Origin of the sequence: Methylobacterium fujisawaense, from assembly GCF_039619325.1 — a bacterium.
Taxonomy (GTDB): Bacteria; Pseudomonadota; Alphaproteobacteria; order Rhizobiales; family Beijerinckiaceae; genus Methylobacterium; species Methylobacterium fujisawaense.
This window is the reverse complement of sequence record NZ_CP155000.1, coordinates 5,814,809-5,860,000: the sequence shown is the minus strand read 5'-3', so window position 1 is coordinate 5,860,000 and position 45,192 is coordinate 5,814,809. Positions and strand designations below refer to the sequence as shown.

Genomic DNA, 45,192 nt, shown 5'->3' with positions numbered 1-45,192 from the left:
CAGAAAACAGAAGACCGCCCGGCTAAACCCGCCGGCCAATCCCGCCGCTTGTCAGAAGATGCCTCAGCGCCCGGTCCACTTCCGCGGCCGGCGCCGATGAGCCGGGGTATAGGCCCTCGAGTTCGACCCGTCAACCGGCGTTTCGCGATTCCGTTCCGAACCGCCGCGTCTTCCCGTTCTCGCCGGCCTTGGCCAACATGTCGGCGTCCTCCAACGGCCAGGGGTCAAGGCGCCTCAATCTCGACACGCTGGGCCGTGAGATGAGTTCATAGGGACAGATGCCGCTTCCGGCATCATCAGATTCGGCTTCAGCGCCTCGAGTCCTGCGAGGACGCCCGTTCGCCGTTGTGTTTTCAGGGCCTTCGAGTGAAGCGCGAGCGACTCAAGATCGGCGACGTGGCCGCCCTCTCCCCGGCGCGAGGAGTTCAGGCGCCCCTCGATCATCTCGGCGCAACGGCGACCCAGATCGACCGTCGCGCCGTCAACCTGCGATGGCTCTGCGCCAGCAGCCTCACCGGCCTGACCGGGGCCGGCCTGATCGCGGCGGCTCTCCATGTTTCCCTTCAGGGGGACGTGTCCTTCGCGGCCATTCCCGAGAAGGCGACGGTCTTGCCGCGACCGCAGCCGAGCGAAAGCGGCGCCAATATCGCCCGGAAGGGTGACCGACTGATCCGCAACCTGATGATCGCGTCGGCCAAGCAGAGCTTCCGGGCGCCGGTCACGGTCCGCCTCGGGGATCGCGAGATCATCAAGGCCAAGGCGTTCGTACGGCTCACCACACCCCTGTCGATGACGACGGGCGTTTACGCGAGCGAGCCCCCCCGCTTCGATCCGATGAAGTTCGTATCCGACGAACCGTTGGAGCGTGCCCCCGAAGCCTCTGCCGATGCCCCCGGCGCCGAGGTCACCGTGGTGAAGCGCGATCTGGCTGAGGCCGCCGTCGACCCCAACGCACCCGCACTCACCGACGACGACGTCACCGCGCAGGTGGAGGAGGAGCGCCGCATCGCCGCCGAGGCGGGCCGTCGTGCCGCGATCCCGATCGCCCCGCAGATCATGCTGTCGCGCACGCTTCAGCAGGGCGCGACGGGGGACGGTGACGGCACGGCGCCGAAGGATGCCAACCCGTTCAAGGCGATCGAGGTGCTGGTCGTTCCCGAGAACGTCACGAAGGTCGCCAAGGTCGAGCTCAAGCCCAATGAAGCGCCCCTCGTCGAAGAGCGCGACCTCGCGCTGAAGCGCGGCGAGACCCTGGAGTCGACCCTCAAGGCCATCGGCTTCGCCAGCGACGACGCGATCCGCGGCATCGTCGCGGCGCTCGGCGGCAAGGCCCGCACGGCCGCCCTCAACGAGGGCCAGCCGATGCGCGTGCAGATCGCGCCGGGCCCACATCCCGGCGACCCGCGCCAGGTGACCCGCGTCGTGCTCTACGGCGAGAACGGCATCGAGGGCATCGCCGCCCTGAACGATCGCGGCGCCTTCGTCTCGGTGGCGCCGCCCTCCGAGGAATCCCCCTCCCCCAAGCCGCAGGCTCAGGCTGAGCCCGGCGAAGACGAGGACGCGGATTCCGGCTCGGGGCCGCGGCTGTATCAGAGCCTCTACGAGACGGCCGCGCGCCACGACCTGCCGCGGGCCGCCGTCGAGGATATCGTCCGGGTGTTCAGCTACGACCTGGACTTCCAGCGCCGCATCAGCAGCGGCGACGGGCTCGACGTGTTCTACAGCACCGACGACGATGCCAGCGCCGACCGTCCGGATCTTCTGTACGCGGCGCTGACGCTCGGTGGCGAGACCCGCAAGGTCTATCGCTTCCAATCGCCGGATGACGGGACGATCGACTATCTCGACGAGCAGGGCCGCTCGCTGAAGAAATTCCTGCTGCGCAAGCCCATCGCCGACGGGATCATGCGCTCCGGCTTCGGCTACCGGCGCCATCCGGTCCTGGGTTATGCCAAGCTTCACACCGGCGTCGACTGGTCCAATCCGATCGGCACCCCGATCATGGCAGCCGGCAACGGCGTGGTGATCCGCTCCGAGATGACCTCGGGCTACGGCAACCGGGTCGAGATCCAGCATGTCAACGGCTACGTGACGACCTACAACCACATGTCACGGTTCGGCCGCGGCATCCGGGAGGGCGTCAAGGTCCGGCAAGGGCAGGTCGTGGGCTATGTCGGCTCGACCGGCCTGTCGACCGGCGCCCATCTTCACTACGAGGTGATCATCAACGGCCACTTCGTCGATCCGATGAAGATCCGTGTCCCGCGCGGCCGGGAGCTCGACGGGCGCCTGCTCGCCGAGTTCAAGCGTCAGCGGGAGCAGATCGACGCCACCATGCAGAAGTCGAAGAGCGCCACCGCCATCGCCCAGCGCGATGCGGCGGTGCGCTGAGGCGATCGCTCAGGCGAAGCCGAGCCGGGCGCGGATGTCCCCGGGGGTCTGGCCGGCTTGCCGAAGGTCGGCGAGGGATTGCGAGCCGCGCGACTTGGACAGCTTCTCGCCCTCAGCGTCGTGCAGCAGCGGGTGGTGGTGGTAGCGCGGCGTCGGCAGGCCGAGCAGCGCTTGCAGGAGCACGTGCAGGTCGGTGGCGGCCTCCAGGTCGCGGCCGCGAACCACATGGGTGATCCCCTCGGCGGCATCGTCGTGCACCACCGCGAGATGGTAGCTTGTCGGCACGTCGCGGCGCGCGATCACCGTATCGCCCCAACGCCCCGGATCGGCCGCGATCCAGCGTTCGCCCGCCTCGTCGAAGGCAATGTAGCCGTGCGTCGAGCCGGCGCCGCGCAGGGCGGCCGCCATGTCGAGACGCCAGGTATGCGGATCGCCCCTAGCGAGACGGTCCGCCACGGAGACGGCGGACGCGTGCCGGCAGGTGCCGGGATACAGCGGCACGCCATCCGGATCGCAGGGGGCCTCGCCCGCAGACGCGGTCCGCGCCCGGATCTGCCCGCGCGAGCAGAAGCAGGGATAGGCGAGCCCGCGGCCGATGAGCCCGTCGAGGGCCGTCCGGTAGGCAGCCATATACCGGGACTGACGCCGCACCGGCTCGGGATAGCTCAGCCCGAGCCAGGCGAGGTCCGAGACGATCCCGTCGATGAAGTCCGGCTTCGAGCGCGCGGGATCGATGTCCTCGATCCGCAGGCGGCAGAGGCCGCCCAGCCGGGTGGCGAACTGCGCGTTGAGAAGCGCCGAGTAGGCGTGGCCGAGGTGCAGGCGTCCATTCGGGCTCGGCGCGAAACGCAGGACCGGCGCTCCGGTGCTTCTGAGCGGCTCCGCCGAGGCGCCCGGATCGGCCGGTCTGCGCGGGTGCGGCGTCAGCCCTCGCGGCGGCGGAGGCATTGCAGCGCGCCGGGCTGGCAGGCGAAGCCGGGGAGCGAGCAGGCCGGGCCGTCTGCGAGCCGCTGACAAACCTTGCAGCCGTCGCTCCATTCCAGGCAGGCCGGATCCTCGGCCGCCGACCGCAGCGGTGCTGGGTGACGGGCGGGCGCCAGGGCGCCGATGAGCACGGTGGCGATCACGAGGACCGCGATGCCCCAGGCGGCAAGCGCGCCGCTCGACGAGCGCGGTGCGGGCGGCAGAGGGCTGGTTGTCGACATGGGCGTCCTGTTGGCGCGGGACTCGCCCGCCTGTCAACGCGCGCCCTCAGGCCGCGCGCGCGGATTGGCGCTCCAGCAACGGGGGGAGCAGCTTCAGATTGAGCGGTTTGGCCAGGAACCCGTCGAAGCCGGCCGCCCGGGCGGCGATCTCGTCCTCGCGGCCCGCATTGGCGGTCAGTGCGACGAGATGGAGCCGGTGCGCGCAGCCCGATTCGGCCGCGCGGATCCGCCGGGCGGTCTCGTGCCCGTCGAGGCGCGGCATCCGCACGTCGATCAGCGCGAGGTCGAAGGGGCCGTCCGACTCAAACCGCTCGAGGGCCTCGACGCCGTCGGCCGCATGGACCACCGTGGCGCCGAGGCGTTCCAGCGCTCGGGTCGCCAGCAGGGCGTTGATCGGGTTGTCCTCGGCCAGCAGGACCCGAAGGTGGCTGCCGGTATGCGAGGGGGCCTCGGGCGGGGCGGCTGCGGCCTCGACCGGGCCCGTCGATGCGAGCAGGCGCTCGAACAGGGAGCGCGGGCGGACCGGTTTGATCAGGTAGCCGTCGAAGCCCGCCGCACCGGGCGCCCCGAAGCCGCGCCGGTCGAATGGCGAGAGGAGCACGAGGCTCATGCGAACCCCGCAGGCCCGCGCCGCATCGGCGATCTGCCGCACGGCACCGTCGCCCAGCGCCCGGTCGGCCAGCACCACGTCGAAGGCGGCGCCCGACAGGGCGTCGAGGCCCGACTCGAGGCTGTCGACGATCACGGTGGCGGCTCCGGCCCGGGACAGGCTTCGGGCGAGGTACGGCGCCTGGAACGGCGAGTCGGCAACGATCAGACAGCGTCGCGCGGAGAGCGGCGGCAACGGGACCCGTCCGCCGTCATCGATGCCGGCCACCTCGGCCAGCGGCAACAGGACCCGGAAGGTCGAACCCCGCCCGAGGCGCGACTCCGCCTCGATCCGGCCGCCCATGCGGGTCACCAGACGCCGCGTGATGGCGAGACCCAGACCGGTGCCTTCATGGTTGCGGCTCGCGCTGCCGTCGCCCTGCTCGAATTCCTCGAACAGGATCGGCAGTCTCTCCTCCGGGATGCCCGGGCCAGTATCGGCCACGGCGAGCACGACCTCGCCGCCGGCTGCGGTCCGCACGAAGCTCAGGCTGACGCCGACGCCGCCCCGCTCGGTAAACTTGATGGCATTGCCCGCGAGATTGATCAGGATCTGCCGCACCCGGTCGGCGTCGCCCAGAACGGCGGCCGGAAAGTCCTCGGTCACGTCGAGGGCGATCTCGATCCCCTTGTCCTGCGCGCGGGGCGCGAGCAGCTCGACGACGCCCTCGGAGAGGGCCGGCAGGTCGAAGGGCTCGGCCGCGAGGTCGAGGCGCCCGGCTTCGATCCGCGAGAAGTCGAGGACCCCGTCGATCAGGCCGAGCAGCGCTTGGCCGCTGGTCCGCACCGCCTCCACGTAGGTGCGCTGCTCGGGGTTCAGCTCGGTTCCGAGCACGAGGTCGGCCATGCCCAGGATGCCGTTGAGCGGCGTCCGCATCTCATGGCTCACCGTCGCCAGGAAGCGGGATTTCGCGACGCTCGCCGCCTCGGCGCGCTCCAGGGCCGCGTCGCGGCTGCGGATCGCCTCGACCCGCGCGGTGACGTCCCGGCCCGCGCGGAGCCAGTGCGTCGCGTCGCCGTGCGCCACCGGCATCTCCACGAAGGCGAACCAGCGCGCCCGCCCGTCCGCCGCCCGGACCTGCGCCTCCAGGCGGCGGACCCCGTCCGGCCCGATCTCCACGGCGTTGCGGTCGAGGATCTCGAGATCGTCCTGAGAGCCGATCAGCGCGATCGGCTCGCGGCCGAGCAGGCGGGCGAAATCCTCGTTGGCGTAGGTGATGCGCCCGCGGGCATCGCGCTGGACGATGATCTCGGTGGTGGCGGCCACCAGGGCGCGATAGCGGTCCTCGCTCTCGCTGATCCGCCAGATGCGGTCCTGCAGCCGCTCGGTCTCGCGCTCGGCGCGCCGCGTTCCGCGCACGCGCCAGAGGCCGAGGCCCAGCGCGGCCGCTGTCAGGAGCGCCAGGACAGGCGCCATCATGTCGATCATTCCGGCCTCCCCGGCTTCAGGCCGGTCCGCCGCAGGATCGCAGCCGAAGCTGAAGGCCGCGTTGGGAAAGGCGCTTAACCGCCGGTTGCAGACTTCGCGGAGCCCGGGACGCGGCGCGCGCTTAATGGAACCGTGAGGTGATCCGAAAAGCGGCTCGCGAGTTGCCTGCCAGGACGCAGGTCCGGACGGAGACGCGACATGCCCGGTGAGCACTACGACGTCATCATTGTCGGGTCCGGTCCCGGCGGCGGCACGATGGCGTGGCGCCTCGCCCAGACGGGCAAGCGGATCCTGCTGATCGAGCGCGGCGACTACCTGCTGCGGGAGCCGCGGAACTGGGACAGTCAGGCGGTGATCGTCGACGGCTACTACCAGGCCAAGGAGACGTGGTACTCCTCCGACGGCAAGAGCTTCCATCCTGGCCTTCACTACTATGTTGGCGGGAACTCGAAGTTCTACGGATCGATCCTCTTCCGCCTCCGCGAGAAGGACTTCTCCGAGATCCGCCACCAGGACGGCGTCGCGCCGGCCTGGCCCGTCGGCTACGACGTCTTCGAGCCGTACTATCAGGCGGCCGAGGAGCTGTTCCACGTCCACGGGCTGCGCGGCGAGGACCCGACCGAGCCCTGGTCGACGAAGCCCTACGCCCATCCGCCGGTGGCGCACGAGCCGCGGATCCAAGAGCTGTTCGACAACCTGAAGCGGGCCGGCCACCACCCGTTCCACCTGCCGGTGGGCGTGCGGCTGGTGGAGAAGGACGGCCGCGCGGTGCCGACCTCGCCCTGCATCAAGTGCGAATCCTTCGACGGATTCCCCTGCCCCACCAACGGCAAGTCCGATGCCCAGACCATGGTGGTGGACCCGGCCCTGCGGGACTGCTCGAACCTGACGCTGCTCACCCGCACCTATGTCGAGCGCCTCGTCACCGACCCCTCCGGCCGCACCGTCACGGGCGTCGTCGGCGCGCGCGACGGCGCGCCCTTCGAGGCCTCGGCCGACCTCGTCGTGGTGGCCTGCGGCGCCCTCTCCTCGGCGCTGCTGCTGCTGCGCTCGGCCAGCGACCGACACCCGAACGGCCTCGCCAACGGGTCCGACCAGGTCGGGCGCAACTACATGCGCCACAATAACTCGACGGTGCTGGCGATTTCGAAGGTCCCGAACCCGACCCGGTTCCAGAAGACGCTCGGCCTCAACGACTTCTACTTCGGCGATCCGGACCCGAAGGACGGCTGGGAGTTCCCCCTCGGCCACATCCAGATGGTCGGCAAATCGGACGGGGCCCAGATTCACGGCGAGGGCCTGCCGGGCTTCCTGCAATGGTTCCCCGACAAGCCCTTCGACTGGATCGCCAAGCACTCCGTCGATTTCTGGCTGACCTCGGAGGACGTGCCGCTCCCGCAGAACCGGATCTTCTACAAGGACGGCAAGGTCCATCTCGACCTCACCGAGACGAACGTCGAGGCGCACAAGCGGCTCCGGCAGAAGCTGCGCGAGATCTGCAGCTTCACCGACATCCACCCGCACCTGTTCGACCGCTCGCTCTATCTCGGCAAGAACGTCCCGATCGGCGGGACGGCCCACCAGGCGGGGACCCTGCGGTTCGGCGAGGATCCGAAGACGTCGGTGCTCGACCAGAATTGCAAGGCCCATCAGCTCGACAACCTCTACGTGACGGATGCGAGCTTCTTCCCGTCGATCGGCGCCGTGAACCCGACGCTCACGATCATCGCCAATGCCCTGCGGGTTGCCGACCATCTCGTGGCGCGGATGGGCGCGAAGGACACGATCCCGGCGCCGCGCCTCTACGACTACACCGAGCCGCGCGAGCCGATGCCGGCGTGAGAGCAGACCGGCTTCAAGCGAGGCGATATACGATCGGATTACCTTTCGGAGCGTGTCGCGTGCGTCCAAAATGCCTGGATGGCAAAAAGCATTTCCGTGTGAAGCTGGTAATACCGTTCCTGGACTTCCGGCGAAAAAGAAATCGTGCCTTCGGAATTTTCCGAAATTGGTTCGTTGAGGGCGTCGGCCATATCTAAGAAGTAATAAGTACAATCTCCGTATGGCCTCTTGAAGTCCATGATTTCAACGCAGTTGTCTAATATGCGCGTGTTCATGTGGCCGATAAGCATAATGTGATCTGCCGTGACTGTAAAATTGATGATTTTGTCCAGAGGAATCGTCGTCAAAGACCGACCGGACATATCCAGCGTCGCCTCGCCGTTCTCAACGAGAAGGCGAAGGTTGTTGGGTATTGTGTAAACTCCAGGCGCTAGTTGATAGGCACTGAAGAAATACTCGACGATGGCAAAGACTCTATCTGCCAGATAGTACCACTTATCGTCATTCGTTCGATCAATTTCCGGAAAATAAGAAAATAGAATTTCACATGACTCAAATCTCTCGGCTTCATTGTCGCCAGTTGGAGCAACATAGATGCCGCCAGATTCTGCCGGACACCAAAGCGGAGTCATCAGACGACGAAGTTTCTCTGTCAGATCATGGCTCTGAATTTTAAGCATAAAAATATTCTTTCTGGTTGATATATTAAATCGGAAATGATTCGTGTTCCAGAAAAGTGCGCCAATCTGAAAAGTAATACTACCAAACTGTAGTTGAATCAGATGGCGCGGTCTGCTCGTGGTCTGTTTGACCGGGCCTCTGCGTTTGAGCCACACAACCTGATAGACACGACGTCCGTCTCCAAACGAGCCGTATTGCCCGTGGCCATTGACCATATCGATCTCAGCCGGATCGACCTGAACCTGCTGGTCGCCCTGGATGCGCTGCTCGACGAGCGCAGCGTCACGCGGGCGGCCGCACGGGTGGGGATCGGTCAGTCGGCGATGAGTTCGAGCCTCGCCCGCCTGCGTCGCCTGTTCGACGACGAACTCCTGACCCGGGCGCCGGACGGGATGCGGCCGACACCCCGCGCCCTCAAGATCGCCGAGCCGCTGCGGGCCACCCTCCGGCAGGTGCAGGCGCTGGTGCACCGGGAGGAGCGGTTCGACCCGGCCACCGTCGAGCGCAGCTTCACGGTGAGCCTGCCGGACAGCGTCGAAGCGCTGCTCGGGCCGCGGCTGATCGCGCAGCTCCGCCGGGACGCGCCCGGCATCCGGCTCCTGCTGCGCTCGGTCGACCGGACCCGGATCCTCGACGAACTCGACGCCGACCAGGTCGATCTCGCCATCGGCCTGTTCTCCGAGGGACAGCTCCACCACAAGCAGCGCCTCCTCTACCGCGACAGCTACGTGGTGCTGTTCAACGCCGCGCTGATCGGCCTGGAGCCGCCGATCGGGCTGGACGACTACCTGCGCTTCCCCCACGTGCTGACGTCCCTGCGCGAGACCGCCCACGGAGTGGTCGACGACGCCCTCGCGTTGATCGGCCGCTCGCGCACCCTGGCGGTGACGACCCCGCGCTTCCTCGTCGTCCCGTTCATGGTCCGGGCGGCGCCGGTGATCGCCACGATGCACGCCCGGCTCGCCACCTCCTTCGCGAACGCTCTGGCGCTCAGCGTCAGCCCCGTGCCGGTGCCCCTCGACGACGTGGCCGTGTCGATGCTGTGGCACGCCTCGTACGACCACGACCCGGCCCATCGCTGGCTCCGGGATCTGCTGGTCCGGCTGGCCCACGAACCGCCCGCCCCCGGCATCCTCTGAGTTCGGCGCTCAAAGCTCGGCGCTCACAGGCAGGGATCGTCCGCGGTCTCCAGGCGGCCGCTCGCGATCGCCGCGCGGAACAGCGCGAAATCGGCCGCATTGCGCTCCGCATAGGCCGCGGCCCAGTCGGCGATCGCCGCGCAGAGGTCGTCGTGTTTGCCGCTGCCGCAATAGCCGGCGATCGCCGCCGCATCGCCGGTCCGCGCATGGGCGCGGGCGAGGAGCGTGCCGTAGGCGTATGAGAAGGTCAGGAGCGGCGCGCCGGACATCCGCGCCAGCGGGATCGCGCCCTTCAGATTCTTCATCTGCCGGACGTAGAACGGGCGGCCCGCGATGCTGGTCCAGCCGAGCAGCGGATCGCCCACCGCCTGGAGCAGGCGCTGGCCGTAGATCACGCGCTCGCCCTCGTGCCCGGAAAAGGGCGCCGGCACCCGCGGCAGGTACGGCGCGTGCGCCGGACGGACCGCCTCCTTGACCTGAAGGAAGAGTGCGTCCGCGTCGGAATTGCCGAACAGCAGCGCCAGATAGGCGCGGGTCCCGACGCTGCCCACGCCGACGACCCGATGGGCGACATCGACCACGTGGTAGCGGTCGAGCATGAAGCGCCGCTCCCGCGGCAGGGTCTCGGCGTAGCGCTCCAGACCGGTGACGACGCCCTCGCGGATCGCCTCGTCCACGGGCGTCAGGATCGGCGGATCGGTTTGCAGGCGCCAGCTGCCGTCGGTGCGCCGCTCGGCGACCTGGGCGAGGAGGCTGCGGTTGTTCCGTCGCCGCGCCTTGTCGACGGCCCGCCGCACCACGGCCCGGGCCTCGGCATCCATCTGCAACCCGGCGATGTGCGGTGCGTCGGCACGCGTGGTCTGGTACCAGACGTCGAGGGAGCCCTGCGGCGCCAGGCGCCGCATCGTGTGCTGGTAGCCGGAGACCGCCTCCATGACGGCCGCGCGCCGCTCGGCCGCCGGCGCGCCCGCATCCGCGATGGCGACCGCGAGGCCGGCCGCGAGGCGCTTGAGATCCCATTCCCACGGGCCGATCGTGACCTCGTCGAAATCGTTGAGGTCGAGGACGACGTCGCGCTGCGGCGTACCGAACAGGCCGAAATTATCCGTGTGCGCGTCGCCGTTCATCACCACGTCGATGCCGCTGCGCGGCCCGCGCGACAGGTCCCAGGCCATGACATGGGCGGCCCCGCGCAGGAACGCGAAGGGCGAGGACGCCATCCGGGCGACCCGCAAGGGGATCAGATGCGGCTGACGGCCCTTATGCGCGGCCTCGATCAGGGCGATCGGGTCGGGCCGGTCCGGACCGGGATCCAGCGTGGCCTGGCTCGCATGGGGCACCTCGGCGCGCAGCCGCTTGCCGGCCTTGCGGCGCTTGTCCCAGGCCTCGACGCCCACGCGGAGGTCGATCCGCGGAAACTCCGCGACCGGCGCGAGCACCGAGTCCATACCCGGGGCGTCGGAGACGCCGGTTTCCGGGGCAGTCCTGTCGCTCTCGATGCGATCCATCGATGTCCCATCGCGGCATGCAGGGCGGCCGCGGCCGTACAGGTCTCCCCCCCGAGCCGGGAGCGATTTCCATACGGTAGCATCGGCCCCGCTCTGTGACGTCCCGGGCCCGAACGGCCCTTGACCACTCTATAGGCGAGCCCTCTAACGAACCGAGTATTCGCGGGGCGTTTCCGGGTGCCGGGCCGTTCACAGCGTCGCGATCAGAGTTCCGGAAGTGGACGGGGCGTTCCGGGAACGCCGTTGCATCAGCGAGACTTCGCATGCCCAAGGGTTCAGATCTCCTCGTCGCCGCCCTCGAGAACGAGGGGGTCGACCGAATCTTCGGGATTCCCGGCGAGGAGAATCTCGACGTCGTCGAATCCCTGCGCAACTCCAAGATCGAGCTGATTTTGACCCGCCACGAGCAGGCGGCGAGCTTCATGGCCGCCACCCATGGCCGCCTCACCGGCCGCCCCGGCGTCTGCCTCTCGACCCTGGGTCCCGGCGCGCTGAACTTCTCCACCGGCGCCGCCTATGCCCATCTCGGCGCGATGCCGATGATCATCATCACCGGCCAGAAGGGCATCCTGTCGTCGCGGCAGGCCAAGTTCCAGATCGTCGACGTGATCAGCTCCATGAAGCCGATCACCAAGATGGCCCGGCAGATCGTCTCGGCCTCCTCGATCCCCACCATCGTGCGCGACGCCTTCCGGGTCGCCACCGAGGAGCGGCCGGGCCCGGTGCTGCTGGAGCTGCCCGAGGACATCGCGGCCGAGGAGGCCGAGGCCCACCTCGTGCCCTCGCACCCGATCGACATCCCGGTGGCCCATCCCACCGCAATCGCGCGCGCCGCCGCCATGATCCTGAAGGCCGAGCGCCCGCTGATCATGCTGGGCGCCGCCGCGAGCCGCCCCCGGGCCACCGGCGAACTCGGCGGCTTCGTGCAGCGGACCCAGATCCCGTTCTTCACCACCCAGATGGGCAAGGGCACGGTGGCGAGCGGCACGAACCTCTACATGGGCACGGCGGCGCTCTCCGAGCGGGACTACGTCCACGAGGCGATCGACCGGGCCGACCTGATCATCGCCATCGGCCACGACACGATCGAGAAGCCGCCCTTCTTCATGGGCCAGCACGACCAGAAGGTCCTGCACATCAGCTACATGCCGGCCAATGTCGAGCAGGTCTACTATCCCGACGCCGAGGTGGTGGGCGACCTCGGCCCCACCCTGAAGCTGCTCGCCGACCAACTCGACGGCAAGCTCCCCAACGCCGGCGCCCTGCTCCACCTGCGCGAGCACATCCTCAACCACATCGCCGACCGGGCCGGCGAAGACCGGTTCCCGGTGACGCCGCAGCGGCTCGTGCGCGACGTGCGCCGGGTGATCCCGGAGGACGGCATCGTCTGCCTCGACAACGGGATGTACAAGATCTGGTTCGCCCGGAACTACCGGACCTACGTCGCCAATACGCTGCTCCTCGACAACGCGCTGGCCACGATGGGCGCGGGCCTGCCCTCGGCCATGATGGCGGCGATGCTCTACCCGAACCGGCGCGTCATGGCGGTGTGCGGCGACGGCGGGTTCATGATGAACAGCCAGGAGATGGAGACCGCGGTCCGCCTCAAGCTCAACCTCGTGGTGCTGGTGCTGGACGACTCGGCCTACGGGATGATCCGCTGGAAGCAGGCGGTCGACAAGTTCGCCGATTACGGGATGACCTTCAGCAACCCGGACTTCGTGCTCTACGCCAAGTCGTACGGGGCCACCGGCCACCGGGTCGAGTCGGTCAACGACCTCGTGCCGACCCTCGACCGGGCCTTCGCGGCGGGCGGCGTCCACCTCGTGGCGGTCCCGATCGACTACTCGGAGAACACCCGCGTGCTGGTCGACGAGCTGCGCGCCAAGGTGAAGGATTTCGAGCCGGCCGAGTGATTTCGGTTTCGCAGATGGTCGGCATGCAAGACAGGGCAGCGCGATGAACCCGTTCACCTTCCAGACCACGCCGAACGTGCTGTTCGAGGCCGGCGCCTCCAGGAAGCTGCCCGAGATCGTCGGCCGCTTCGGGGCGAAGCGCGTCCTGCTGGTCACCGACAAGGGCGTGCGCGGCGCCGGGCTCACGAAGGCCGCCGAGGCGGCTTTGGCGGAGGCCGGCGTCAGCCTCGACGTCTACGAGGACGTGGTGGCCGATCCGCCCTCCACGGTGATCGAGGCGGCGGCCAAGCGCGCCCGGGAGCTCGGGACCGACCTCGTCCTGTCGATCGGCGGCGGCTCGGCGCTCGATACCGCCAAGCTGGTCGCCTACCTCGCCAAGTCCGACGAGCCGCTCGACGCGATCTACGGCGTCGGCCTCGCCACGGGCGACCGCCTGCCGCTGATCCTCGTGCCGACCACCGCCGGCACCGGCTCGGAGGTGACGCCGATCTCGATCGTCACGACGCCGACCACCGAGAAGAAGGGCGTCGTCGCGCCGAAGCTCCTGCCCGACTGGGCGGTGCTCGACCCGGAGCTGACGGTAGGCCTTCCGTCCCACGTGACGGCCGCCACCGGCATCGACGCCATGGTCCACGCCATCGAGGCCTTCACCAGCAAGAACAAGAAGAACCCGATCTCCGACCAGCTCGCCAAGCAAGCGCTGGCGCTGCTCTCGTCCAACATCCGCACCGCCTGCACGGACGGGGCGAATCTCGAGGCGCGCTCCGGCATGCTGCTCGGCTCGATGCTCGCCGGCATGGCCTTCGCCAACGCGCCGGTGGCGGCGGTCCACGCCCTGGCCTACCCGGTCGGGGCGATCTTCCACGTGCCGCACGGGCTCTCGAACGCGCTCGTGCTGATGGGGGTGATGCGCTTCAACCTCTCGCACGCGGAGGCGCTCTACGCCGAGCTGGCGCCGATCCTCGATCCCGCGGCCGCGGATCTGCCGCCGTCCGAGGCCGCCAAGCGCTTCGTGGAGAGCCTCGACGCGATCTGCCGCGACTGCAAGGTTCCGGCGTCCCTCGCCGAGGTCGGCGTCGCCCGGCAGGACCTGGAGCGCATGGCCTCCGACGCGATGAAGCAGACGCGGCTCCTCGTGAACAACCCGCGCGAGGTCACCTACGACGACGCCTTCGCGATCTACGCCGAGGCGCTGGGCGAGGCACGCCCGGCGGCGTGAGGGCGGAAGCGGCGCTGGACTGCCGCTCGGCCAGTCCCGGCCACGCCGTCATCGCGAGCGCAGCGAAGCGACCCAGGGCAGCGCGACCTCGCCGAGCGAGACGCTGCTGGATTGCTTCGCTCCGCTCGCAAGGACGGAGGCGACGTTTCAGCCCTAGGGCTGTGAGGAGAAACGCCAGCATGGACCAGTTCGACGCGTTCCGGGCGATGGGCGAGTTCTGGACCCGGGCGGGCACGGGCTTCTTCACACAGGGTCTGGGGCCATCCGCGCCCGGCTTCGGCTGGCCGACCTTTCCGGCACCCGATCTCGCCGGCATGGCCGCCGCCCAGTCCAAGCTCACCGAGGCCTGGACCGCCGCCAACACCCTCTCGCAGACACTCGCGACATCGCTCCAGGGCGGCCCCGGGGCGCCGGACCCGACCGCCGGGGCGGTGCTCGCCCGGATCTTCGATCCCCAGGCCTGGCTCGGCGGCTCGGGCGAGTTCGACGCCGCGCTGACCCGCATGGCCGAGGGCCCGCAGCTCGCCGACCTGTGGCAGACCGAGCGACGCTACGCGGCCCTGTTCACCGCCTGGGCGACGCTGCGGCGAGCGCAGAGCGAGCATCAGGCCGTGATGCTCGACGCCTGGACCCGCGCCGCCGGCACCTTCGCCCAGGAGGCCAATGCCCGCGCCGAGCGCGGCGAGAGCTTCGCCTCCGCCCGGGAGATGATGACGCGCTGGATCGAGACCGCCAACGCGGTCCTGCTGGAGGTCCAGCGCTCGGACAAGTTCCTGGCCTCGCAGCGGGCGGTGCTGCGGGCCTCCACCGATCTCCGGCTGGCCCAGCAGGATGTCGCGGCCTTCCTGTCCGAGTTCTACGGCCAGCCGACCCGGGCCGAGCTCGACGACGTCCACAAGAGCCTCACCGAGCTGCGCCGCGAGGTGCGGGCGCTCCGCCGCGAGCGCCGGCAGGCCGGCAAGGTCGCGCAGGCGGGTGGTTCAGAGGTCGGGAAGGAAGCCCATGGCTGACCAGGAAAGCCCGAAGGGGCCGGCCGCTCCGCTGAATCTCACACCCGCCGCGTTGCTGGCCGAAGTCGGCACCCTCGGCCGCCGGATCAGCGAGGGGGCCAAGCTGTTCGCCGATGTCAGCGACGCGGATGTCGCGATCGCCACCACGCCGAAGGATCTGGTCTGGAGCCAGGACAAGGTCCGGCTCTTCCGCTACCGGCCCCTCGCCGAGAGTAAGGGCCTGCCGCCCGTCCTGATCGTCTACGGCCTGATCGGCCGCTACACGATGGCCGACCTGCAGGAGGACCGCTCGCTGGTTCGCAACCTGCTGAATCTCGGCCTCGACCTCTACGTGGTCGATTGGGGCAATCCCGGCCGGGCCGACCGCTACGTCACCATCGACGATTACGTGGACGGCTACCTCGCCGAGTGCGTCGCCGTCATCCAGGAGGCGGCGAAGCGCGACAGGATCAGCCTGCTCGGGATCTGCGAGGGCGGGGTCTTCACCACCTGCTACGCGGCGCTCTACCCCGAGACCGTCAACGCGATGGTGCTGACCATCACGCCGATCGACTTCCATGCCGATGCCCGGGATGCCCGCGCCGGCCACGGCTTCATCAATGTCTGGACGCGCTCGCTGACGCCCGAGGACGTGGACCGGCTGATCGACGCGCAGGGCTCCCTGCCCGGCGCTTTCATGGGCTCGGTGTTCTCCATGATGACGCCGATGCGCACCCTGACGAAGTACAACCTCGACCTGCTCGACGCCCTCGACGACAAGAAGAAGTTTTTGAACTTCCTGCGGATGGAGAAGTGGATCGCCGACCGTCCGGACCATCCCGGCGAGGCGGCCAAGCAGTGGCTGAAGGATCTCTACCAGGACAACAAGCTGGTCCAGAGTGCCTTCGAGCTCGGCGGCCGGACGGTGGATCTGAAGGCCATCACCTGCCCGGTGCTGAACGTCTTCGCCCAGGACGACCACATCATCCCACCCGCCACCTCGCAGGCGCTGAAGGACCGGATCGGCACTGACGACTACACCGAGATGGGTTTGCCCGGCGGCCATGTCGGCGTGTTCGTCGGCGGCAAGGCCCAGAAGCTGCTTGGGTCGGGCATCGCCGACTGGCTCGGCCAGCGGGGGTAGGATGTCGGCCCGACGGTTCTCGATGAGCACGACGCCCCTCCCCTCCCCCCACTGCGGGGGTGTCCGATGGACACACCCATCGTGCGCGGCGCCGCGGCGGCGGGATCAAGCGCGGGTCCCCTCTCCCGTGCGGGAGAGGGACAGGGTGAGGGATCAGGTCCGTCCGATAAAGGCGCGACCTGACGGCGCTTCGAGGGCGTGCTCCATCCTGACGCATCCCGTCCCTCACCCCGACCCTCTCCCGCACGGGAGAGGGGGCGCCTCGCGATCTGCCGCGGAGGCCAGCGTTCAATCCGGGCCGATGGACATCGTCGCTTCCCGGAGAAGGGCGAGCGCAGCCGCTCCGGCCGCATCCCGGGCGCCGAGGATCACCCGATGGGCAGCCTGAAGAACAAGATCGTCAGCGCCGACGAGGCGGTCGCCATCCTGCAGGACGGCGACATGGTGGCGGTGTCGGGCTTCGTCGGCATCGGCACGCCCGACGAGCTGATCCTGGCGCTCGCCCGCCGCTTCGAATCCGGCGCCGGCCCGCACGGGCTCGGTCTGATGTTCGCCGCCGCCCCCGGCGACGGCAAGGAGCGCGGCCTCAACCGGCTGGCGATCCCAGGCCTCGTCCGCCGCGTCGTCGGCGGCCACTGGGCCCTGGTGCCGAAGCTCGGCGCCATGGCGGTCGAGGGCCTGATCGAGGCCTACAACCTGCCGCTCGGCGTGGTCTCGCACCTCTACCGGGAGATCGCCGCCCATACGCCGGGCCACATCACCAAGGTGGGCCTGCGCACCTTCGTGGATCCGCGGCTCGAAGGCGGCAAGCTCAACGCCGTCACGCACGAGGACCTCGTCAGCGTGGTCGAGCTCGGCGGCGAATCCTGGCTCCACTACAAGGCGTTTCCCATCAACGTCGCGCTGATCCGCGGCACCACGGCCGATCCCGCCGGCAACATCACCATGGAGCGCGAGGCGCTCACCCTCGACAACCTCGCCGCCGCCATGGCGGCGAAGAACTCGGGCGGCTTCGTCATCGCGCAGGTGGAGCGGCTGGCCGAGGCCGGCTCACTCAACCCGCGCGAGGTGCAGGTGCCCGGCGTGCTGGTCGATTGCGTGGTGCTCAGCCAGCCCGAGAACCACCGCCAGACCTACGGCACGCCCTACAACCACGCCTTCACGGGCCGCCAGCGGGTGCCCCTCGACCGGATCGCCCCCATGGCGCTCGATGCCCGCAAGGTCATCGCCCGGCGCTGCGCCTTCGAGTTGCCGCCGGGCGGCGTGGTCAATCTCGGCATCGGCATGCCGGAGGGCGTCGCGGCGGTCGCCGCCGAGGAGCGGGTGCTGAAATACCTGACGCTCACCGCCGAGCCCGGCGTGATCGGCGGCCTGCCGCAGGGCGGGCTCGATTTCGGCGCCGCCCTGAACCCGGCCGCGGTGCTGCACCAGAACCAGCAGTTCGATTTCTACGACGGCGGCGGCCTCGACCTCGCATGCCTGGGCCTCGCCCAGTGCGACGCGGAGGGCAACGTCAACGTCAGCCGCTTCGGCAAGCGGCTCGCGGGGGCGGGCGGCTTCATCAACATCTCGCAGAACGCCAAGAGCCTCGTCTTCGCCGGCACCTTCACGGCCGACGGGCTCAAGGTCGCGGTGGAGGATGGCGGCATCCGGATCCTCACCGAGGGCCGCTCCCGGAAGTTCATCGCCGCGGTGGAGCAGGTGACCTTCTCGGGGGCCTACGCGGCCGAGCGCGGCCAACCGGTGCTCTACGTGACCGAGCGCTGCGTCTTCCGGCGGACGCGGGCCGGCATGGAGCTCGTGGAGGTCGCGCCGGGCATCGACGTCGCGCGGGACATCCTGGGCCAGATGGGTTTCGCGCCCATCGTGCAGGACCCGAAACCGATGGATCCGCGCCTGTTCCGCGAGGCCGTGATGGCCCTGGAGCCCTGGCTGCTGGGCCTCTCGCTGTCGGAGCGGATCAGCTACGACCCGGAGCGCAACATCCTGTTCTCGAACCTGGAAGGCTTCCAGGTGCGGACCATCGACGATGTCGAGCTGGTGCGCCGGGAATACGAGCGCGCCTGCCAGGAGATCGGCCGCAAGGTCCACCTGATCGCCAATTACGACGGGTTCGAGATCGACCCGACGGTGAGCGACGCCTATTTCTCGGCGATCGCCTATCTCGAGAACCGCTATTACGAGACCGCGTCGCGGTACACCACGAGCGCGTTCCTGCGATTGAAACTCGGCGCCTCGTTGGCGAGCCGCGATCTGGCTCCCCATGTCTTCGAGACCAAAGCCGAGGCGCAGGCGCGGAACACCGCCCAGAGCGTGCCCCTCAAGCCGCGTCCCGGCCTGTCCCAGCCCGACAGATCGCAGCCGCCGAAGGAACCGTTGGATGCCTGAGTTCGAGACCCCCGCCCTGACGGACCGCGCCTTGCTGGTCGATGCCTGCCTGATCGGCGGCACATGGTCGAAGGCCGGCTCCGGCAGCATCGACGTCACCAACCCGGCGACCGGCGCCCTGATCGCCCGGGTGCCGAATGCCGGCGCCGCTGAGACGGCCCAGGCGATCAAGGCCGCCCACGCGGCCTACCCGGCCTGGCGCGCCAAGACCGCCAACGAGCGCGCCGTGCTGCTGCGCAAGCTCGCGGCGCTCGTCACCGAGCATCAGGAGGACCTCGCCCAGATCCTCACCGCCGAGCAGGGCAAGTCGCTGACCGAGTCCCGCGGCGAGGTCGCCATGTCGGCGGCCTACGTGCTGTGGTTCGCGGAAGAAGCGCGCCGCGTCTACGGCGACGTGGTCCCCTCCCCCTGGGGCGACCGCAAGATCCTCGTCACCAAGGAGCCGGTGGGCGTGGTGGCGGCGATCACGCCGTGGAACTTCCCGTCCTCGATGATCGCCCGCAAGATCGCCCCGGCGCTGGCCGCCGGCTGCCCGATCGTGATCAAGCCCGCCTCGCAGACCCCGCTCTCGGGCCTCGCCTGGGGCGTCCTGTGCGAGCGCGCCGGCTTCCCGGCCGGTGTAGTGAGCATTCTCACCGGCTCGGCCCGCGCCATCGGCGCCGAGATGACCGGCAATCCGCTCGTCAAGAAGATCACGTTCACGGGCTCTACCGAGGTCGGCAAGGTGCTGCTGGAGCAGGCCGCCCACACGGTGAAGAAGGTCTCGATGGAGCTGGGCGGCAACGCACCCTTCATCGTGTTCGACGACGCCGACCTCGACAAGGCGGTGGCCGGCGCGATGCTCGCCAAGTACCGCAATTCCGGCCAGACCTGCATCTGCACCAACCGCTTCCTGGTGCAGGACGGGATCTACGACGCCTTCGCCGAGAAGATGGCCGAGGCGGCCAACCGCCTGAAGGTCGGCAACGGCGTCGAGGACGGCGTCGCCCAGGGGCCGCTGATCGACATGGCCGCGGTGGAGAAGACCGAGGCGCATATCCGCGACGCGCTCGAGAAGGGCGGCCGGGTGATCGCGGGCGGCCACCGGCACGCGCTCGGCGGCCAGTTCTTCGAGCCCACCGTGATCACCGGCGCCACCCCCGCCATGGCGGTGGCCCGGGAGGAGACCTTCGGGCCGCTGGCGCCGCTGTTCCGGTTCCGCGACGAGGCCGAGGCGATCCGCATGGCCAACGACACCGAGTACGGGCTCGCCTGCTACTTCTACACCCGCGACCTCGGCCGCACCTTCCGGGTCGCGGAGGCGCTGGAATACGGCATGGTCGGGATCAACGAGGGGATCATCACCACCGAGGTGGCGCCCTTCGGCGGCGTGAAGGAATCCGGCCTCGGCCGCGAGGGCTCGTATCAGGGCATCGAGGATTACCTGAACACCAAGTACCTCTGCGTGGGCGGCCTCGGCGCGTAGAGGCTTAACCGGCGGCACGCCTTTTAGGGAGCGCGCGTCGCCCCCTCTCCCGTTCGGGAGAGGGTTGGGATGAGGGATGCGAAACCTCAGAATGAAGCGCGCCGGCGTCGCGCTTCCGGTTGCGCCGTTTCCGGGCAGGCCTGATCCCTCACCCTGTCCCTCTCCCGCACGGGAGAGGGGACCCGCGCTTCAGCGAGCCGCCGCGTTCCGGCGCGACCGCGGCCGTCTACCGCCCGCTCGGCGCCGCGCCGCTGCCCGTGGCGCCGTTGCCCGAGCTGCTGCCGGCAGGCGCGCCCGGGGTGCTGACGCGCGGGCCGCCGCTGGTGCCGGGCGCCATGCCGGTGCCGGTGGAGCCGGTGCTCTCCATGGAGCCGGCTCCCGTCCCGGTGCCACCCACCGCGCCGGACTTGTTGACGTTGCCCTGGTTGGCGCCGCCGGTCTGGGGGGCCTGAGCCAGCGCCGCGCCGGACGTGGCGAGCACGAGGGATGTGGCGAGGGCGAGGATCGTCTTCATGGGGACTCCTGACAATGGTGGGTCGTGTCAGGGCAACCCGGCGGCGCCGGGAATGTTCGGTCGCCTTTAGCGGGCGAGCGCCTCCCGCCACGCCGTCCAGGGCCAGCGCAGGGCCTCCCCGCCCGCCGACGGCGCGATCGACACCGTCGCTGTCCGGCCGCTGACCAGCCGCGGGTCCGCCGGGCCGCCGTCGAGGGTGATCCGCACGGGGATGCGCTGGGCCAGCCGCACCCACGAGAAGGTCGGGTTGACGTTCGCCAGCAGGTTGGTGGCGTCGCTGCGGCCAGTCTCGCCGATGCCGCCCGCGATGCTCGCCACGCGGCCCGTGAGCACGCCGTCCTCGCCCATCAGCTGGACGGTGACCGGCGCGCCGACGCGGATGCGCGGCAGCTTGGTCTCCTCGAAATAGCCCTCGATCCGGACGGTGTCGCGGTCGATCAGCGCCATGACGCCGCGGCCCGTGGTGACGTAGGCGCCCGGCCGCAGCTCCATGTTGGTGATCCGGCCGTTGACCGAGGCCCGCACTGCCGAGCGTTCCAGGTTGAGCTTGGCGAGGTCGCGGTCGGCCAGGGCCTGCTCGTAGGCCGCCTGGGCGGACAGGTCGGCGGCCTTGGTGGCCTCGACCTTCTGCTGCGAGACGGCCGCGTCGGAGAGCTTGCTGTAGCGGGCATAGTCGGCGGCAGTCTGCTCGGCGGTGGCCTTGCGGCCCTCCACCATCGCCTCCGCCTGCCGCAGCCCGATGCGGAACCGGTCCGGATCGATGCGGAACAGGACGTCGCCCTTCCGCACGACCTGATTGTCCTCCACCAGCACCTCGGTGACGAGGCCGGACACGTCGGGGGCCACCGCCACGACGTCGGCGCGCACGCGCCCGTCCCGGGTCCAGGGGGCATCCATGTAGTAATCCCACAGGCCGAGGCCGACGATCAGCGCCGCGGCGACCATGCCGAGGGTGACCAGGAGGCGGCCGAGGACGGAGAACAGGGCGGTCATTGCAGGGTCCGGTGGGCGAGGGTCACGACGCCGCCGAGCAGGACGACGTAGAGGGCGAGGTCGAAGAGCGGTCGGTGCCAGACGAGGCGGTAGAAGCCGGTCGCCGACAGGAGACGGCGGAGCGGCAGGCTGAGCGCGAAGGCGATAGCCATCCAGAGCGCGAGGCCCGGCACGAACACGCCGTAGAGGTCGATCTCGCCCATCATGCCGCCATCTCCCGGTCGTCCCGCGCGGGGGGCGCCGCCCGGTAGGCCGGCGCGTCGGGGAAGAGCCCGCGGCGCAGGCCGGTGAGTCCGATCAGGGCGGCCCGCCGCTCCGGCGCGGGGGCCGCATCCGCGACGGCGGCGAGCCCGTCGTCCAGCGCCGCCAGGAGCGCCGAATCCGGTCGGCCGGTCCGGCCGCGGAGCTGGCGCGCCGCCAGCGCGAGGGCCCGGTCGACGGCGGTCCGGGGCGGACCCGTCAGCCGCCGGCGCACCCGACGGACCTCAACGAGGTTGATGCCCACCCGGACATCGGCCAGCAGGTCGCCCACGGAAGCCGACGTCTCGGCCGGCAGCGTCGCCAGCCGCGGGGCGATCAGCCCGATGCGGTCGAGCATCAGGGCAGCGAGTTCGAGGCCGTGGCCGGTGCCGCGCCCGTCCGCGGCGGCTGCGAGGCTCTGCCGGTTGATCCGCACGAGCCGCCGGGCGCTCCAGCCGGCGCCCACCGAGCGGATCAGCCGGGTGACCACCGCGCCGACCCACATGCCCACCACCGAGGCGATCACCCCGTTGGCGAAGGGCGCGAAGTCGCCGCTGTAGCCGTTCTGGAGCGCCAGAAGCGTCGCGCCGTTCAGCGCCGCGCCCATGCCCATCGGGGCGGTGCGCGGCTGCGTCATCATCAGGCCGCAGAGGATCAGGGCCGGCGCGAGCGCCAGGGCCAGCATCTCGAAGGAGGTGGCGAGGGGCAGCACGGCGAACAGGTAGAGGCCCGCGCCGAGGGCGCCGACGAGCGCCGAGTTGGTGAAGCTCAGGATCTGCGGCGCGGGATCGTCCTGCGCGGCGAACAGGCAGCAGGCGACCGCGCCCATCATCGGCGCCGCGGATCCGTCTGGCCAGCCGGTGGCGATCCAGATCGCACAGCAGACCAGCAGGCCCACGAACACCCCGAAGGCCGAGAACGCCGCCAGCCCATGGTCGCGGTGGCGGATGGACCGGACCCGAGCCGTGTAGGCGAAGGCGAGCGGCGCCCGCGGCGGCGTCCCGGCGGCAAGGTGGCCACGGAGTGCCCGCAGGTCCTGCCGCAGGTCGATGACGTCGCGCAGGCGTGCCGCGAGGCTCGCGAGCAGCAGCGTGGTCCAGTCCGGATTCCGGCCGAGGGTCGGCTCGAACCCGTCGATCCGGCCGCGCAGATGCGCGGCGCGCTCCGGTTCATCCGCCTCGTCGGCGAGCCAGACGGCGAGGTCCGACAGGAACGACCGGACCCGCGCCGGCAGCGCGCCCGCCCGCTCCAAGGTCTCGACGCGGTCCGCCACGGCGGCGACGATCGGCAGGACCATCAGCATGTGCTGCCGCAGCGGCGCGAAGGCCTCCGCGGCGCGCTCCGCGCCCGTCGCCTCGTTGCGCAGGGCCAGGCCGAGGGCATCGAGGCCGAGGGCGTCCGAGGCGAGGCGCAGGCGGCGGCCCTGGCTCGTCCCGGCAGCCTCCGGCGCCCGGGCCGCCGCGAGGGCGCCCTGGATCCACGCACGGGCTTCCGCCAGCCAGAGATTCAGACGCCCGACGATCAGGGGGGCCGCCGATTGCGGCAGGATCAGCGTGGCGGCGAGGCTGGCGCAGAGGATCCCCAGGGAGATCTCCTCGGCCCGCGCCACGGCGGTGTCGAAGATCGCCCCGGGATCCTCGACGGCGGGGAAGCCGATCAGCGCCGCCGTGTAGCCGGCGAGCATCGGCAGGTAGCTCGCCGGGGTACGATCGAGAAGCGAGACGTAGAGGCAGAGCGCGACCCAGAGGGCCACCGCGAGGCTCAGCAGGATCGGCTCGTTGACGAGGTTCGGCACCAGCATGACGCTCACCGCCGCGCCGAGCACGGTGCCGCCGACGCGGTAGACGGCCTTCGCGCGCGTCGCGCCCGAGAGGACCTGGCTGGTGATGTAGACGGTGCCCACCGCCCAGTAGGGCCGCGGCAGGTCGATCCAGAGCGCGAGGAACAGGGCGAGCATCGCCGCCGCGTAGGTCTTCAGCGCGAACGCCCAGTCGCGCCATCCGGGAAGGGTCACGACGCCGGCTCCAGCTCGGGGGCGGCCGCGGCGGCCTCCCGCCCGTAGCGCTGGAGCGCCGCGAAGACCCGCAGGCTGGCTTCGAGATCGGCGTCGTCGACCTCAGCGAAGACCCGCGCGCGCAGGGTCGAGAGCGCCGCCTCGATCTCCTCGAAGACCTGCCGTCCGCGCGGGGTCAGACCCAGCACCTTGGCGCGGCGGTCGGACGGATCCTCGCGGCGGACCACCAGCCCGGCGGCGGCGAGCTGGTCGAGGAGGCGGACCAGCGAGGGGCCTTCGATGCCGACGGCCTCCGCCAGGACGTTCTGGCGCGGTTCCTCTTCCATCCGGCCGATGATGATCAGCGGGTGCGCGGTGGCGTCGGACAGGCCATGCGCCTCCGCGACATTGTTGGCGGCGCGCCGCCAGTGGCGTCCCGTCGTCAGCAACGCGTGCGTGATGGCCTGCTGCAGCCGCTCGCGCGTCCTGGGATCGTCGATGTCGGTCACGGTCTGATCCCCCGCCGCGAGGACCCGGCGAAGACGCCGGATCAATCAGTTCACATACTGATAGATAGCATCATATCGATTTGGACAGGATGACATCGTGGGCGGTCAGGGTTGCGGGCGACGAATGGGCACGTCCCTCGTCGCGGGAGTGTGCAGCGTCAGCGGAATGCAGCTCAGGGTACGGCACGCACGTGTGCGGAACGGTGAGCGGGCCAGTGCATCCCGCCCCTTCATCCCGAGGTGCCCGCATCAGCGGGCCTCGAAGGCGGGTTTTAGGGATCGCGCGGCTGGCTGGAGCCCGCCTTGAGGCCTCCGTTGCGCTCCGGCACCTCAGGATGAGGTGGAGCGGGGGGGGGGCGCCGATCAGAGGCGTGTCGGTCTCGCAGCCGCGCCGTCAGGCCGGATGCGTGTTGTGGATCTGGTCGAAGTCCAGCGACGCCGTATCGATCACGATCTGCGTCCGGCTGATGACCTCGAGCTTGCGCAGGATTTCCGAGACGTGCGCCTTCACGGTCGAGTCACCGACCTGCAGTTCGTGAGCGATCTGCTTGTTGAGCTTGCCCTGCCGGATCATCATCAGCACCCGCAATTGCTGCGGCGTCAGCCGGGCGAGGCGCTCGGGGAGCGGCGCCTTCTTGCTCCTTGGTGCGGGCGTCGTGGCCTCGGCGAGACCCGGCGGCAAGAACAGCGCCCCGCGCATCACCTCGGTGATCGCCCGGGTGAGCGTCGCCTTGTCCATGGCCTTCGGGACGAAGCCCGCCGCGCCGTGCTGGAGCGCCTCGCGCACGATGCGCGGATCCTCGTGGCCGGAGACGATCAGGATCGGGATCCGCGGAAAGCTCGCCCGGATGGTGATCAACCCGTCGAAGCCGGTCACGCCCCGCATGGAGAGGTCGAGGAGCGTCAGGTCGATGCTGCGATTCGCGGCGAGCACCGCGCAGGCCGCCTCGATCCCGTCCGCCTCGTGAAGGACCGCGTCCGGATGCGCGAGGCGGATCGTGGCCGCCAGGGCGTCGCGGAACAGCGGGTGGTCGTCGACGATGAGGAGATTCACGCAGACCTCGGTCCTTCGCTCGAGATCCTCACAGGATCCGCCGAACACGCGGGCGGGAGGTCCGAAGGGTGATCGATGCGGCCCCGGGGCGCAAGCGGGTGTTGAGACGAACGCCGCACCCCGAGGCCCAGGCGTGCCGGCCCGGGAAGGCCGACACGCTTTCGGTTGCGCGCCGTCAGCGCGCCGCCACTGTCTTCGGCAGCTTGAACGCCCAGAAGCTGCCGCCCTGGTTGATGCCGGCGGTGGACTTGGCGACCTCGCCACCCCACAGCGGCACCGCGCCGCCCCAGCCGGCCGCGACGCCGACCCACTGCTCGCCGTCCTGCTCCCAGGTGATCGGCGAGGAGACCACGCCGGTGCCGACCTGGAACTTCCACACCTCTTCGCCGGTCTTGGCGTCGAAGGCCTTCAGGAAGCCCTCCGGGGTACCGGTGAAGACGAGGTTGCCCGCGGTGGTGAGCACGCCGGCCCAGAGCGGGGCCTTGTTCTTGTACTCCCAGACGACCTTGCCGGAGGTCGGGTCGATCGCCTTGAGCGAGCCGATATGGTCGTCGAAGACCGGCTTGATGGTGAAGCCGGCGCCGAGATAGGCGGCGCCCTTCTTGTAGTTCACCGGCTCGTTCCAGATATCCATGCCCCACTCGTTGGACGGCACGTAGAACAGCTTGGTGTCGGGGCTGTAGCCGATCGGCATCCAGTTCTTGCCGCCGAGGAAGCTCGGCACCGCGAAGACCGACTTGCCCTTCTTGTCGTCGCCCTGGGCCTTGCTCGGGTCGCCGGGCCGGTTCTCCTCGTTGTAGATCGGGCGGCCGTTCTCATCGATGCCCTTGGCCCAGTTGATCTTCTCGACGAACGGCGTCGCCGAGATGAACTTCCCGTTGGTGCGGTCGAGGACGTAGAAGAAGCCGTTGCGGTCGGCGGTGGCGCCGGCCTTGATGGTCTTGCCGCCCTTGTTCAGGTCGAACGGCACGAACTCGTTGACGCCGTCGAAGTCCCAGCCGTCGTGCGGGGTGGTCTGGAAGCCCCAGACGATCTCGCCGTTGTCGGGGTTGAGGGCGAGGCGCGAGGAGGTCCACTTATTGTCGCCCGGCCGCAACCAGGAGTTCCACGGGCCCGGGTTGCCGGTGCCGAAGTAGATCAGGTTGGTCTCGGGGTCGTAGGTGCCGCCGAGCCACGTGGCGCCGCCGCCGAACTTCCACATGTCGCCCGGCCAGCTCTCGTTGACCTTGCCGGTCATGGTCGAGGGCTTGCCGTTGAGCTCGCCCATGTGGCCCTCGATCACGGGGCGCTTCCAGACCACCTCGCCGGTCTCGGCGTCGCGGGCCTCGATCCGCCCGATCACGCCGAACTCGCCGCCCGACACGCCGGTGATGATCTTGCCCTTCACGATGATCGGGGCGGCCGTGTAGCTGTAGCCGGCCTTGAAGTCGTCGATGTCCTTGCGCCAGACGACCTTGCCGGTCTTGGTGTTCAGGGCGACGAGCTTGGCGTCGAGCGTGCCGAAATAGACGTTGTCCTTGTAGAGGGCGGCGCCGCGGTTCACCACGTCGCAGCAGGGCAGGATGCCCTCCGGCAGGCGGGCATCGTATTCCCACTTCTTCTCGCCGGTGCGGGAATCGATCGCGTACATGCGCGAATACGAGCCCGTGACGTAGATGATGCCGTCCTTGACCAGCGCCTGGCTCTCCTGGCCGCGCTGCTTCTCGCCGCCGAACGAGAACGACCACGCCGGCACGAGGCTCTTGATGTTGTCGCGGTTGAGGGTCTTCAGCGGGCTGAACCGCTGGGCCTGCGGCCCGAGGCCGTAGGTGACGACGTCGCCGGGCGTCTTGGCGTCGTTGATGATGTCCTGCTCGCTCACCCCCTGGGCCATGGCCGGCAGGGCACCGCCCGCCACGAGGGCGGCGACGCCCACCGCGGCGAGGAACCGGGTCCGCATTCTCATGACGTCTCCTCCGTGATCGTCTCCGGTCCCTGCGGCCGGAGCTTTCGGGTTTCGGCGCGATCCGCACGAGTCGCGGGGCGCCCCCTTGGAGAACGACGCTATCGCTGTTCTCAGGAAAGTCTTATTGGCCATTGGTCCAATGAGGCCATTCTGCTGGCTCGCGAATGTAATGTATTCGTCGAGATCGGCGCTCAAATCGGCACGGATCTGCGGGGCATCCCATTCACGAAATCTGATGTTCGCCCTTGCCGTCATCGCGAGCGCAGCGAAGCGACCCAGGGTGGCGCAACATCCCAAGATGGCGCGCTGTCTGGATTGCTTCGCTGTGCTCGCAAAGACGGAGGCGCTCAGTACCCCTTCGGCGGCGTGTAGGTGACGCCGTAGGTCTCGCAGATCGCCTTGAGGCCGCCGTCCGCGTTCAGCGCCGTGATCGCGTCCCCGACCGCGTAGGCGAGGTCGCGGGAATCGGTGCGCACCGCGCCGCCGATCTCCCAGCGGGTCTTCACCAGCCCGGTCGAGGGGATCGTGGCGATCGGGTTGTCGTCCTTCGGGGCCTTCGCGGCGAACAGGGCGGCCTCGATCGCCGCGCGGGTGCCCGCCAGGATCGGCGCCTCGCCGGCGAGATAGGCCGTCGCGGCCTCCTCGAAGCTCTTGTAATGCTTCAGGTTCGGGCGGAAGCGGCCGCCCTGCGCGGTCAGCAGCATCAGGTCGGCGGCGCTGGTGCCTTCCAGGGCGACGGTCCTGTCGCCGATGTCGTCGAGCCTGTCGAAGCCCTCCAGGGCGTCCTTCCGGTACGCGAAGGCGATCTCCTGCTCGACATACGGGGCGGTGAAGAACACCTGCTCGTTGCGCAGGGCGAGCTGCCGGTCGGTCGGCACGTGCAGCATCAGGTCGGCAAGCGGCGTGCCGGCGAGATCGCCCCGCCACAGGTTCAGGCGCAGGTCGCCATCCACGTTCTCGCCGGCATCGACCACGCGCAGGTCGAGCTTCACCTTCAGCCTGTCGGCGATGGCCTGCGCGAGATCGGCATCGATACCCCGGGCCTTGCCCGTCCCGGCGTCGGAGAACGGCGCGTTGTCGCCGTAGACCGCCACCCGCAGGGTGCCGTCCGCCACGACCTGATCGAGCGGGCGCGCGGCCGCCTCCGGCTGGAACCGGAGGGTCAGGAGCAATCCGCAGGCGAGGAGGAGCCGCGCACTACTCCTCATGCTTCGACTCGATGTAGCTGCGGATCGCCCAGAGGCCTTCCTGCGAGATCACCCCGTCGAAGGCCGGCATCTTGGTCACGCCGTTGATGACGGCGCCGTGCTTCATGCGCTCGACGAAGTATTCGTCGCCCTCCTTGCCCTGCGGCAGGTAGCGCAGGTCCGGGGCGAGGCCGCCGGAGATCATCTCCAGGCCGTGGCAGCGGGCGCAGTTCTGGTTGAAGCCCGAGGCGCCGATCGCGATGGCGTGCTTGTCGCCCTTGTAGGGGTTCTCGGCGACCCACTCGGTGCCGAGCGGCTTCAGGCCGTCGGTGTTGACCGGCTGGGGCTGGACGTCGCCGTGTCCGAGGGCGCTGCCGGCGGCGAGGGCCAGCCCCAGCGCCGCGAGCATGCCGCCCGCCGCCGTCTTCATGGTGCGCATCCGCCGCCTCCCCTCGTTGTTGGACGAGGGTTAGCAAGGTTCGGGCAGCGGACCCATTATGCTTTGGTACGGATCTATCGGCTGATCGCCATCCACGACTTGTGTTGCACTGCGTCATGATTGATGGGTGCACCTTGGTCCAATATCGGCGGGCACAACTCCGCTTCTAGACTCCGGCTCAACGACAAGGGACGCGGGGCTGGAGGAAACGGGCGGGGATGGTGTCCTCCGGTGCGCGACGGGCCAGGAAACGCGGAGGGCCGCAGGCCGCCCTGCGGCTGGCCGTCGTCCTGGCGGCTCTCGCGCCGGTCTCGCCCGGGCGGGCCACGCCCGCGCCGGCGGGTCCGCCCCTGACGATCCAGTACCTGGAGCGGCGGGTCGAGCGGCCGGTGCCGCTGAACAACGAGGATCCGACCCCCGCCGATGAGGGGGCGAAGGGCGCGGAACTCGGCCTGAAGGATTCGAACGCCACGGGCCGCTTCCTCGGCCTGAGCTTCGGCCTCGACGCGAAGGTGGTCGAGCCGGGCGACGACATCCGTCAGGCCTTCCGGGATCTCGCCGACCGCCGCTTCGTGGTGCTCAACGCGCCGGCCGCCGACGTCCTCGCCCTCGCCGACCTGCCGGAGGCGAAGGGCAGCGTGCTCCTCAACATCGGCGCCCCGGACACGCGCCTGCGCGACGCCGATTGCCGGCGGAACCTGCTCCACGTCCTGCCGTCCCGCGCCATGCTGGCCGACGCGCTGGTGCAGTTCCTCGCCTTCAAGCGCTGGTCCCGGATCCTGCTGGTGACCGGGCCGGCGCCGGGTGATGCGCTCTACGCCGAGGCGCTGCGGCGCAGCGCCCGGAAGTTCGGCGCGCGGATCGTCGCCGAGTCGCGCTACGACCCGCAGGGCGGCGACGTCCGCGACACGGCTTTGCGCGAGTTCGCCCTGCCGACCCGCGGGCCCGAGCACGACGTGGTCGCGGTGGCCGACGAGGCGGGCGCGTTCGGCGCGAGCCTGAACTACAACACCGCCTCCCCCCGCCCCCTGGTCGGCACCCAGGGCCTTGCGCCGGCCGCCTGGGGGCGCCCCGTGGAAGCCTGGGCCGCCGTGCAGCTCCAGGGCCGGTTCCGGAAGCTCGCCGGCCGCGCCATGCGGCCCGTCGACTGGGCCGGCTGGATGGCGGTGCATGCGGTCGGCGAGGCGGCCGTGAAGGCGCGCAGCGCCGATCCCGCGACGGTCCGCGCCGCCCTGACGGCGCCCGGCTTCGAGATCGGCGGCTTCAAGGGGCGCCCCCTGAGCTTCCGTGCCTGGGACGGGCAGCTGCGCCAGCCGGTCTTCCTGCTCTGGCCCGGGGCCGTGACCGCGACGGCGCCGATCGAGGGCTTCCTCCACCACCGCACGGAACTCGACACCCTCGGCCTCGACGAGCCCGAGAGTGCCTGCCGCGCCTTCTCGGGGACATCAGGATGAGCCGGCTCGCCGCCCTCGCGCTGCTCCTCTGCCTCGCAGGCCCCGCGCGGGCCGAGGAGATCTTCGTCTCGAACGAGCGCGACAACACCGTCTCGGTGATCGACGGCGACAGCCTGGAGGTGCTGCGCACCTTCCCGGTCGGCCGTCGGCCCCGCGGGCTGACCTTCTCGCAGGATGGGCGGGCCCTCTACGTCTGCGCCAGCGATTCCGATGCCGTGCAGGTGATCGATCCGGATACCGGCGAGGTGCGGCACAATCTGCCCTCCGGCGAGGATCCGGAGCAGTTCGCCCTGGCGCCGGACGGGCGCACCCTGTTCATCGCCAACGAGGAGAACGCCACCACCACGGTGGTCGACGCGCAGAGCCGCAAGGTGCTGGCGCAGATCGATGTCGGCATCGAGCCGGAAGGCGTCGCGGTGAGCCCGGACGGCCGCACCGCCGTCACGACCTCCGAGACCACCAACATGGTCCACTGGATCGATACCAAGAGCCTGGCGGCGGTGGACGCCACGCCGGTCGGCCAGCGGCCGCGCTTCGCCGCCTTCACGGCGGACGGGGCCCGGCTCTGGGCATCCTCGGAGATCGGCGGCACCGTGTCGGTGATCGACGTCGCCACCCGCCAGGTGATGCGGACGATCGAATTCGCCGTTAAGGGGATCGCGGCCGACCGGATCCAGCCGGTGGGCATCCGGCTTTCGAAGGATGGGCGCCACGCCTTCGTGGCCCTGGGGCCGTCCGACCGGGTCGCGGTGGTGGATACCGCGACCTATGCGGTCGAGAGCTACATCCTGGTCGGCCGCCGGGTCTGGCAGCTCGCCCTGAACGCGGCCGGCACGCGGCTCTTCGCCACCAACGGCGTCTCCGGCGACGTGACGGTGATCGACGCCGCGACGTTCAAGCCGATCAAGACCGTGAAGGTCGGCCGCTTCCCCTGGGGTGCGGCGGCGCGGCCGATGACGCCCGCGCAGGCGCCGGACGGGCGCGCCGCCGGTGCGGTGCCGTGAATCTTCCGCGATTGCGCATGGCCGCATCACCCGCTCCCGTGAGGGCGATCGGATCCACGCATCGGCAGCGGCGACGCGGCTACGGGACGGAGCGCGGGTCCCCTCTCCCGTGCGGGAGAGGGACAGGGTGAGGGACGTGCGGCATCCGGATAAGGCGCAGCGGACCGGCACGTCGACGGCGTGCTCCATGTTGGACGTTCCGATCCCTCACCCCAGCCCTCTCCCGCACGGGAGAGGGGGCCCGTCGCGCTCTGCCGCCAGCGGCCGTGTTCAACCCGGATGCGTGACCGACGCTGCCAGGGGCGGAGGCAGGCGGAAGGCCCGGCCGATGCGGTGCGGAGCGTCTCCGCAGCCGCCCGCGCCTCGGGCCGCGGTGGGTGGTGGCCGGGGCGCGGGCCTGCTCCTGCGCGCCGCATTGCTGCTTCTCGCTGTCCTGCTCGCGCACCCTGCTGCCGCCGGCCAGCTCGATCGGGCCGCCATCGAACGACACTTCCCGCCTCCGCTGGTCGTTGGCGAGAAGGACGACAGGCTCCCGGTCTGGCCCATCCTGAAGCAGCAGGCCGGGTCCTACGAGGTCTTCGCCTACGCCTTCGAATCCGTCGATCTCGCGCCGATCCCCGGCTTCGGCGGCACGCCTCCCGACCTGCTGATCGCGCTCGCCCCCGACGGCACCTTCCGGGACGTGACGGTGCTCTCGCATCACGAGCCGGTCTTCCTGGAGGGCCTAGGCCCGGAGCCGCTCTTCGCCTTCGTCGAGCAGTATGCGGGCCTCTCGGCCCGGCAGGCGATCCGGGTCGGCCGGCCGAACGCACGGGCCGCCGGCGCCGCGCCCCAGACCACGGTGGACGGCATCTCCATGGCCACCGCCTCGACGCGGGTGATCAACCAGTCGATCCTGGCCTCGGCGCTGGCGGTCGCCCGCGCGAAGCTCGGCTTCGGGGCGGCCAATGTCGGGCTGAAGGTCGAGGCCAGGCCCGATCTCTACCAGCCCCTGGCCCTGGCCGACCTCCTCGCCTGCGGCTGGGTGAAGCGGCTGATGGTGACGAACGCCGACGCCGCGTCGGCCTTCAGGGGCACCGGCGTGGCGGACCCGTCCGAGGGACCGCCCGATGCCGCCCTGACCGACCTGTACGTCGCCGCGCTGGACCCGCCCGCGATCGGCCGCAACCTGCTGGGGCAGGCCCGCTACGACGCGCTGATGCACGAACTCGGCCCCGGCAACCACGCCGTGATGGTGATCAGCGCCGGACCGGAGGACGCGCCCGAGAACCCGGTCGGCGACCGGTTCGTCCTGGGCGCCGTTCCCGAAAGGCTGGCGATCAGCCAGGGCGGCCTGATCGTGAACGCCCGCGACATGGCGGTGGAGCGCCGCGGGGCCGGCCTCGCCGAGGGCCTGCCGCCCGGACCCTGGACGATCCTGCGGATCGACCAGGCCGCCGGGTTCGACCCGTCCGCGCCGTGGGTGCTGACCGAGACGATCGTCCGCGAGCGCGGCCAGATCCTGTCCGAGAAGATCGCCCGGACCTTCACGGTCGAGACCGCCCTGCCCGCCGACCTGTTCACGCGGTCCCGGCCGGATGACGGGCCGAGCTGGACCGACCCCTGGCGGGCCCGGGCGCCCGAACTCGCGCTGATCGGGCTGATGCTCGCGGTGCTTGTGCCGGTCCTGAGCCGCCAGCGCGGGCTGGTGGCGGACCGGCGCCGCTTCGCCCTCTTCCGCCTCGGCTTCCTGGCGCTGACCCTCGGCTTCGTCGGCTGGTTCGCGCAGGCGCAGCTGTCGATCGTGACCCTCGTCGGCCTCGTGCGGGCCGCCACGGTGACCCACGACCTCGCCTTCCTGCTCTACGATCCGCCCTCGCTGGTGCTCTGGGCCTTCGCGCTGGTTGCCCTGGTCGCCTGGGGGCGCGGCACGTTCTGCGGCTGGCTCTGCCCCTTCGGCGCGCTCCAGGAATTCGTCGGGCTGCTGGCCCGGCCGCTGCGCATCCGCCCGGTCGCGGTGCCGCCCGGCCTCGACCGGGCACTGCGGTCTCTGAAATACGTCGTCCTCGCCGGCATCCTCGGCGCGGCCGCGGCAGGGTCGCCCCTCGCCGACACATTGTCCGAGGTCGAGCCGTTCAAGACCGCCATCACCCTGTATTTCGTCCGGGCATGGCCGTTCGTCGCCTACGCGGCCGGGCTGCTGGTCCTCAACCTGTTCGTCTTCAAGGGCTTCTGCCGCTACCTGTGCCCGCTCGGCGCCGGCCTCGCCCTCCTCGGGCGGGTCCGGATCCTCGACTGGATCCCGCGCCGGGCGGAGTGCGGCTCGCCCTGCCAGCTCTGCAAGGTCCGCTGCCGCTACGGTGCCATCGCGCCCTCCGGCCGCGTCGATTACGCCGAGTGCTTCCAGTGCATGGAGTGCGTGACGATCATCCACGATCCCGGGCAGTGCGTGCCGCAGGTGGTGGCGCACAAGCGGGGCCGCCGCGCCGCGCCCCGGCCGGTGACCGTCGGATGAGCGCGCCGGTCCGCTTCGCGCCCGGCCGGCGCCGGCTGCTCGTCGGGGCCGCGGGGCTGGCCGCGCTCGGCGGCGTCGCGGCGTTCCGCGCCTCCGCGGCGTCAAGGGGGCTGGTGCTGCGCACCCGCGCCGGGCTCGCCTTCGGCACCACCGTGGCGTTGACCGCCGCGGGGCCCGACCCATCCGCCATCGAGGCGGCGCTGAGCGACGGGTTCGCGGCGATGCGCGCCGTTGAGGACGCCGCCAGCCTGTTCCGGTCCGACAGCGCCCTGGCGCGGCTCAATCGCGATGGCGTTCTCGAGGCCCCCGACCCGCACCTCGTCGTCCTCCTGCGGTTCGCCCTCGCCCTCGCGGCCGAGACCGGCGGCGCTTTCGACCCGACAGTCCAGCCGCTCTGGCCGGTCTGGGCCCAGGCCGCCGCCCGCGGCGAGCGCCCCGGGGCGGAAGCCCTGCGCGCGGCCGTGGCGCGGGTTGGCTGGCGGCGGGTGCAGGTGGGGCCGGACCGCGTCGTCCTGGAGCCCGGGACGGCCCTGACCCTGAACGCCCTGGTCCAGGGCTATGCCGCCGACCAGGTCATGGCGGCGCTCCGGGCGCGCGGGATCGCGGACGCCTTCGTGGATACCGGCGAGTTCGGCGCCGCCGGCGCGCATCCCGACGGCACGCCCTGGCGCCTCGGGCTGGCCGATCCCCGCCATCCCGGCGCGGTCGCCGCCGTCATCGCCCCGTTCACGGGCTTCGCCGCGACCTCGGGCGACTACAACATGAGCTTCTCGGACGACCGCGCCGACCATCACATCTTCGATCCGGCCACCGGCCGGTCGCCGCGCGCCCTGTCGTCCGTGACGGTGACCGCGCCGACGGGGCTCGCCGCCGACGGGCTGTCGACCGCCTGCATGGTCCTCGGCCGCGCGCGCGGCGCGGGCCTCGTCGCGGCCCGTCCGGGCTGCGCCGTGCGCTTCACCGGCAAGGGCTGACACATCCGGCTCCGGGACACGGGGCGAGGCCCGGACCGCGCCACGCGCTCTGCCCCCGCGGGGGCGATGGCTCTACGGATGGCCCGATCCGCGGCGCAGGCCCTGCATGCGTCCGCACCGGAGAGGACCGTCGGGAGAACGCGCGTGACCGAAGCGACCGGGCCGTACTGGCCGACGCAGGACTGGGCGGAGCAGGACCCGGGTGCGGCGGGGCTCGATGCCGGGCGGCTCGCGGACGCGGTCGCCTTCGCGGAGGCCCACGAGAGCGCGTGGCCGCGCAGCCTGTACTATCCCGACGGGCGCTACGTCGGGATCGTCGAGTGGAACGAGACGGGGCCCTGGAGCGCCATCGACGGGCCGGTGCGTCCGCGGGGCGGCCCGGCTGGCGTGATCCTGAAGGGCGGCCGGCGCGTCGCCGCCTGGGGGGACACGGCCCGCCCGGACATGACCTTCTCGATCGCCAAGAGCTACCTCGCGGTGCTGGCCGGCCTCGCCCACGACGACGGACTGATCCCCGACGTCGACGCGCCGGTGCGGGACAGCGTCCCCGACCCGCTGCTCGACGGCCCGCACAATGGCGCGATCACGTGGCGCCACCTCCTGCAGCAATCGAGCGAGTGGCAGGGCACGCTGTTCGGCAAGTCCGATCAGGTCGACCATTTCCGGCAGATCGGCCCCGGCGCCGACAACAGCCGCAAGGGCGAGGCCCGCGCGCTGCGGCGCCCGGGCACCTACTACGAGTACAACGACGTCCGGGTGAACCTGCTGTCGTACGGCCTGATGCGCCGCTTCGGCCGGGCCCTCCCGGAGGTGCTCCGCGAGCGGATCATGGATCCGATCGGCGCCTCCCGCGACTGGGCGTGGCACGGCTACGACACGGCCTGGGTCGAGGTCGCGGGCGCGCGGGTCCAGTCGGTCCCCGGCGGCGGCCACTGGGGCGGCGGCCTGTTCATCGGGGCCGACGACCACGCCCGCTTCGGCCTCCTCATCGCCCGCGGCGGCGCCTGGAACGGGCGGCAGCTCCTCTCGGAGCGCTGGATCCGCGCCATGCTGACGCCGTCCCCGACGCTGGACAGCTACGGCTACCTCTGGTGGCTGAACCGCGGCGCGGCCGCCAGGCCGCAGCTGCCGCCTTCGGCCTTCAGCGCCCTCGGGGCGGGCAACAACGTGATCTGGTGCGATCCCGAGCACGACCTCGTCGCGGTCCTGCGCTGGATCGACAAGGCGGCCCTCGACGGGTTCCTGCTGCGCCTCGTGGCGGCCCTGCGCCCGTAGGCGCGCCGGCGGCGCTAGCGGCCCCGGACGTGATCGACGAAGCTCCTGAGCACCGGCCGCATCTGGCGGCCGGCCGCGATATCCCGGCCGCCGCCTGCGCCTCGAACGGACAGGCGCGTCCGGCGCCGCGGAGTCCGCCCGGAGACGGCGACCGCTACGGTGCGGCCGGGCCGGCGACGGTCGGCCTCTGAATCGTCAGAGCGCCGCGATGGTCTCGGCCATCGCGCGCGCCCGCGGCACGAGGCTTCCCACCTCCAGGTACTCCTCGGGCGAGTGGGCCTTGCCGCCCACCGGGCCCACCGCGCAGAGGGTGGGACAGCCGACGCTGGCGGTGAAGCCCGAATCGGCGCAGCCGCCGGCGAACTCGCCGGTGACGGGATTGCCGCCCTGCGCGCTCACCCGGGCATAGGTCTCGAACAGCGCCCGCGAGGCCTCGTCCTGCACGAGCGGCAGGAACTCGCCCTTGATGGTGAGATGCGCGGTGGTGTCCGGCACCGTCGATCCGGCCACGATCGCGGCGATCCGGCTCATGGCCGCCTCGCGGTCGGGTGGGGTCACGTAGCGCAGGTCGATCTCGCAGGTCGCCCGGGGCGCCACGGTGTTCACCGACTGGCCGCCGGCGATCAGGCCGACATTCACCGTGGTGCCGCGGTCGAGGTCGGTGAGGGCGTGGAACGCGACGGTCTTGTGGGCGAGCTCCAGGATGGCGCTGCGCCCGTCGGCGTAGTTGCCGCCGGAATGGGCCGCCTTGCCGAGCACCTCGAGATGCATGAACACCCCGCCCTTGCGGCCGGTGACGACGTTGCCGGTCGGCCGCCCCGGCTCGGAATTCAGCACCGCGCGGGCGCCCCGGGCGGTCTCCTCGATGATCGGGCGGCAGGCCGGCGAGCCGATCTCCTCGTCGCTGGTGAACAGGCCGACGAGCGGCACCGGCGCGCCGCCGGCCCGGTGGTAGGCGGCGAGCACGAAGGCGTTCATCACGAGGCCCGCCTTCATGTCGGCGACGCCGGGCCCGTAGGCGCGGCCGTCGGCGACCCGGAACGGCCGCCGCGTCGGCTCCCCTTTCGGGAAGACGGTGTCGCGATGGCCCATGAGCACGACCGGCCGGTTGCCGCCGCCGGACCCGGCCACGCTCGCCTTCACCGCGTCGCCGTAGCCCTCCACCGGGATCGTCGTGACCGGGATGCCGTGGCCGGCGAGGAACTCCGCGATGCGGATGCCGACCGCGTCGACGCCCGGCTTGTCGTAGGAGCCGGAATCGATGTTCACCAGCTCCTCGAGGAGCGACAGCATCGCGCCCTCCTGCCCGTCGAGCCACTGGAGAACGTCGGCGTCGCGTGCGGTCATGGATCGATCCTGGGCAAGGGTGATGGGACCCGGTCGCCGCGCCCGCCAGCGTGCGCGGTGTGTTGCGGGCCGGCTTCGAGCGAGCCCCGGTTTCCCGCGGCGAAGGTGCCTCGCCGGGTAAGCAAGGACGGCGCCGCGCCTCCGTAGCCCGGACGGGGGGCGGTGCGCCTATTCCACCGTGACCGACTTGGCGAGGTTCCGGGGCTGGTCGACGTCTTTCCCCATGAACACCGCCGTGTGGTAGGCGAGCAGCTGGATCGGCACCGCGTACACGATCGGCGCCACGGTGGCGTTGACCGCCGGCATGGTGAAGGTCGCCAGCGTGTCGAGGCCGTGCTCGGCCGCGCCCTTCGCGTCGCCGATCAGCACAATGCGGCCGCCGCGCGCGGCCACCTCCTGCATGTTCGAGACGGTCTTCTCGAACACCGCGTCGTGCGGGGCGATCACGATCACCGGCACGCTCTCGTCGATCAGGGCGATCGGGCCGTGCTTCAGTTCGCCCGCCGCGTAGCCCTCCGCGTGGATGTAGCTGATCTCCTTCAGCTTCAGCGCGCCTTCCAGCGCCATCGGGTAGCTGGTGCCGCGGCCGAGATAGAGCACGTCCCGCGCCTTGGAGACCTCCCGGGCCAGGCCCTCGATCGCCGCCTCGTGGGTCAGCGCCTCCGCCATCAGGCCCGGCGCCTTGATCAGCGCGTCGACCAGCCGACGCTCGCCCGCCGCGTCGAGGGTGCCGCGGGCGCGGCCCGCCGCGATGGCGAGGCACAGCAGCACGGTGAGCTGGCACGAGAACGCCTTGGTGGAGGCGACGCCGATCTCCGGCCCGGCCAGTGTCGGCATCACCACGGAGGATTCCCGCGCGATGGTCGAGGTCGGCACGTTGACGACGCTCAGCGTGTGCTGGCCCTGGCTCTTGGCATAGCGCAGGGAGGCCAGGGTGTCGGCGGTCTCGCCCGATTGCGAGATCACCAGCGTCAGCCCGTCCTTCTCCAGGGGCGCCTCGCGGTAGCGGGCCTCGGAGGCGACGTCGATCTCCACCGGCAGGCGGGCCACCTGCTCGAACCAGTACCGGGCGACGAGGCCGGCGTAGAAGGCGGTGCCGCAGGCGGTGATGTAGACGCGGCTGAGCTTGGCGAAGTCGAAGGGCAGCGACTCGGGCAGCACGACCCGGCCCTGCGCCATGTCGACGTAGTGGGCGAGCGTGCGGCCCACGACCTCGGGCTGCTCGTGGATCTCCTTGGCCATGAAGTGGCGGTACTCGCCCTTGTCGATCCGGTAGGCCTGCGTGGCGATCTTTTGCCGGGGCCGCTCCACCGTGGCGCCCGAGGCGTCCCGGATCTCGGCGCCCGCCCGGTTCAGGATCGCCCAGTCGCCCTCGTCGAGATAGGTGATGGCGTCCGTGAAGGGGGCGAGCGCCAGGGCGTCGGAGCCGAGATAGGTCTCGCCCGGGCCGAAGCCGACCGCCAGCGGCGCGCCGTGGCGGGCGCCAATCAGCAGGTTCTCCTCGCCGGCGAAGATGAAGGCCAGCGCGAAGGCGCCGCGCAGCCGCGGCAGGGCAGCGGCCACGGCCTCGACCGGGCCCATCTGCCGGTCCATGTTGCGGCTGACGAGCTGGGCGACGACCTCGGTGTCGGTCTCGGTCTCGAACACGACGCCCTCGGCCTCGAGCTCCTGCTTCAGCTCGCGGAAATTCTCGATGATGCCGTTATGGACGACGGCCAGACGCGCGGTGGCGTGGGGGTGGGCGTTGGTCTCGTTGGGCCGGCCGTGGGTCGCCCAGCGGGTGTGGCCGATGCCGAGCGTGCCGGTGAGCGGCTCCTCAGCGAGCTTGGCCTCCAGGTTGACGAGCTTGCCCGAGGCCCGGCGGCGCGCCAGCCGGCCGTGCTCCAGGGTGGCGATGCCGGCGGAGTCGTAGCCGCGGTATTCGAGCCGGCGCAGGGCCTCGATCACCTGTCCCGCCACCGCGTCGCGCCCGACGATGCCGACGATGCCGCACATGGGTGTGTCTCTCGCTGTCGTGCCCGGCTGGCCGCGCGAGGGTCTTGCGCAAGGTCCAGGCCGCCCCGCTTCATGCGGGGCCAAACGCGACTTGTACCGGATCGGGGCGGCGCAGGGCCAGCCCCGGCCCGTTCGGTCCGTCGGGCCTCAGCTCTTCCCGCGTCGCGCCTTCTCGGCCTGCAGCGCCGCGCGCTTCTTCCCGGCCCAGCCCGGTTTTACCGCCTGCCGGCCGCGGGCCACCGCCATGGCGTCCGCCGGCACGTCGTCGGTGATCACCGAGCCCGAAGCCACGTAGGCGCCCTCCCCCACCGTGACGGGGGCCACCAGCGCCGAGTTCGAGCCGATGAACGCGCCCGCGCCGATCGTGGTCTTGTGCTTGAGGACGCCGTCGTAATTGCAGGTGATCGTGCCGGCGCCGATATTGGCTTTGGCCCCAATCTCCGCGTCGCCGAGATAGGTGAGATGCGCGGCCTTGGCGCCGGCACCCATCCGGGCGTTCTTCAGCTCCACGAAATTGCCGAGCTCCGCGCCGGCCTCCAGCACGGCGTGACCGCGCAACCGGACGAACGGCCCGATCTTCACCCCCGCCTCCAGGCTGGTCTCGGTGAGATGCGCGAAGGCGCGCACGGTGCACCCGTCCGCCACCCGCACGCCCGGCCCGAACACCACGTTCGGTTCCACGATCACGTCGCGCCCCAGCACCGTGTCGTGGCTGAGGAACACCGTCTCGGGGGCGATCAGCGTGGCGCCGCCCAGCATGGCGGTGCGACGCAGCTGCGCCTGGAAGGCGGCTTCCGCAACACTGAGCTGCACCCGGTCGTTGACACCCTGCGCCTCGGCCTCGTCCACCGGCACGACCGTGACCGGAAGCCCGTCGGCCACCGCCAGCGCCACCGCGTCGGGCAGGTAGTACTCGCCGGCCGCGTTGTCGTTGCCGATGCGGGCGAGCAGCGCCAGGGCGTGCCGTCCGGCGAGCGCCATCAGCCCGGCATTGCACAGGGTCACGGCCCGCTCTGCGGCGCTGGCGTCCTTCTCCTCGCGGATCGCCAGGACGCGGTCGCCCTCGGTCAGAACACGTCCGTAGCCGGTGGGCGTCGCCGTCTCGAAGGCCAGCACCGCCACCGCGGCGCCGTCGGCCAGGGGCGCCCGGAGGCGCAGGAAGGTCTCGGCCGAGACGAGGGGCGTGTCGCCGAAGGCGATCACCACGTCGTCGTCGGGCTCGGCCAGGATCTCCCGGGCGGCCAGGACCGCGTGGGCGGTGCCGAGGCGCTCGGCCTGCGGGAAGACCCGGGCGCCGGGGGCCGCCCGCGCGATCTCGGCGGCGACGTCGTCGCGGCCGGGCTCGGCCACCACGGCGATCCGGCCCGCCCCCGCCGCCTGTACGGCGGCCAGGACATGGCCGAGCATGCTGCGCCCGGCGATCCGATGCAGGACCTTCGGCAGGTCCGAGCGCATCCGCGTGCCCTTCCCGGCCGCGAGCACGATGGCGGTGAGGCTGCGCGGGGGCGTTCCGGTCGGGGTCATCGCAGGTCCAGGCGTCGAGCAAACGGCACGACGGATGGGCCGGACGCGCGCCCGGCGCAACCCCATCCGGGCGATCAGCGCAGCGCCAGGGCGGCGTGCTGGCCCGAACCGTGGGCGAAATGCTCGCGGCGGCGCTCGATCGAGCTCGGGATCCGCAGGGATTCCCGGTATTTCGCCACCGTGCGTCGGGCGATGTCGACGCCCTCCCCGCGCAGCTTCTGCACCAGCGCATCGTCGGACAGCACGTCGTCCGGCGTCTCGCCGTCGACCAGCTGCTTGATGCGGTGGCGCACCGCCTCGGAGGAATGGGCGGCCGCGCCGGCTGCACCGGGGATCGCCGCGGTGAAGAAGTACTTCATCTCCAGGGTCCCCCGGCTCGTGCCGATGGCCTTATTGGAGGTGACTCGCGAGACGGTCGATTCGTGCATGCCGATCGCCTCCGCCACGGTCTTGAGGTTCAGGGGCCGCAGGTGGGAGACGCCGTGGACGAAGAACCCGTCCTGCTGGCGGACGATCTCGGTGGCCACCTTGAGGATCGTGCGGGCCCGCTGCTCCAGCGAGCGGGTCAGCCAGTTGGCGTTCTGCAGGGCCTCGGACAGGAAGGCCTTGTCGCCCTCCGCGGCGGCATTGCGCGAGACGCGGGCGTAGTAGCTCTGGTTCACCAGGACCCGGGGGAGCGCCTCGCTGTTGAGCTCGACCAGCCAGGACCCGTCCGGCGCGGCGCGCACGAACACGTCCGGAACCAGAACCTCGACGGCGCTCGATCCGAAGGCGCGGCCCGGCTTCGGATCCAGGCGGCGGATCTCGCCCAGCATGTCGACGAGGTCCTCGTCGTCGACGCCGCAGAGCCGGCGCAAAGCCGCGAAATCGCGCTTGGCGACGAGGTCCAGACGCGAGACCAGCGCCTGCATCGCCGGGTCGAACCGGTCGCGCTCGCGCAGCTGGATCGCGAGGCATTCGGCGAGATCGCGGGCCGCGATCCCGGGCGGATCGAAGGTCTGCACCAGCGCCAGCATCCGGCCGACGAGGGCGGGGTCGGCGCCGAGCCGCTCGGCCACGTCCTCCACGGTCTCGCGCAGGTAGCCGGCCTCGTCGACGGCGTCGATCAGAAAGCCGCCGATCAGCCGCTCGGCGGGATCGCGGGTCGCGAGATCGAGCTGGCCCGCGAGGTGATCGCGCAGCGAGGTCTCGGCCGTGAGGGTCGCCTCGAAATCGGGCGCCTCGGCGTCGAAGCTTCCCCCGGTGCTGCCGTAGGGCGGCGGCGTCAGCGAGAGCATGTCGCCCCCACCCGCCTCGCGCGCCTGGACCGGTGTCTCGTCCGGGAAGACGTTGTCGAGGCGCGTGTCGAAATCGCTCTCGATCTCGCCGCGGCTCGGGTTAAGGTCGGCGGACAGCCATGATTCGGGTTCTGTGACCTCCAAGCCGTCGGAGGCCGCGTCGTCCGAATGGCCGCTCGATTCGGGGGTCTCGCCGGGGCCGGGCAATTCCGGCTCGGCGCGCTCCAGCAGCGGATTGCGTTCCAGCTCCGCCTCGACATAGGCCGCGAGATCGAGCTGCGACAATTGCAGGAGTTTGATCGCTTGCAGAAGCTGCGGCGTCATCACCAGGGCTTGGCCCTGACGCACTTCCAGCCGTTGCACCAAACTCATGTGAGGCCTCGATGCCCTTCCGGCGCGGTTCGCCAGCCTGAGCCACGCTGCTCACGGCATGGTTCTTGCTTGCTCCGCCAGGCCTTCTCTAGCCCGATCCGTGGCGCGGGTCAAAGCGCGGCCTTGCACAGGCGTGTTGGCAACTGCACTGCAGTTCCGGGGGTGTGGCGCTTCCGCTCCATCGCCAGGACGCCACGGCCAGTCTGAGAGCAGGTCTCGGGGGCCGCTGTGTTCCCCTTTATCCCGGCGCGTCTGCCGAGATGTCCGACTAAGCTGCGCGTTGCTTTGTTCGGTTGCGGACGGTTCCGCGACGGGATGCGATATCCGCTCGCTATTGTCCGATGATCCGAGCATGGCTCCCTGGGCACAATGGCTCGCGGACTTGAGCTGGCGTGCCAATGCCGAATTCTGCGTACGCTTGCGGCCGATGCGACACCAAAACCGTCTTCTGGCTGCCCTATCCGAGGCGGATGGCGCGCTGCTCGGACCGCATCTCGAGGCGATCGACCTCCCATTGGGCCATGTGCTGGTCGAACCGGCGGCCGAGATCCCGTACGCGATCTTCATCGACACCGGCCTGTGTTCCATGGTTTCGACGCTCGACCAGGGCGGGCGCATCGAGGTCGGGCTGGTGGGCCGCGACGGCATGGCGACGCCGGCGCTGCTGCTGGGGACGGACACGATCCCGTACCAACTTTTCATGCAGGTTGCCGGTCACGGGCATCGGATCGCGGTGCCGGCGCTGCGCGACGCGGTGAAAGCCAGCGCTTCGCTGCGCACTCTTTTTCTGCGCTACGTCCAGACCTTCCTGGTTCAGGTGGCCCAGACCGCCATCGCCAACGCAGGGGCGCCTGCCGAGGAAAGGCTCGCGCGGTGGCTGCTGATGTATCACGACCGTCAGGACGGCGACGACCTGTCCGTGACGCACGAGTTCCTGTCGATCATGCTGGGTGTGCGTCGCCCGACCGTCACGGTGGCGATCCACACGCTGGAGGGGGCCGGCCTGATCCGGGCTCGGCGCGGCCGGATCCGGGTCCTGAGCCGTGCCCGCCTGGAGGAGGCCGCCGGCCAGACCTACGGGCCGGCCGAAACCGAATACGAGCGCCTGATCGGCCCGTTGCGGCGGTCTGAGGATTCGCCGGCGTAAGGCACCTCTGCGCCGACGAGGCCGGTTCATCGGTGATCCCGACCGTATCCGAACGCCAGGTCCGTGGCGTGCCGACGCGCCGGTCACATCCCCACCGGCGAGAGGCCGGCCGGGTATCGGTGCCGATGCGCCGCGTCCCGCCGCGCAGGCGGTGGCCCTCTGTCAGGGACACGCGGCCCTGTCCGCACCGCGATCGCCGTCTCTGCCCCGCAATCCGCGTCGGGCCGGCGTGGACCGGGCCGGGCAGGCGCCAGCCTCAGACCGGTCCATGCCCCTCGAACCTCCAGGCGCGCTTGCACGGGACGCCGCCAGGGCCGGCTGTCCCGCCCAGCGGAAGGGCCGCGATTCGGCGATCGTCACCAGGCCTGTCGCGCGGCGGCGGCAGTGCCGGGCGAAACCGGGCAGGCCCCGCTCCGCCTCAGGGCTGACCGGCCGGCCGTCGGAGAGGACGGCGCGGTGCAGGCGACGCGGGCCCGGAAGCCCGCCCGGTGGCATGCTCTTCCGCGTTGACCCGCCCGCACGCCGGATCGGCTTGGATGTCGACGGGCGCGACCCGGCTCTACCAGCCGCAGTTCGGGACCGGCGGCTGGGCCTTGGCCATCGCCGACTTCTCGATCGGCACCATCGCGCCCCAGGCGTACTTCTGGGCGTGGGGCGTGACGTTGGCGAAGAGGCAGCCGAGCTGGAAGTGCGTCGCGCCCATCTCGCCCGAGAAGCCCATGCAGTCCAGGAACGTCCAGGTCTTGGGCACCGGGGTCATGGAGCGCCAGCGCGGCATCGCCACAGGCGAGCAGACCTTGACCGCCCCGGTGCCGTCATCGGCGTTGAGCGCATCGCCCGGGCTCTGCGCCGCGCCGGGCCGGACGCCCGGGCCGAGCAGCAGGGCCGCCGCGACGAGTGTCCGGCGGGTGATCAGGGCAAATCGGCTCATCGGGTCAGCGCATCGTCCACCACAGGGCCGCGAGGATCGCGAAGCCGAGGACGTTGTAGAGGATTGCCCAGATCCAGACACCCAGCACGGCGCGGCTCGGCTGGCGGGGTCTCGGCCGGCCGGGGCGCAAGCGATGGCGGTCTTCCGGCGTCGGCCAGATCGCTGCTCTGGGCGCCTTGAGGAGCCGCGTCAGCGCCTCCGGGAGATGCGGGCCGGGCGGTCCCTCGCCGGTCATGACGGTCTCGGATGCGGCGGGGGGCCTGTGCGGGGCAAAGCGGCACGCAGACGGACATGGGCGCAGGCCCTGCGGCCCTCAAGACCCACGCGCCGCATCCCGCATCCGCCGCGCCCGGCTCACAGCACCGTGCCGGGCGCCTGCGGGTCGTACCGGTAGGCCCAGGTTTCGGAGAGCAGCCGGTCTCCGGACTTAATCTGGAGACGCATCTCCACGGGATCCGGGCCCTCGGCATAGACCTTGAAGAAGACCCGCCAGGGGCTCGGCTTGCCGTAGGGCGCCCAGGTGGCGCCGACCTCCTCGGCGCTGCCGCGCGACAGGGTCA

Annotated in this window: 36 protein-coding genes (1 of these 36 running past the window's edge); 15 read left to right on the top strand and 21 right to left on the bottom strand. The window is 70.7% G+C overall.

What is annotated here, in order from left to right; all coding sequences use genetic code 11:
* The first annotated feature begins 366 nt into the window (after positions 1–366).
* Positions 367–2,391 carry a M23 family metallopeptidase gene (locus ABC766_RS27815; RefSeq protein ID WP_043757645.1) on the top strand — a complete coding sequence of 675 codons (2,025 nt, stop codon included), beginning with the start codon at positions 367–369 and terminating at the stop codon, positions 2,389–2,391.
* Positions 2,392–2,400: 9 nt separating this feature from the next.
* Here the strand turns inward: ABC766_RS27815 and gluQRS are convergent, their stop codons facing one another.
* Genes gluQRS through ABC766_RS27800 form a run of 3 tightly spaced genes read right to left on the bottom strand, consistent with a single transcriptional unit; the run spans position 2,401 to position 5,673 of the window.
* On the bottom strand, positions 2,401–3,339 hold the full coding sequence (gene gluQRS / locus ABC766_RS27810; RefSeq protein ID WP_345819993.1) for a tRNA glutamyl-Q(34) synthetase GluQRS: 939 nt from the start codon (positions 3,337–3,339) through the stop codon (positions 2,401–2,403).
* Positions 3,315–3,596, bottom strand: coding sequence for a hypothetical protein (locus ABC766_RS27805; RefSeq protein ID WP_043388232.1), 282 nt, complete (start codon positions 3,594–3,596; stop codon positions 3,315–3,317). Before ABC766_RS27805 ends, gluQRS begins: the two co-directional genes overlap by 25 nt.
* Positions 3,597–3,642: 46 nt before the next feature.
* On the bottom strand, positions 3,643–5,673 hold the full coding sequence (locus tag ABC766_RS27800) for an ATP-binding protein (RefSeq protein ID WP_345819992.1): 2,031 nt from the start codon (positions 5,671–5,673) through the stop codon (positions 3,643–3,645).
* Between the two features lie 198 nt (positions 5,674–5,871).
* Between ABC766_RS27800 and ABC766_RS27795 the strand changes: the two genes are divergently transcribed.
* On the top strand, positions 5,872–7,515 hold the full coding sequence (locus tag ABC766_RS27795) for a GMC family oxidoreductase (RefSeq protein WP_345819991.1): 1,644 nt from the start codon (positions 5,872–5,874) through the stop codon (positions 7,513–7,515).
* Between the two features lie 38 nt (positions 7,516–7,553).
* On the opposite strand, the gene ABC766_RS27790 is transcribed toward ABC766_RS27795, so the two are convergent.
* Entirely contained in the window at positions 7,554–8,411 is an 858-nt protein-coding gene (locus tag ABC766_RS27790; RefSeq protein WP_345819990.1) for a hypothetical protein, read from the bottom strand.
* Between ABC766_RS27790 and ABC766_RS27785 the strand changes: the two genes are divergently transcribed.
* Positions 8,397–9,335, top strand: a complete 939-nt coding sequence (locus tag ABC766_RS27785) for a LysR substrate-binding domain-containing protein (protein ID WP_182591493.1) — start codon at positions 8,397–8,399, stop codon at positions 9,333–9,335. The genes ABC766_RS27790 and ABC766_RS27785 overlap by 15 nt on opposite strands.
* Positions 9,336–9,358: 23 nt before the next feature.
* Here ABC766_RS27785 and ABC766_RS27780 read toward each other — a convergent pair whose 3' ends face one another.
* The gene (locus ABC766_RS27780; protein WP_342143724.1) at positions 9,359–10,843 is read right to left on the bottom strand and encodes a DUF2252 domain-containing protein; all 1,485 of its coding nucleotides are present in this window, start codon (positions 10,841–10,843) and stop codon (positions 9,359–9,361) included.
* A 263-nt stretch (positions 10,844–11,106) separates the two neighbouring features.
* Here ABC766_RS27780 and ABC766_RS27775 point away from each other — a divergent pair, with 263 nt between their 5' ends.
* From ABC766_RS27775 to ABC766_RS27750, 6 genes are all read left to right on the top strand, one after another.
* The gene (locus tag ABC766_RS27775; RefSeq protein WP_053610259.1) at positions 11,107–12,759 is read left to right on the top strand and encodes an acetolactate synthase large subunit; all 1,653 of its coding nucleotides are present in this window, start codon (positions 11,107–11,109) and stop codon (positions 12,757–12,759) included.
* Between the two features lie 43 nt (positions 12,760–12,802).
* Positions 12,803–13,978, top strand: a complete 1,176-nt coding sequence (locus tag ABC766_RS27770; protein ID WP_345819989.1) for an iron-containing alcohol dehydrogenase — start codon at positions 12,803–12,805, stop codon at positions 13,976–13,978.
* 179 nt (positions 13,979–14,157) lie between these two features.
* Complete coding sequence (locus ABC766_RS27765; RefSeq protein ID WP_043388213.1) at positions 14,158–14,988, top strand: poly(R)-hydroxyalkanoic acid synthase subunit PhaE; 831 nt, start codon at positions 14,158–14,160, stop codon at positions 14,986–14,988.
* Positions 14,981–16,111, top strand: coding sequence for a class III poly(R)-hydroxyalkanoic acid synthase subunit PhaC (gene phaC / locus ABC766_RS27760; protein ID WP_345819988.1), 1,131 nt, complete (start codon positions 14,981–14,983; stop codon positions 16,109–16,111). Before ABC766_RS27765 ends, phaC begins: the two co-directional genes overlap by 8 nt.
* A gap of 375 nt (positions 16,112–16,486) precedes the next feature.
* Positions 16,487–18,499, top strand: a complete 2,013-nt coding sequence (locus ABC766_RS27755; RefSeq protein ID WP_345819987.1) for an acyl CoA:acetate/3-ketoacid CoA transferase — start codon at positions 16,487–16,489, stop codon at positions 18,497–18,499.
* A complete protein-coding gene (locus ABC766_RS27750; RefSeq protein WP_051976304.1) occupies positions 18,492–19,964 on the top strand; it encodes an NAD-dependent succinate-semialdehyde dehydrogenase in 1,473 nt (490 codons plus the stop codon). The genes ABC766_RS27755 and ABC766_RS27750 overlap by 8 nt, the downstream gene beginning before the upstream one ends.
* Positions 19,965–20,190: 226 nt before the next feature.
* On the opposite strand, the gene ABC766_RS27745 is transcribed toward ABC766_RS27750, so the two are convergent.
* The 9 genes from ABC766_RS27745 to pedF all read right to left on the bottom strand — a co-directional run bounded on the left by ABC766_RS27745 (position 20,191) and on the right by pedF (position 28,838).
* Positions 20,191–20,478, bottom strand: a complete 288-nt coding sequence (locus ABC766_RS27745) for a hypothetical protein (protein ID WP_287090757.1) — start codon at positions 20,476–20,478, stop codon at positions 20,191–20,193.
* Between the two features lie 66 nt (positions 20,479–20,544).
* A complete protein-coding gene (locus ABC766_RS27740; protein ID WP_043355777.1) occupies positions 20,545–21,471 on the bottom strand; it encodes an efflux RND transporter periplasmic adaptor subunit in 927 nt (308 codons plus the stop codon).
* Positions 21,468–21,677: a DUF1656 domain-containing protein gene (locus ABC766_RS27735; protein ID WP_043355775.1), complete on the bottom strand. Its 210-nt coding sequence runs from the start codon at positions 21,675–21,677 to the stop codon at positions 21,468–21,470. The genes ABC766_RS27740 and ABC766_RS27735 overlap by 4 nt, the downstream gene beginning before the upstream one ends.
* Positions 21,674–23,725 carry an FUSC family protein gene (locus ABC766_RS27730; RefSeq protein WP_345819986.1) on the bottom strand — a complete coding sequence of 684 codons (2,052 nt, stop codon included), beginning with the start codon at positions 23,723–23,725 and terminating at the stop codon, positions 21,674–21,676. The genes ABC766_RS27735 and ABC766_RS27730 overlap by 4 nt, the downstream gene beginning before the upstream one ends.
* Positions 23,722–24,213, bottom strand: a complete 492-nt coding sequence (locus ABC766_RS27725; RefSeq protein ID WP_345819985.1) for a MarR family winged helix-turn-helix transcriptional regulator — start codon at positions 24,211–24,213, stop codon at positions 23,722–23,724. Before ABC766_RS27725 ends, ABC766_RS27730 begins: the two co-directional genes overlap by 4 nt.
* 394 nt (positions 24,214–24,607) lie before the next feature.
* Positions 24,608–25,267 (bottom strand): response regulator, encoded by a 660-nt coding sequence (locus ABC766_RS27720; RefSeq protein WP_043353911.1) that lies wholly within the window; start codon positions 25,265–25,267, stop codon positions 24,608–24,610.
* Positions 25,268–25,442: 175 nt separating this feature from the next.
* The gene (locus ABC766_RS27715) at positions 25,443–27,212 is read right to left on the bottom strand and encodes a PQQ-dependent methanol/ethanol family dehydrogenase (RefSeq protein ID WP_053610266.1); all 1,770 of its coding nucleotides are present in this window, start codon (positions 27,210–27,212) and stop codon (positions 25,443–25,445) included.
* A 347-nt stretch (positions 27,213–27,559) separates the two neighbouring features.
* Positions 27,560–28,420, bottom strand: coding sequence for a substrate-binding periplasmic protein (locus ABC766_RS27710; RefSeq protein ID WP_345819984.1), 861 nt, complete (start codon positions 28,418–28,420; stop codon positions 27,560–27,562).
* Positions 28,410–28,838, bottom strand: coding sequence for a cytochrome c-550 PedF (gene pedF, locus ABC766_RS27705; RefSeq protein WP_236961383.1), 429 nt, complete (start codon positions 28,836–28,838; stop codon positions 28,410–28,412). The genes ABC766_RS27710 and pedF overlap by 11 nt, the downstream gene beginning before the upstream one ends.
* Before the next feature lie 218 nt (positions 28,839–29,056).
* On the opposite strand from pedF, the gene ABC766_RS27700 reads away from it, so the two are divergent.
* The 5 genes from ABC766_RS27700 to ABC766_RS27680 all read left to right on the top strand — a co-directional run bounded on the left by ABC766_RS27700 (position 29,057) and on the right by ABC766_RS27680 (position 36,039).
* On the top strand, positions 29,057–30,292 hold the full coding sequence (locus ABC766_RS27700; RefSeq protein WP_345819983.1) for an ABC transporter substrate-binding protein: 1,236 nt from the start codon (positions 29,057–29,059) through the stop codon (positions 30,290–30,292).
* Positions 30,289–31,296 carry a YVTN family beta-propeller repeat protein gene (locus tag ABC766_RS27695; protein WP_345819982.1) on the top strand — a complete coding sequence of 336 codons (1,008 nt, stop codon included), beginning with the start codon at positions 30,289–30,291 and terminating at the stop codon, positions 31,294–31,296. Before ABC766_RS27700 ends, ABC766_RS27695 begins: the two co-directional genes overlap by 4 nt.
* A gap of 328 nt (positions 31,297–31,624) precedes the next feature.
* The gene (locus ABC766_RS27690; protein ID WP_345819981.1) at positions 31,625–33,790 is read left to right on the top strand and encodes a 4Fe-4S binding protein; all 2,166 of its coding nucleotides are present in this window, start codon (positions 31,625–31,627) and stop codon (positions 33,788–33,790) included.
* Positions 33,787–34,764 (top strand): FAD:protein FMN transferase, encoded by a 978-nt coding sequence (locus ABC766_RS27685; RefSeq protein ID WP_345819980.1) that lies wholly within the window; start codon positions 33,787–33,789, stop codon positions 34,762–34,764. Before ABC766_RS27690 ends, ABC766_RS27685 begins: the two co-directional genes overlap by 4 nt.
* Positions 34,765–34,908: 144 nt before the next feature.
* Complete coding sequence (locus ABC766_RS27680) at positions 34,909–36,039, top strand: serine hydrolase (RefSeq protein WP_345819979.1); 1,131 nt, start codon at positions 34,909–34,911, stop codon at positions 36,037–36,039.
* 195 nt (positions 36,040–36,234) lie between these two features.
* Here ABC766_RS27680 and ABC766_RS27675 read toward each other — a convergent pair whose 3' ends face one another.
* The 4 genes from ABC766_RS27675 to rpoN all read right to left on the bottom strand — a co-directional run bounded on the left by ABC766_RS27675 (position 36,235) and on the right by rpoN (position 42,554).
* The gene (locus ABC766_RS27675; RefSeq protein ID WP_345819978.1) at positions 36,235–37,386 is read right to left on the bottom strand and encodes a M20 family metallopeptidase; all 1,152 of its coding nucleotides are present in this window, start codon (positions 37,384–37,386) and stop codon (positions 36,235–36,237) included.
* 168 nt (positions 37,387–37,554) lie between these two features.
* On the bottom strand, positions 37,555–39,381 hold the full coding sequence (gene glmS, locus ABC766_RS27670) for a glutamine--fructose-6-phosphate transaminase (isomerizing) (RefSeq protein WP_345819977.1): 1,827 nt from the start codon (positions 39,379–39,381) through the stop codon (positions 37,555–37,557).
* A 147-nt stretch (positions 39,382–39,528) separates the two neighbouring features.
* Positions 39,529–40,905: a bifunctional UDP-N-acetylglucosamine diphosphorylase/glucosamine-1-phosphate N-acetyltransferase GlmU gene (gene glmU, locus ABC766_RS27665; protein WP_053610270.1), complete on the bottom strand. Its 1,377-nt coding sequence runs from the start codon at positions 40,903–40,905 to the stop codon at positions 39,529–39,531.
* 74 nt (positions 40,906–40,979) lie between these two features.
* A complete protein-coding gene (gene rpoN / locus ABC766_RS27660; protein ID WP_342144074.1) occupies positions 40,980–42,554 on the bottom strand; it encodes an RNA polymerase factor sigma-54 in 1,575 nt (524 codons plus the stop codon).
* A gap of 427 nt (positions 42,555–42,981) precedes the next feature.
* On the opposite strand from rpoN, the gene ABC766_RS27655 reads away from it, so the two are divergent.
* Positions 42,982–43,701 carry a Crp/Fnr family transcriptional regulator gene (locus tag ABC766_RS27655; RefSeq protein WP_043353123.1) on the top strand — a complete coding sequence of 240 codons (720 nt, stop codon included), beginning with the start codon at positions 42,982–42,984 and terminating at the stop codon, positions 43,699–43,701.
* A gap of 559 nt (positions 43,702–44,260) precedes the next feature.
* On the opposite strand, the gene ABC766_RS27650 is transcribed toward ABC766_RS27655, so the two are convergent.
* The 3 genes from ABC766_RS27650 to ABC766_RS27640 all read right to left on the bottom strand — a co-directional run.
* Positions 44,261–44,632, bottom strand: a complete 372-nt coding sequence (locus ABC766_RS27650; protein ID WP_043353125.1) for a hypothetical protein — start codon at positions 44,630–44,632, stop codon at positions 44,261–44,263.
* Positions 44,633–44,636: 4 nt separating this feature from the next.
* Positions 44,637–44,867 (bottom strand): hypothetical protein, encoded by a 231-nt coding sequence (locus ABC766_RS27645; protein ID WP_043353127.1) that lies wholly within the window; start codon positions 44,865–44,867, stop codon positions 44,637–44,639.
* Positions 44,868–44,986: 119 nt separating this feature from the next.
* Positions 44,987–45,192 carry the final stretch of a glucan biosynthesis protein gene (locus ABC766_RS27640; RefSeq protein ID WP_345819976.1) on the bottom strand. 1,384 nt of this gene lie beyond the right edge of the window, so the window shows 206 of its 1,590 coding nt (coding positions 1,385–1,590); its start codon lies beyond the right edge, outside the window; its stop codon occupies positions 44,987–44,989.

What these genes read in the sequence shown, in the direction of transcription:
- gluQRS (WP_345819993.1), bottom strand. Translation starts at nt 3,339, where the DNA reads ATGCCTCCGCCGCCGCGAGGGCTGACGCCGCACCCGCGCAGACCGGCC.
- ABC766_RS27805 (WP_043388232.1), bottom strand. Translation starts at nt 3,596, where the DNA reads ATGTCGACAACCAGCCCTCTGCCGCCCGCACCGCGCTCGTCGAGCGGC.
- ABC766_RS27800 (WP_345819992.1), bottom strand. Translation starts at nt 5,673, where the DNA reads ATGATCGACATGATGGCGCCTGTCCTGGCGCTCCTGACAGCGGCCGCG.
- ABC766_RS27795 (WP_345819991.1), top strand. Translation starts at nt 5,872, where the DNA reads ATGCCCGGTGAGCACTACGACGTCATCATTGTCGGGTCCGGTCCCGGC.
- ABC766_RS27790 (WP_345819990.1), bottom strand. Translation starts at nt 8,411, where the DNA reads ATGGTCAATGGCCACGGGCAATACGGCTCGTTTGGAGACGGACGTCGT.
- ABC766_RS27780 (WP_342143724.1), bottom strand. Translation starts at nt 10,843, where the DNA reads ATGGATCGCATCGAGAGCGACAGGACTGCCCCGGAAACCGGCGTCTCC.
- ABC766_RS27775 (WP_053610259.1), top strand. Translation starts at nt 11,107, where the DNA reads ATGCCCAAGGGTTCAGATCTCCTCGTCGCCGCCCTCGAGAACGAGGGG.
- ABC766_RS27770 (WP_345819989.1), top strand. Translation starts at nt 12,803, where the DNA reads ATGAACCCGTTCACCTTCCAGACCACGCCGAACGTGCTGTTCGAGGCC.
- ABC766_RS27765 (WP_043388213.1), top strand. Translation starts at nt 14,158, where the DNA reads ATGGACCAGTTCGACGCGTTCCGGGCGATGGGCGAGTTCTGGACCCGG.
- phaC (WP_345819988.1), top strand. Translation starts at nt 14,981, where the DNA reads ATGGCTGACCAGGAAAGCCCGAAGGGGCCGGCCGCTCCGCTGAATCTC.
- ABC766_RS27755 (WP_345819987.1), top strand. Translation starts at nt 16,487, where the DNA reads ATGGGCAGCCTGAAGAACAAGATCGTCAGCGCCGACGAGGCGGTCGCC.
- ABC766_RS27750 (WP_051976304.1), top strand. Translation starts at nt 18,492, where the DNA reads ATGCCTGAGTTCGAGACCCCCGCCCTGACGGACCGCGCCTTGCTGGTC.
- ABC766_RS27745 (WP_287090757.1), bottom strand. Translation starts at nt 20,478, where the DNA reads ATGAAGACGATCCTCGCCCTCGCCACATCCCTCGTGCTCGCCACGTCC.
- ABC766_RS27740 (WP_043355777.1), bottom strand. Translation starts at nt 21,471, where the DNA reads ATGACCGCCCTGTTCTCCGTCCTCGGCCGCCTCCTGGTCACCCTCGGC.
- ABC766_RS27735 (WP_043355775.1), bottom strand. Translation starts at nt 21,677, where the DNA reads ATGATGGGCGAGATCGACCTCTACGGCGTGTTCGTGCCGGGCCTCGCG.
- ABC766_RS27715 (WP_053610266.1), bottom strand. Translation starts at nt 27,212, where the DNA reads ATGAGAATGCGGACCCGGTTCCTCGCCGCGGTGGGCGTCGCCGCCCTC.
- ABC766_RS27710 (WP_345819984.1), bottom strand. Translation starts at nt 28,420, where the DNA reads ATGAGGAGTAGTGCGCGGCTCCTCCTCGCCTGCGGATTGCTCCTGACC.
- pedF (WP_236961383.1), bottom strand. Translation starts at nt 28,838, where the DNA reads ATGCGCACCATGAAGACGGCGGCGGGCGGCATGCTCGCGGCGCTGGGG.
- ABC766_RS27700 (WP_345819983.1), top strand. Translation starts at nt 29,057, where the DNA reads ATGGTGTCCTCCGGTGCGCGACGGGCCAGGAAACGCGGAGGGCCGCAG.
- ABC766_RS27695 (WP_345819982.1), top strand. Translation starts at nt 30,289, where the DNA reads ATGAGCCGGCTCGCCGCCCTCGCGCTGCTCCTCTGCCTCGCAGGCCCC.
- ABC766_RS27690 (WP_345819981.1), top strand. Translation starts at nt 31,625, where the DNA reads ATGCGGTGCGGAGCGTCTCCGCAGCCGCCCGCGCCTCGGGCCGCGGTG.
- ABC766_RS27685 (WP_345819980.1), top strand. Translation starts at nt 33,787, where the DNA reads ATGAGCGCGCCGGTCCGCTTCGCGCCCGGCCGGCGCCGGCTGCTCGTC.
- ABC766_RS27675 (WP_345819978.1), bottom strand. Translation starts at nt 37,386, where the DNA reads ATGACCGCACGCGACGCCGACGTTCTCCAGTGGCTCGACGGGCAGGAG.
- glmS (WP_345819977.1), bottom strand. Translation starts at nt 39,381, where the DNA reads ATGTGCGGCATCGTCGGCATCGTCGGGCGCGACGCGGTGGCGGGACAG.
- glmU (WP_053610270.1), bottom strand. Translation starts at nt 40,905, where the DNA reads ATGACCCCGACCGGAACGCCCCCGCGCAGCCTCACCGCCATCGTGCTC.
- rpoN (WP_342144074.1), bottom strand. Translation starts at nt 42,554, where the DNA reads ATGAGTTTGGTGCAACGGCTGGAAGTGCGTCAGGGCCAAGCCCTGGTG.
- ABC766_RS27655 (WP_043353123.1), top strand. Translation starts at nt 42,982, where the DNA reads ATGCGACACCAAAACCGTCTTCTGGCTGCCCTATCCGAGGCGGATGGC.
- ABC766_RS27650 (WP_043353125.1), bottom strand. Translation starts at nt 44,632, where the DNA reads ATGAGCCGATTTGCCCTGATCACCCGCCGGACACTCGTCGCGGCGGCC.
- ABC766_RS27645 (WP_043353127.1), bottom strand. Translation starts at nt 44,867, where the DNA reads ATGACCGGCGAGGGACCGCCCGGCCCGCATCTCCCGGAGGCGCTGACG.